A 56534-nucleotide genomic window follows, 5' to 3' on the forward strand; every position below is an offset into this window, starting at 1 on the left:
GCCATACCGTTGCGCTTCGGGTGGTGCTGCTTGCGGTGCTTGACCCTGCGAGGGATCAGCATGTCGGTCAGCCCTCCGTTCCGGTGCTCTCAGCAGCCGGAGCAGCGGCAGCGGCCTCGGCCTTGGGGGCCTCGGCGCCGGCGTTCTGCTGCGGCTTGCGGCCGCCACGGCCGCCACGCTCGCCACCGCGGCGCGGGCGGTCGTTGCCGCCGCCACCGCCGCCACCACGGGCCGGGCGGTTGCCCGCACGGGCCGCGGCGTTCTCGGCGCGGACCTCGGCGATGTTCTTGACGTCGCCCTTGTAGATCCAGACCTTCACGCCGATGCGGCCGAAGGTGGTCTTGGCCTCGAAGAAGCCGTAGTCGACGTTGGCGCGGAGCGTGTGCAGGGGCACACGGCCCTCGCGGTAGAACTCCGAGCGCGACATCTCGGCGCCGCCGAGACGGCCACCACACTGGATCTTGATGCCCTTGGCACCGGCCTTCATCGTCGACTGCATGCTCTTGCGCATGGCGCGACGGAAGGAGACGCGGGAGGACAGCTGCTCGGCGACGGCCTGGGCCACGAGCTGAGCATCGGTCTCGGGGTTCTTGACCTCGAGGATGTTCAGCTGGACCTGCTTGCCGGTCAGCTTCTCCAGCTCGCCGCGGATGCGGTCGGCCTCGGCGCCGCGGCGGCCGATGACGATGCCCGGACGAGCGGTGTGGATGTCAACGCGGACGCGCTCACGGGTGCGCTCGATCTCCACCTTCGAGATGCCGGCGCGCTCCATGCCCTTCGTCATCATGCGACGAATGGCGACGTCTTCCTTGACGTAGTCCTTGTACAGCTTGTCGGCGTACCAACGCGACTTGAAGTCGGTGGTGATGCCGAGCCGGAACCCGTGCGGGTTAACCTTCTGGCCCATTACCGGGTTCCTTCCTTGCTGCTGACGACCACGGTGATGTGGCTGGTCCGCTTGCGGATCCGGTAGGCACGGCCCTGGGCGCGCGGACGGAACCGCTTCAGGGTCGGGCCCTCGTCGACGTACGCCTCGGAAATGACGAGGCTGCCGGCGTCGGTGTGGTCGTAGTTGTGCGCCGCGTTGGCAATGGCGCTGTCCAGCACCTTGCCGACGGGCACGCTCGCGGCCTGCGGGGCGAAACGCAGGACCGCCTGAGCCTCCGTGGCATCCATGCCACGGATAAGGTCCACCACTCGGCGGGCCTTCATGGGCGTGACGCGGATGTACCGCGCCTGGGCCCTGGCTTCCATGGTTGTCCCTTCGGTGTCAGTCATAGTCTTCGCACTCCGGTCGATCAGCGACGACGCGACTTGCGGTCGTCCTTCTCGTGGCCGCGGAAGGTGCGGGTCGGCGCAAACTCGCCGAGCTTGTGGCCGACCATCGACTCGGTGACGAACACCGGGACGTGCTTGCGGCCGTCGTGCACCGCGATCGTGTGGCCGAGCATGGCCGGGACGATCATGGAGCGGCGGGACCAGGTCTTGATGACGTTCTTGGTGCCGGCTTCGTTCTGCGTGTCCACCTTCTTGCTCAGGTGGTCGTCGACGAAGGGCCCCTTCTTGAGACTACGCGGCATCTAAACCCGCTCCTAGCGCTTCTTGTTCGTCTTGCGGCGGCGGACGATGTACTTGTTCGAAGCCTTCTTCGGCGAACGCGTACGACCCTCCTTCTGGCCCCAGGGCGAGACCGGGTGGCGACCACCGGAGGTCTTGCCCTCACCACCACCGTGCGGGTGGTCGACCGGGTTCATCACGACACCACGCACGGTCGGGCGGACGCCCTTCCAGCGCATACGGCCGGCCTTGCCCCAGTTGATGTTCGACTGCTCGGCATTGCCGACCTCGCCGACGGTGGCGCGGCAGCGCACGTCGACCAGGCGGATCTCACCGGACGGCATACGAAGGTGGGCCATGGTGCCCTCCTTCGCCAGCAGCTGCACGGAGGCACCCGCGGAGCGGGCGAACTTCGCGCCGCCGCCGGGCCGCAGCTCGATGGCGTGGATGGTCGTACCGACCGGGATGTGGCGCAGCGGCAGGTTGTTGCCCGGCTTGATGTCGGCGCCCTGGCCGTTCTCAATCCGAGCACCCTGCACCAGGCCACGCGGCGCGATGATGTAGCGCTTCTCGCCGTCTGCGTAGTGCAGCAGCGCGATGCGCGCGGTGCGGTTCGGGTCGTACTCGATGTGCGCGACCTTGGCCGGCACGCCGTCCTTGTCGTGACGACGGAAGTCGATCACGCGGTAGGCGCGCTTGTGGCCACCACCCTGGTGGCGAACGGTCACACGACCGGCGTTGTTACGGCCGCCCTTGCTGTGCAGCGGGCGGACCAGCGACTTCTCCGGCGTGGACCGCGTGATCTCGACAAAGTCGGCGACGCTGGAGCCACGACGGCCCGGGGTCGTCGGCTTGTACTTGCGGATACCCATTTCTCAGTCCTCGTCCGATTCCGGACGACTCGGACTCCGTTAGGAGACCGGGCCGCCGAAGATGTCGATACGGTCGCCCTCGGCGAGGGTCACGATGGCGCGCTTGGTGTTGGCGCGCTTGCCGAAACCGGTCTTGGTGCGCTTGCGCTTACCCTGACGGTTGATCGTGTTGACCCCGGTGACCTTGACCGAGAAGACCGCCTCGACGGCCTGCTTGATCTGGGTCTTGTTCGCACGCGGGTCGACGATGAACGTGTACTTGTTCTCGTCCAGCAGCGCGTAGCTCTTCTCGGAGACGACCGGCTTGACCAGAAGGTCGCGCGGGTCCGAGAAGGACTTGCTGGTAACGGTCGCCTCAGTCATCAGGCGGCGCTCCCTTCGAGCTCAGCGGCCTTGGGACCAGCCACGAAGGACTCGAAGGCGGCCTTGGTGAAGACCACGTCGTCGGAGACGAGCACGTCGTACGTGTTCAGCTGGCCCGGCTCCAGGATGTGGACCTGGGGCAGGTTGCGGGCGGAGAGCCACGCGGCCTCGTCGGTGCGCTCGGCGACCAGGAGCACGTGCTTGCGCTCGCTGATCTTGCCGAGGAGAACCTTGGCGGCCTTCGTGGAGACCTCGCCCTCGACCACGCCGGAGACGACGTGGACGCGGCTGTTGCGGGCCCGGTCGGTGAGGGCACCGCGCAGGGCGGCGGCCTTCATCTTCTTCGGGGTCCGCTGCGAGTAGTCACGCGGCACGGGACCGTGCACGACGCCACCGCCGGCGAACTGCGGCGCGCGGGTCGAACCCTGGCGCGCGCGGCCGGTGCCCTTCTGGCGGTACGGCTTCTTGCCACCGCCGCGGACCTCGCCGCGAGTCTTGGTCTTGTGCGTGCCCTGACGGGCCGCGGCCAGCTGCGCGACAACGACCTGGTGGATCAGCGGAATGCTGACCTTCGCGTCGAAGATCTCCGTGGGGAGCTCGACGGTCCCGGCCTTGTCGCCTGCCGGCGAAAGGATGTCAATGGTGCTCATCGGTTACCTCAGGCCCCCTTGGCCGCGGTACGGACCAGGACGAGGCCGCCGTTCGGACCAGGAACTGCGCCCTTGATGAGCAGCAGACCCTTCTCCGCGTCAACGGCATGGACGGTCAGGTTCTGGGTGGTGACCCGCTCGTTGCCCATACGGCCGGCCATCCGCATGCCCTTGAACACGCGGCCCGGGGTGGCGCAGCCACCGATGGAGCCCGGCTTGCGGTGCACGCGGTGGGCACCGTGCGAAGCCTTGCCGCCGTGGAAGCCGTGACGCTTCATGACGCCGGCGAAGCCCTTGCCCTTGCTCTTGCCGGTCACGTCCACCTTGACGCCGGACTCGAAGGTCTCGGCGGTCAGCTCCTGGCCGAGGGTGTACTCACTGGCGTCAGTGGTACGGACCTCGACGAGGTGACGGCGGGGGGTGACGTCGGCCTTCGCGAAGTGGCCCTTGAGGGGCTTGTTCACCTTGCGCGGGTCGATCTCGCCGAAGGCGATCTGGACGGAGTCGTAGCCGTCCTGGTCATTGGTGCGCACCTGGGTAACGACGCAGGGGCCGGCCTTGACCACAGTGACCGGGACGACACGGTTGTTCTCGTCCCAGACCTGGGTCATGCCGAGCTTCTCGCCCAGGATGCCCTTGATCTGCTTAGCCATCTCTACTGCGCCTCTCAGAGCTTGATCTCGATGTCAACGCCGGCCGGAAGGTCCAGGCGCATCAGCGAGTCAACGGTCTTGGGCGTCGGGTCGAGAATGTCGATCAGGCGCTTGTGCGTGCGCATCTCGAAGTGCTCGCGCGAGTCCTTGTACTTGTGCGGCGACTTGATGACGCAGTACACGTTCTTCTCGGTGGGGAGCGGCACCGGGCCCGCGACCGACGCACCAGTACGGGTCACCGTCTCGACGATCTTCTTCGCCGACGTGTCGATGACCTCGTGGTCGTAGGCCTTGAGCCGGATGCGGATCTTCTGTCCCGCCATGGCTACTTCGTAGTCCTGTCTCTCGTAACGCTCTGGGACCCGGTACGTTGCCGTTCATCCACCGACCCACGCGGTCGGGCGTGTCGCGCTCCTTCCCGCAGATCTCCGCAAGGGCGATCCTTCGAGAAGGAAAACGTGGGGGATGAACACCCACCGGGCGCCTGGCTGAGGCACCCCGCTGCACTTCCCGGAAGATTCCCGTACTTCCGCCCCTGATAAGAGGCGACGAATACCTAGGACTCGCTTCCGGTCCCCCCGGCGGGAGGCGCGCAGCATCGGCACTCAACCGAGCAACCTGGACAGTGTGCCACATCAGCGGCGGACGCTGCCAATCGAGCGGGAGATCGTACACCGCGTCACACCGTCCGGGTGCACGGCCCCGCCACCGGCGTGCCGAAGCGGGACCGCCAGCAGCCCCCTACGGCCCCGCCTTCAGGCCGCGATGGCCATCTGCCAGTGGATACGGGCGGGCTCCTCCGTGTGACGGTCATCACCCTCCACGGTGAAGGCCGCGTGCGGGAAGTCGCGGACCTGCCGCAGCCACTCGCCGACCGTCGCCGTGCCGGGTACGGGGACGACGCGTCCGGAGCGGTCCGGGCCGCGGCTGGAGAGGACCGTGACCGTGAACCGGTCGGTCTCCGTCACCAGCACCACGTCGTGCGGGAACTGCGCGACGCGCTCCATCACCCCGCGCGCAGGCTCCCGCCCGTCGGCCACGACCAGGATGTGGTTGCCGTGCTCGTCCGTGGTCCCCTCGAACCCCGCCAGTATGCCCAGGAACCGGTTTATGTGGCGGTTGCGCAGCTCGTCGATGACGCGCTGGCGCCCTTCCTGGAAGCCCGTGGTCGCGGCGAACCGGAACGTCAGCGAGACCCGGCCGGCCAGCGCCACGTCGATCTCCGCCATCTCCTCGCGGGTGGGGTGGGCCGCCCCGTCGTCGAGGCCGTGCGCGGCGAGCCAGCGGTTGACCTCGGACCACAGCCAGGCCTGGGAGCGCCCTACGGTCCCCTCGGCGGCCGGGAAGGGCGCGCCCTGCGCCTTGCGCGCCCCGGCGACCCACTGGGCGACGTTCTGCCGGGAGCGTCCCGTACGCTCGGCGATCTCGTGTATGCCGACCATGTCGCGGTCGAGGCGGCGTACCCGCAGGCGCGGCACCGCGGCATGCGCCGCCGAGGCGGCTTCGAGCGCGGCCCTGACCGCGCAGTCGCCGGGCCAGGCGATGCTCAGCAGGTCGGCGCCCCCGGCGCGGGCGAGGAGGGCGTCGCAGCTGTCGCGCAGCGCGTCGACGGCGTCTTGGTCGTCGACGGTCGCGCCCGTGACGACGAAGGTGAAGTCGTAGTCCATGGCGGCGTCCCCCTAGTCCTTGGGCAGGGTTGCAGGTCTGTTGTCTTTCGTCAACAGACAAAGCATGACAAAGCCTGTCGGACCCTGCATGGGCAACTGTCGCAAAACGTACGGTTGCCGACGGCCCACCTCAGTTGACGCAACGGTCACGCTTCGCCGCGCGGCATCCCCGTGAGACTGCGGTTCGCCGCGTCACCGGGCAGCGGACACCGCGCCGCCAGCCGGTCGATCACCCGCGCGTGCGCGGTGGGACTGCGCGGCGTACCCGCCACCGGGATGACCGTGCACCTGCCCTCGCACGGACAGTAGAGCCGCCCCCAATGCCCGTCCTTGCGCAGCACCCACCCCCACGCCGCCCACTTCTCCAGCACCCGCCGCACGTCCTTCTTCGGGTGATCACAGGGCCTGATCTCGCTGCCGACCACCCGCTCACCGCCCGTCGGCGCGTGCGGAAGGCACCAGCGGCCCGCGGCGCACGCACGGCTTCGGGGCGGCCACGGAGCGGACGCTCCACGGCGCGGCACGGGTGACGGGGTGAGCAACTACCACGAGAGGTGGACTCCTCTGGTGCCGACGGACTTTTGAGGCGACGCCTGGCCCCCTCGGCGCGAGCCGCCTCTCCCAGGACGGTGACGCTCCGACACCAGAACGTTACTCCAAATGACGGAAGGTCCCTCGGTAATTCGTGCGCGCCGCACCCCGGACCCGAACTTCCGCACCGCGCGGCACCACCCGCCGCCCACTCCGCTCCCCCGCTCCGGCTCACGACCGCGCACGCCGGTGCGCCCCCGGCCGCCGGGCGTGCGGAGATGCCCGGCGCCGCCGAATGCGCGCCGTATCGAACCGTCCGCAAAATCCTACAGCTCACAAGAAATGAAAGCCTTCCGGCTGAAGCTGCGAAACCGGAGACTATGCGGCACCCCCGAGGGAATCCTGCAATGTATCGACGAGCGGGCGGAGCGGAGAGGAGGATTTCATGCACCTTTCTCGTTACGGGCGCCGTTTTCCGTACCGGAACAGAAAAGCCGCACCCGCGTACCGAGGTAACGCGCCCCCGGGCACCGCGCGGGAGCGGCGGGCATGACCGGCGAGCCGGGCCCCGCCGCCTCCCTCCCGCCCCGCCGCGAACCCGGCCCCGCGCAGCGCGCCGCGGCGACGTTCGGCTCGCTCCGTATCCGCAACTACCGGCTGTTCGCCGCCGGGCAGGCCGTCTCCCACACCGGTACGTGGATGCAGCGCATCGCCCAGGACTGGCTGGTCGTCGAGCTGACCGGCTCCCCCGCCGCCGTCGGGATCACCGTCGGCCTCCAGTACGCGCCCATGCTGCTCCTCGGACTGCACGGCGGCCTGCTCGCCGACCGGCTGCCCATGCGACGGCTCCTGCTGCGGACACAGACCGCGCTGGGCGCGACCGGCCTGGCCCTGGCCGCACTGGTGCTGTCCGGCCAGGTGCAGATCTGGCACGTGTACGTCATGGCGGCCGTGCTGGGCCTGGTCTCCGTCGCGGACGGCCCCGCCCGGCAGGCGTTCGTCGCCGAGCTGGTCGGGCCGGAACACCTGCGCAACGCGGTGAGCCTGAACTCCGCCACCTTCCAGGCCGCGCGCCTGGTCGGCCCCGCCGTCGCCGGCGTCGTGATCACGGTGGTGGGCAGCGGCTGGGCCTTCCTCCTCAACGGCCTCTCCTACCTCGCCCCGCTCGCCGCCCTGCTGCTCCTGCGCCCCGGCGAGATGCATCCGGTCGAGCGCGCCGCGCCGGGAAGCGGCCAGGTCAGGGCGGCCCTGCGGCAGGTCGGCCACAACCCCGGCCTGTTGTGGCCGATCGTGCTGGTCGCCTTCGTCGGCACGTTCGGGTTCAACTTCCCGGTCTGGCTGACCGCGTTCACCGTCCAGGTCTTCCGTACCGGCTCCGGCGTGTACGGGCTGCTGAATTCCCTGCTGGCCGCAGGGGCGGTGGCGGGAGCGCTGTGGGCGGCGCGCAGCCTCGCGCCGCCGCGCCGGGTACTGACCGCGGCGGCGCTGTTGTTCGGCGCGCTGGAGACAGCCGCGGCCCTCGCTCCCGCCCTGTGGCTCTTCGCGGCCCTGCTGGTCCCCGTCGGCATGACCGGCCTGGTCGTCACCGCGACCGCCAACGCGCACGTCCAGCTGACGGCCGACGCCGCGACGCGGGGCAGGGTGATGAGCCTCTTCAAGATCGCCTTCATGGGCGCCACACCGGTGGTCGCACCGGCCGTCGGCTGGGTCACCGAAGCCTTCGGCCCCCGCGCCGGATTCCTCACCGGCGGGCTGACCTCCCTGGCGGCGGCCGCCGCCGTCGGCTTCGCACTGTCCCGTACGGCGACGCAGACGGATACGGCACCGGCGCGCGAAAAAGAAACAGAAACGGACGGGGGCACGGGCTCAGCCGCGAAAGCGTGAGCGCCGCCACCGCGGCACATTTCCCCGTACGCACCTATTCACCCCACATTGCCATCCCCAGCCCGCCCGATAAGAACACCCGGACGGAAAAGAATCCCACCCGTGTCGAAATACCGGTTCATCTCCCACCGCCCCGCACCGCCGGAGGAAAAAAGCCATGCCCCTCAACCCGCCGACCGAAGACCGCCCTCCCACCACGTCACCACAGATCATCGCCGTGAGCGGACCGGCCCTTGTGGGTAAGGACACCCAGCTCCGTATGCTCGCCCGCCGGGTCCCGCAGATCGAGGTCGCCGCGCGTGCGGAGGAGCACTCCCCCCGGTGGCCCGCCCTCAGCGGCACGGAGAGAACCGGCTGGTGGCTCGAAGGCGCCTCATCCCAGCAGTTGGCGGACGTGCTCGCCGCTTCCTTCCTGGCCCGCGCCCGGCAGCGCCGGACAGGAGTACTGCGGTGCGTACGGCAGGGCCTGCCCATGCTGGAGGCGCTGCTCGCCGCGGTCGTCGCGGTGCGCGAGCGGTGCGGTCCGGCACGCGCGGCCCGCGACGCGCGCGCCGCGCTGGCGCCGTACCGCACCGCACTGCGCGCTGCCGAGGAGACCGAGTACGGCGTCGTGCTGCTGTACGACGAGGACCCCGCCCTCGGCGCGGACCGCTGCCTGGCCCGGTCCCCGGCCCCCGACGGCCTCCTGGAGAACTACCAGCGGCGCCTGCACGAGCAGATCACCCGCCTCGTCGACGAGGGACGGTTCGGCACCGCCATCGTCGTCGGCGACCGGCCGGCCATCGACGTACAGCACGAGCTGCGCCAGGGCCTGCACCGGCGGTACCCCGCGGTTCCGGAATGTGCGCTCTCCCGGGTGCAGGTGGTGGCACTGGGCGGCGACTGCGACCACGCACGCGACGCCGCCGGTGAGTACCTGCGCACCCGCCGCGGCTACGCCCGGCTGGCCGCCGGGCACATCGACGGCACCACAGCGGACGACCCGGCCGGTGCGGACGCCGACGACCCCACGTCCGCCGCCGAACGCCTCGCCGACGGCCTCGACCGCTACTGCGCGGCGCACCACTTCCTCGACCGCGTCAGCATCGAGCCCGTACGCGACCCGGCCGTCGTCGAAGAACTGCACAAGATCTTCGGCGACCGGCTGCGCGCCGTACGCCCCGATGCCGTACCCGGACCGGGCACCCCCGTCTCGGACACCGCGTACGCAGACACCGGCCACGACGCCGCCGTGCCCTGGCCCCGGCTGAGTCTCCAGCGGCGGCTGGACCGTCTCGCCTTCGGCACGGCCTGGACGTTCCGGCCGCCCAAGCCCGTCTCCGTCCACAGTCTGGGGCTCCCGCCCTGCCTCGGCAGATACCTGCGCGGCCTGCGCGAACAGCTCACCGGGCCGGGGACGGCCGTGGACCTGCTCGCCGTCACCGGCAGCGCGGCCCGGGGGACGTACCGGCACGGCTGGAGCGACCTGGACGTCCTCGTGCTGGCGCCGCAGGACGCCCTCCCCCTGCTGCGGCAGGTCCGTACGGAGCTGGAGCCGGTCCTGGACGGGGTCCGGATGACCATGACAGTCCTCACCGAGGACGAGTTCCGCGCGGGCGCCCTGCCGCCGCGGCTGCTGCACGTCCTCACCCTCAGCGGGGCGGGCGCCATCGCGCCCCTGTGGTGCGCCCCCGGCCTGGCCCTGCCCGTACCGGACGCCGTGACCTACGCGGACGTCAGCGTGCGCGACGGCGTCCAGGCCGCCGTCACCCTCCGCAAACAGCTCCTGCTCGGCGAACCGGACCTGCGGGTGCTCTACAAGGCCACCGCCCTCCTCTCGAAGATCATGCTCCGGATGGAGAGCGGAGCCGAGTATCCGGCCGACGACCAGGCCATCACGGCCTTCCACCACCGCCGCCCCGACGCCCTGGAAGACGCCCCCGGCGACGTACGCCACGACCGCACCGGAACCGAACGGATGGCCGCCTCCGTGCTCCGCGCCTGGCTGTCCACGCTCACCACCGCACCACCGCCCGGGCCGGCCCGGCCCGCCACCCCGGAGGTCACCGGCCATGGCGGCACCTGACCTCCGCCGCCCGTTCGGCGCCGGCCTGCCCGTGGCGGCGCAGATCGTCCGCGTCCCCTCCCTGAGCTGCATGTCCGTGGCGCAGGAGCACGCGATGCTCGCCGCCTTCAACCGGTACGGTTTCGCGATCCTGCGCAGCGCGGAACGCTCCGGAAGCCGCCAGGACCTGCTCGGCCTGCGGCGGCGCTTCGGCAACCCGGTGCCGCACCCGCGCGCGGACGACGACGGGATCGTGTCGATCAGCCCCGCCCAGCCGGTCGCCGGTTTCCTCGGCTCGACGCGCGCGGAGCACCTGCTGCACACGGACGGTGCGTTCCATGACCGTCCCGAGGCCCTGATGACGCTTCAGTGCGTACGGCCGGCCGTACGCGGCGGTCTCTCCGTCCTCGCCAGCGGCCAGGCGGCCTACGCGTATCTGGCGCGGCAGTTCCCCGGCCGGCGGGAGGCCCTGACCGAGCCGGACGCACTGACGATCACCCGTACCGACCAGACCAGCACCCAGCCGGTCTTCCGGCGCCGCGACGGCGTCTGCACGCTGAAGTTCCGGATGGCGGACGGTGTGTCGCGGGTCGTCCCGCGCCCGGACGTCCGCGACCAGTACGCGGAGCTGTGCCGTTTCTTCGCCGCCCCCGCGAACCGGCTGAGCTTCAAGCTCACCACCGGCGACGTACTGATCGCCGACAATTCGGCCGTCGTCCACGGCAGGACGTCCATCCCGTCCGGCGTACCCCGCGTCCTGCGCCGCCTCAACTTCGACGCCACGGGCCCGGCGTGCACCCACATGACCTTCGGCTTCCCCGCCGACCCGGCCCCGCCGTAGGCCCGGCCTCCCGACGGCACCACTTCCCCGGCCGAGGTGACCCGCGCTGCTCGCTCACACCCCCCGCACGACCGCCTGCGGACTCCGCTGCTCGGCACCCCCCGGCACCGGCTCCGAAGCGTCCGCGCCGACGCCGACGATCCGGTTGGCCGCGTCCACGTGGACGACGCGCGGTCGCAGCGTCCGGGCCTCCGCGTCGTCCACCTGGGCGTAGCTGATGAGGATCACCAGGTCGCCGGGGTGGACGAGGTGGGCGGCGGCGCCGTTGATGCCGAGGACGCCGGAGCCGCGTTCGCCCTCGATGATGTACGTCTCCAGGCGGGCGCCGTTGGTGATGTCGACGATGTGGACCAGTTCGCCGGGCAGCAGGTCGGCGGCGTCCAGGAGGTCGGCGTCGACCGTCACCGAGCCGACGTAGTGCAGGTCCGCCTGGGTCACGGTGGCGCGGTGGATCTTGGACTTGAACATCGTGCGCAGCATGGCGTCACTTCCGGGAGAAGGGTCGCGTCCCCGAGTGGGGTACGCGCCGTCCCGCACATGGTAGGCAGCGGGCGGACGGAGCAGAAGGGCCCGGCTGTCAACAGCGAGAAGCCCCGCTCACCCGAAGGTGAGCGGGGCTTCTCTGAGCGCTCGGAAGAGCTGCCGGGTCTCCCCGACCGTCAAACTACTTGACGATCTTGGTGACCTGGCCGGCGCCGACGGTCCGGCCACCCTCACGGATGGCGAACTTCAGGCCCTCTTCCATGGCCACGGGCTGGATGAGCGACACCGACATCTCGGTGTTGTCGCCCGGCATGACCATCTCGGTGCCCTCGGGGAGGGTCACGACGCCGGTCACGTCCGTGGTACGGAAGTAGAACTGCGGGCGGTAGTTGTTGAAGAACGGGGTGTGGCGGCCACCCTCGTCCTTCGACAGGATGTACGCCTGCGCCTCGAACTCGGTGTGCGGGGTGACCGAGCCCGGCTTGATGATGACCTGGCCGCGCTCGACGTCCTCGCGCTTGATGCCACGGAGCAGCAGACCGACGTTCTCACCGGCCTGGCCCTCGTCGAGCAGCTTGCGGAACATCTCGATGCCGGTGACCGTGGTGGTGGTCTTCTCGGTCTTGATGCCGATGATGTCGACGGTCTCGTTGACCTTGAGGACACCACGCTCGATACGACCGGTGACAACGGTGCCACGGCCGGTGATCGTGAAGACGTCCTCGATCGGCATCAGGAACGGCTTGTCGACGTCACGCTCGGGCTGCGGGATGGCACCGTCGACGGCGTCCATCAGGTTCAGGACCGACTGGCCCCACTCCGCGTCACCCTCGAGCGCCTTGAGCGCCGAGACCTTGACAACCGGAACGTCGTCGCCCGGGAACTCGTACTCCGAGAGGAGCTCACGGACCTCGAGCTCGACGAGCTCCAGGATCTCCTCGTCGTCCACCATGTCGGCCTTGTTCAGGGCGACAACGATGTAGGGCACGCCGACCTGGCGGGCCAGGAGCACGTGCTCCTTGGTCTGCGGCATCGGGCCGTCGGTCGCCGCGACCACGAGGATCGCGCCGTCCATCTGGGCGGCACCGGTGATCATGTTCTTGATGTAGTCCGCGTGACCGGGGCAGTCAACGTGGGCGTAGTGACGGTTCTCCGTCTGGTACTCGACGTGCGCGATCGAGATGGTGATACCGCGCTGGCGCTCCTCGGGCGCCTTGTCGATCATGTCGAAGGCCGAGGCCTCGTTCAGGTCCGGGAACGCGTCGTGCAGCACCTTGGTAATGGCGGCCGTGAGGGTCGTCTTACCGTGGTCAATGTGACCGATGGTGCCGATGTTGACGTGCGGCTTAGTCCGCTCGAACTTCGCCTTCGCCACTGGGTCCTCCTGAAGTGGTTCTGTACGCCTTACTCATCGGCGCCAGGTGATCTTTGCTGGGATGCCGGCCGCCGGGGCCCCCTCGCGGGTGGCGGGGACGGGCCCCGGCAGACGGTGTCAAGCCTAAAGCGTCTCGCGACTCGTGCGAGCCGGTACTACTCGCCCTTGGCCTTCGCGATGATCTCCTCGGCGACGTTCCGCGGAACCTCGGCGTAGGAGTCGAACTGCATCGAGTAGCTTGCGCGACCCGAGGTCTTGCTGCGGAGGTCTCCGACGTAGCCGAACATCTCCGAGAGCGGAACCAGGCCCGTGACGAGCTTGGCGCCGTGGCGGTCCTCCATGGACTGGATCTGACCGCGACGCGAGTTGATGTCGCCGATGACGTCACCCATGTAGTCCTCGGGCGTCGTCACCTCGACCTTCATCATCGGCTCCAGCAGGGCCGGGCTGGCCTTGCGGGCGGCCTCCTTGAAGGCCATCGAACCGGCGATCTTGAAGGCCATCTCCGAGGAGTCGACCTCGTGGAACGCACCGTCGAGGAGCGTGATCTTCACGCCGGTCAGCGGGTAGCCGGCGAGCACGCCGAACTCCATGGCCTCCTGGCAGCCCGCGTCCACGGACGGGATGTACTCCCGCGGGATACGGCCACCGGTGACCTTGTTCTCGAACTCGTACCCGTCGCCCTCAAGCGGTTCGAGCGCGATCTGCACCTTCGCGAACTGGCCGGAACCACCAGTCTGCTTCTTGTGCGTGTAGTCCAGGCGCTCGACGGCCTTGCGCAGGGTCTCGCGGTACGCGACCTGCGGCTTGCCGACGTTGGCCTCGACCCGGAACTCGCGCTTCATACGGTCGACCAGCACGTCGAGGTGCAGCTCGCCCATACCCGCGATGATGGTCTGACCGGTCTCCTCGTCCGTGTGGACCTGGAAGGACGGGTCCTCCTCGGCGAGACGCTGGATGGCGACACCCAGCTTCTCCTGGTCGCCCTTGGACTTGGGCTCGATCGCGACCTGGATGACCGGGGCCGGGAACTCCATCGACTCCAGGATGACCTGGTTCGACGGGTCGCAGAGGGTCTCACCGGTGGTGGTCTGCTTCAGACCCATGACGGCGACGATGTCACCGGCACCCACCGACTCGATCTCCTCACGCTTGTTCGCGTGCATCCGGTAGATCTTGCCGATGCGCTCCTTCTTGCCCTTCACCGAGTTGGTGACCTGGGTACCCGCCACGAGGCGGCCCGAGTACACCCGGATGAAGGTGAGCTTGCCCAGGTGGGGGTCGCTCGCAATCTTGAACGCAAGAGCGGCCAGCGGCTCGTCCTCGGAGGGACGCCGCGTGATGACCTGCTCCGAGTCGTTGACGGCGTGACCGTCGATGCCCTCGACGTCCAGCGGCGACGGCAGGTAGCGCACGACCGCGTCGAGCAGGGGCTGCACGCCCTTGTTCTTGAACGCGGTACCGCAGAAAACGGGGGTGACGGTGGTGTCGCCGCCCTTGCCCGAGTTGATGGTGATGCGACGGATCGCCTCGTGCAGCTGGTCCGTGGTGGGCTCCTGGCCCTCCAGGTACAGCTCCATCATCTCTTCGTCGTTCTCGGCGACGGCCTCGAGGAGCTTGCCGCGCCACTCGTCGGCGGCCTCGGCGTGCGTGGCCGGGATGTCGACGGTGTCGTACATCTCGCCCTTGGCGGCCTCGGCGGACCAGACCAGCGCCTTCATGGAGACGAGGTCGATGACGCCCTTGAAGTCCGCCTCGGTGCCGATCGGCAGCTGCATCACGATCGGGGTCGCGCCCAGGCGGTCCACGATCATGTCGACGCAGCGGTGGAACTCCGCACCGGTGCGGTCGAGCTTGTTGACGAAGCAGATACGCGGCACGCCGTAGCGGTCCGCCTGGCGCCAGACGGTCTCGGACTGCGGCTCAACACCGGCAACGCCGTCGAACACCGTCACCGCACCGTCGAGCACGCGCAGCGAACGCTCCACCTCGACGGTGAAGTCGACGTGGCCCGGGGTGTCGATGATGTTGATGGTGTGGTCGACGTCGTTCAGCGGCCAGTGGCAGGTCGTCGCGGCAGACGTGATCGTGATGCCGCGCTCCTGCTCCTGCTCCATCCAGTCCATCGTGGCTGCGCCGTCGTGGACCTCACCGATCTTGTAAGAGACACCGGTGTAGAACAGGATCCGCTCGGTGGTGGTCGTCTTGCCCGCGTCGATGTGGGCCATGATCCCAATGTTGCGGACCTTGGCCAGGTCAAGCGAAGTGGTGGCCATAGTGGCTCAATCTTCTCTCGGTCTCGATGTGGGTAGCGACTACCAGCGGTAGTGCGCGAAGGCCTTGTTGGACTCGGCCATCTTGTGGGTGTCCTCACGCTTCTTGACCGAAGCGCCGAGGCCGTTGGAGGCGTCCAGCAGCTCGTTCATGAGGCGCTCGGTCATGGTCTTCTCACGACGGGCGCGGGAGTAGCCCACGAGCCAGCGCAGCGAGAGCGTGGCGGCACGGCCGGGCTTGACCTCGATCGGAACCTGGTAGGTCGCGCCACCGACACGGCGGGACTTGACCTCAAGGGTCGGCTTGATGTTCTCCAGCGCGCGCTTCAGCGTGATGACCGGGTCGTTGCCGGTCTTCTCACGCAGACCCTCCATGGCGCCGTAAACGATGCGCTCGGCGGTGGAGCGCTTTCCGTTCAGCAGAACCTTGTTGATGAGGGAGGTCACCAGAGGAGAGCTGTAGACCGGGTCGATGATGACCGGGCGCTTCGGGGCGGGGCCCTTACGAGGCATTCTTACTTCTCCTTCTTGGCGCCGTAGCGGCTGCGAGCCTGCTTGCGGTTCTTGACGCCCTGCGTGTCGAGGGAGCCGCGGATGATCTTGTACCGAACACCCGGCAGGTCCTTCACACGGCCGCCACGCACGAGCACGATCGAGTGCTCCTGCAGGTTGTGGCCCTCACCCGGAATGTAAGCGGTGACCTCGATGCCGCTGGTCAGACGCACACGCGCGACCTTACGCAGGGCCGAGTTCGGCTTCTTCGGGGTGGTCGTGAAAACACGCGTGCAGACGCCGCGGCGCTGGGGCGAACCCTCCAGTGCGGGCGTCTTGTTCTTCTCGACCTTGTCCTGCCGGCCCTTGCGGACCAGCTGCTGGATCGTAGGCACCGTTTCTCCGGTTTCTGTGTGCCAGTCTCGGTAAAGCTAACCTGGAACAAACTCCGACCCACGCGGTCGGGTGTGTCGAACACTGCAGACCCCTCGCTGGAACGAGGACGGCGGCAGATTGCGGTGTCGAGACCCGGCTTCCGTACGGACGAGTGCACGCACGGCAGCCCGAGGACACCCCAGGCACAAGGTCAGAGCGTACCTACCGCATGGGCTGCGGTCAAAACAAATGCACACGCGTAGGACACGCCGGGCCCCCACGGCGCTGCGGCCACCGTAGTGCGATCAGCGGCCGTACGGAAGAAGGCTCCACCACCGCACGCGCGCCGTGACGGCGGCTGTGCGGGGCCGCGCCGGGCCGCGGGTGATCCTGCTCACCCGTGCGCCGCCGGAGCCGTCCAGACCCGTTTCCGGGCCCGCGGCACGCCCCGCGCCCTCAGATGTTCGCTATCCCCACCAGCATCATGAAGACGAAGAACAGCAGCCAGCCGCTGATCCCCAGCCAGCCCAGGACCAGCCCGGCGATCGCCTGGCCGTCCCCGCGCTCCCCCGAGCGGCGGATCTCGGCCCGCGCCTTGTGGCCCAGGATGACCGCGGGTATCGACGACAGCCCCCACGTCACCGGGGTGAGGATGCCGCAGACCAGCGCGCCGGTCGCCGACCCGTTCGTGGGCGGCGGCATCTGCTGCACCGGCATGAACGCCGGGGGCACCATGGGCCGGGGCGCGAACTGCGACTGCGGAACCGGGCCCTGTGGCAGATCCGCCACCAGCATCTGCAGCTCGGCGTGGGTCTGTGCCTGGTACGCGCGGCCGATGCGCTGCTCGTACTCCTGTTGCGCGAGCCGTCCCTCGGCGAAACCGGCCTTCAGCACGTCCACCGCACGCTCGCGGTCGGCGTGCGAGGCACGCATCGCCGGGACCTGGCCAGGGCCCTGGGCCGGCTGCCCGCCCTGCCACGGCGCCGGCTGTCCTCCCTGCCACGGCTGGAACGCCACTCTCAACACCTCCCCCATGTAACGCGGTACCCCCATCATTCAGTACGCGCCAGGAGATCGCACGGTTCCCTCCGTGCAGAATCGGGCGCGTCCCTGCGGCGTCCCGGTCACCGCGTACGCACCGGAGCGCTTCCCCGTACGGTACGCCCCGGAACGCCGCAGGGCGGCCACCCCGAGGGGGTGACCGCCCTGCCGCTCACAGCGCGTGTCCGGTCCGGCCGCGTACGGCCGGCCGGGCCCTTACTGGTTGTACGGACCGTAGTCGTAGTCCTCCAGCGGAACCGCCTGGCCGGAGCCGGTGCCGAAGGGCGAGTAGTCGATGTCGTCGTAACCGACGGCCGAGTACATCGCGGCCTTGGCCTCCTCGGTGGGCTCCACCCGGATGTTGCGGTAGCGGGACAGGCCCGTACCGGCCGGGATGAGCTTACCGATGATGACGTTCTCCTTGAGGCCGATCAGGGAGTCCGACTTGGCGTTGATCGCCGCGTCGGTGAGCACCCGGGTCGTCTCCTGGAAGGACGCCGCCGACAGCCAGGACTCGGTGGCCAGCGAAGCCTTGGTGATACCCATCAGCTGCGGACGGCCGGAGGCGGGGTGACCGCCCTCCTGGACCACGCGACGGTTCTCGCCCTCGAACTTCGTACGCTCCACCAGCTCGCCCGGCAGCAGCTCCGCGTCGCCGGACTCGATGATCGTCACACGGCGCAGCATCTGCCGGATGATGATCTCGATGTGCTTGTCGTGGATCGCCACGCCCTGGTTGTTGTAGACCTTCTGGACCTCGCCGACCAGGTGGACCTGGACGGCCCGCTGGCCCAGGATGCGCAGCACGTCGTGCGGGTTGACGGCACCCACGGTCAGCGCCTGGCCGACCTCGACGTGGTCACCCTCGCCCACCAGCAGACGGGCACGCTTGGAGACGCCGTAGGCCGTCTCGTCGCTGCCGTCGTCCGGCGTGACGACGACCTTCTTGGTCTTCTCCGTCTCCTCGATCCGCACGCGGCCGGCGGCCTCGGAGATCGGGGCGACGCCCTTGGGCGTACGGGCCTCGAAGAGCTCGACGACACGCGGCAGACCCAGGGTGATGTCGTCACCCGCCACACCACCGGTGTGGAAGGTACGCATCGTCAGCTGGGTGCCGGGCTCACCGATGGACTGGGCGGCGATGATGCCGACCGCCTCACCGATGTCGACCAGCTTGCCGGTGGCCAGCGAGCGGCCGTAGCAGAAGGCACAGGTGCCGACGGCGGACTCGCAGGTCAGGACCGAGCGGGTCTTGACCTCCTCGACGCCGTGCGCGACGAGCTGGTCGATGAGGACATCGCCCAGGTCGACGTTGGCGGGGCCGATGACCTTGCCGTCCACCACGACGTCCTCGGCGAGCATCCGCGCGTACACGGAGGACTCGACGTCGTCCGCCTTGCGCAGCACGCCGTCGGCGCCCTTGCTGGCGATCCGCAGCTTCAGACCGCGCTCGGTGCCGCAGTCCTCCTCGCGGATGATGACGTCCTGCGAGACGTCCACGAGACGACGGGTCAGGTAACCCGAGTCGGCGGTACGCAGGGCGGTGTCCGCGAGACCCTTACGGGCACCGTGGGTGGAGATGAAGTACTCCAGCACGGACAGACCCTCGCGGAACGAGGCCTTAATCGGACGCGGGATGGTCTCGTTCTTCGCGTTCGACACCAGACCACGCATACCGGCGATCTGCCGCATCTGCATCATGTTTCCTCGGGCACCCGAGTCAACCATCATGAAGATGGGGTTCGTCTTGGGGAAGTTCGCGTTCATCGCCTCGGAGACCTCATTGGTCGCCTTGGTCCAGATGTTGATCAGTTCCTGAGTGCGCTCGTCCTTGGTGATCAGACCGCGCTCGTACTGCTTCTGGACCTTCTCGTCCTGGGCCTCGTAGCCCGCGACGATGGCCTTCTTGGCCTCCGGCACGACGATGTCCGAGACCGCGACGGTGACACCGGAACGGGTCGCCCAGTGGAAACCGGACGCCTTCAGGTTGTCGAGCGTCGCCGCCACGATGACCTTCGGGTAGCGCTCGGCCAGGTCGTTGACGATCGCGGAGAGCTGCTTCTTGCCCACCGAGTAGTCGACGAACGGGTAGTCCTCGGGCAGCAGCTCGTTGAAGAGCGCGCGGCCCAGGGTCGTCCGCAGGCGGAAGCTGTCACCCTGCTGCCACTCGGGCTCGCCCTCTTCCTGCACCGGCGGGGTCCAGCCACGCGGCGGGACGGTGCCGATCGGGAAGCGGATGTCGACCTTCGCCTGGAGCGACAGCTCCCGGTTGTCGAAGGCCATGATCGCCTCGGCGACCGAGCCGAAGGACCGGCCCTCGCCGATGACCTTGCGCTCCGCCTCGTCGGTGGTGAGGAAGAACAGGCCCAGCACCATGTCCTGGGTCGGCATGGTGACCGGACGGCCGTCGGCCGGCTTGAGGATGTTGTTCGAGGACAGCATCAGGATGCGGGCCTCGGCCTGCGCCTCCGCGGACAGCGGCAGGTGCACGGCCATCTGGTCACCGTCGAAGTCCGCGTTGAACGCGGTGCACACGAGCGGGTGAATCTGAATGGCCTTGCCCTCGACCAGCTGCGGCTCGAAGGCCTGGATGCCGAGGCGGTGCAGGGTGGGCGCACGGTTCAGCAGAACCGGGTGCTCGGCGATGACCTCTTCGAGGACGTCGTAGACGACCGTGCGGCCGCGCTCGACCATCCGCTTGGCGCTCTTGATGTTCTGCGCGTGGTTCAGGTCCACCAGGCGCTTCATCACGAACGGCTTGAAGAGCTCCAGCGCCATGGCCTTCGGCAGACCGCACTGGTGCAGCTTCAGCTGCGGACCGACGACGATCACGGAACGCGCGGAGTAGTCCACACGCTTGCCGAGCAGGTTCTGACGGAAACGGCCCTGCTTGCCCTTCAGCATGTCGCTGAGGGACTTCAGCGGGCGGTTGCCGGGACCGGTGACCGGGCGACCGCGGCGGCCGTTGTCGAACAGCGCGTCGACGGCCTCCTGCAGCATCCGCTTCTCGTTGTTCACGATGATCTCGGGGGCACCGAGGTCAAGGAGACGCTTGAGGCGGTTGTTGCGGTTGATCACGCGGCGGTACAGGTCGTTCAGGTCGGAGGTCGCGAAGCGGCCACCGTCCAGCTGCACCATCGGACGCAGGTCCGGCGGGATGACCGGGATGCAGTCCAGCACCATGCCGTTGGGGCTGTTGCGGGTCTGCAGGAACGCGGAGACGACCTTCAGGCGCTTGAGCGCACGGGTCTTCTTCTGGCCCTTGCCGGTACGGATGATCTCGCGGAGCTTCTCGGCCTCTTCGTCGAGGTCGAAGGACTCCAGACGCTTCTGCAGCGCGGCCGCGCCCATGCCGCCCATGAAGTACGTGCCGAAGCGGTCACGCAGCTCGCGGTAGAGCAGCTCGTCGCCCTCCAGGTCCTGGACCTTGAGGTTCTTGAAGCGGCTCCACACCTCGTCGAGGCGGTCGATCTCGCGCTGCGCGCGGTCGCGCAGCTGCTTCATCTCACGCTCGGCGCCCTCGCGCACCTTGCGGCGCACGTCCGCCTTGGCGCCCTCGGCCTCCAGCTCGGCCAGGTCGGTCTCAAGCTTCTTGGCGCGGGCTTCCAGGTCGGCGTCGCGGCGCTGCTCGATCTGCTGGCGCTCGACGGAGACGTGGGCCTCCAGCGAGGGCAGGTCGCGCGTACGGCGCTCCTCGTCCACCCACGTGATCATGTAGGCGGCGAAGTAGATGACCTTTTCCAGGTCCTTCGGGGCGAGGTCGAGCAGGTAGCCCAGCCGCGACGGAACACCCTTGAAGTACCAGATGTGCGTGACGGGGGCAGCCAGCTCGATGTGGCCCATCCGCTCACGGCGCACCTTGGCGCGAGTGACCTCGACGCCACAGCGCTCGCAGATGATGCCCTTGAAGCGGACACGCTTGTACTTGCCGCAGTAGCACTCCCAGTCCCGGGTCGGACCGAAGATCTTCTCGCAGAAGAGCCCGTCCTTTTCCGGCTTGAGGGTGCGGTAGTTGATGGTCTCCGGCTTCTTGACCTCACCGTGGGACCACTGTCGGATGTCGTCCGCGGTCGCCAGGCCGATCCGCAGCTCGTCGAAGAAGTTGACGTCGAGCACTGTCGTCAATCCCTCTTTCAGGGTCGTGCCCTTCGCGTAAGCGAAAAAATGGGCTCTACATCATGGTCTGTACGGGTCCGGGGCGACCGGGGCTCCTTGGGGGAAGGAGCCCCGGCCAGGCCCGTCAGACCTCTTCGACGCTGCTCGGCTCGCGCCGGGACAGGTCGATACCGAGCTCCTCCGCGGCGCGGAAGACATCCTCGTCCGTGTCGCGCATCTCGATGGACATGCCGTCCGAGGACAGCACCTCCACGTTCAGGCAGAGCGACTGCATTTCCTTGATGAGCACCTTGAAGGACTCGGGAATGCCGGGCTCGGGGATGTTCTCGCCCTTGACGATCGCCTCGTAGACCTTCACGCGGCCGGTCACGTCGTCGGACTTGATCGTCAGCAGCTCCTGGAGGGCGTACGCGGCGCCGTAAGCCTCCAGCGCCCACACCTCCATCTCACCGAAGCGCTGGCCACCGAACTGGGCCTTACCACCCAGCGGCTGCTGGGTGATCATCGAGTACGGACCGGTCGAACGCGCGTGCAGCTTGTCGTCCACCAGGTGGTGGAGCTTCAGGATGTACATGTACCCGACCGAGATCGGGTCCGGGAACGGCTCACCGGAACGGCCGTCGAACATCCGGGCCTTGCCGGTGTCCTTGACCATCCGCTCGCCGTCGCGGTTCGGCAGCGTGGAGTCGAACAGACCAGCGAGCTCGTCCTCGCGCGCACCGTCGAAGACCGGGGTCGCGACGTTGGTGCGGGGCGCGACCTCGTCGGCGCCGATCGCCTGGAGACGCTTCTGCCAGTCGGCGTCGCCCTCGACCTTCCAGCCCTGGCTGGCGAGCCAGCCGAGGTGGATCTCCAGGACCTGACCCGGGTTCATTCGGGACGGGACACCCAGCGGGTTGAGGATGATGTCGACCGGGGTGCCGTCCTCCAGGAACGGCATGTCCTCGACCGGCAGGATCTTGGAGATGACGCCCTTGTTGCCGTGGCGGCCGGCGAGCTTGTCACCGTCGGTGATCTTGCGCTTCTGCGCCACGTAGACGCGGACCAGCTGGTTCACGCCCGGGGGCAGCTCGTCGCCCTCTTCACGGTCGAAGACGCGGACGCCGATGACCTTGCCGATCTCGCCGTGCGGGACCTTCAGCGAAGTGTCACGGACCTCACGGGCCTTCTCACCGAAGATGGCGCGCAGCAGGCGCTCCTCCGGGGTCAGCTCGGTCTCGCCCTTGGGCGTGACCTTGCCGACGAGGATGTCGCCGGCGACGACCTCGGCACCGATCCGGATGATGCCGCGCTCGTCGAGGTCCGAGAGGACCTCCTCGGAGACGTTCGGGATGTCCCGGGTGATCTCCTCCGGGCCCAGCTTGGTGTCCCGGGCGTCGACCTCGTGCTCCTCGATGTGGATCGAGGACAGGACGTCGTCCTGCACGAGGCGCTGCGACAGGATGATCGCGTCCTCGTAGTTGTGGCCCTCCCAGGGCATGAAGGCGACGAGCAGGTTCTTGCCCAGCGCCATCTCGCCCTCCTCCGTGGAGGGACCGTCGGCGAGCACCTGGCCGACGACGACGCGCGCGCCCTCGTCCACGACGACCTTCTGGTTGAAGGAGGTGCCCTGGTTGGAGCGGGTGAACTTGGCGACGCGGTACGTGGTGTACGTGCCGTCGTCGTTGGCGACGGTGATGTAGTCCGCGGAGACCTCCTGGACCACACCGTCCTTCTCGGCCTTGATGACGTCACCGGCGTCGACCGCGCAGCGGTACTCCATGCCGGTGCCGACCAGCGGGGCCTCCGCCTTGATCAGCGGCACGGCCTGGCGCATCATGTTCGATCCCATGAGCGCGCGGTTGGCGTCGTCGTGCTCCAGGAAGGGGATCATGGCGGTCGCGGCCGACACCATCTGGCGCGGCGAGACGTCCATGTAGTCCACGTCCTCGCGGGCGGCGAGGTCGACCTCACCACCGCGGCGGCGGCACATGACGCGGCCTTCGGCGAACTCCATGTCCTCGGTGAGGGGAGCGTTCGCCTGCGCGATGAGGAAGCGGTCTTCCTCGTCGGCGGTCAGGTAGTCGACCTGCTCGGTGACCCGGCCCTCGACGACCTTGCGGTACGGGGTCTCGATGAAGCCGAAGACGTTGACGCGGCCGTACGAGGCGAGCGAACCGATCAGACCAATGTTGGGGCCTTCGGGCGTCTCGATCGGGCACATACGGCCGTAGTGCGAGGGGTGCACGTCACGGACGTCCAGGCCGGCCCGCTCACGGGAGAGACCACCGGGGCCCAGCGCGGACAGACGGCGCTTGTGGGTCAGGCCCGACAGCGGGTTCGTCTGGTCCATGAACTGGGACAGCTGGCTGGTGCCGAAGAACTCCTTGATGGAGGCGACGACCGGCCGGATGTTGATCAGGGTCTGCGGCGTGATCGCCTCGACGTCCTGGGTGGTCATGCGCTCGCGCACGACACGCTCCATACGGGCGAGACCCGTACGGACCTGGTTCTGGATCAGCTCGCCGACATTGCGCAGGCGGCGGTTGCCGAAGTGGTCGATGTCGTCGGTCTCGACGACGATCTCCCGGCCGCTCTCGCCCATCGTCTCGGTCTCGCCGGCGTGCAGCTTGACCAGGTACTTGATGGTGGCGATGACGTCGTCGGTGGTCAGCACGCCCGCGTCGAGGGGCTCCTCGCCGCCGAGCTTCTTGTTGACCTTGTAGCGGCCGACCTTCGCGAGGTCGTAGCGCTTCGGGTTGAAGTAGAGGTTCTCCAGCAGCGTCTGCGCGGCCTCGCGCGTCGGCGGCTCGCCCGGGCGCAGCTTGCGGTAGATGTCGAGCAGCGCGTCGTCCTGGCCCTGGGTGTGGTCCTTCTCCAGGGTGGCGCGCATCGACTCGTACTCGCCGAACTCCTCCAGGATCTGCTCGGTCGTCCAGCCGAGGGCCTTGAGGAGGACGGTCACGGACTGCTTGCGCTTGCGGTCGATGCGCACACCGACCATGTCGCGCTTGTCGATCTCCATCTCGAGCCAGGCACCCCGGGACGGGATGATCTTGGCCGTGAAGATGTCCTTGTCGGACGTCTTGTCGATCTGGCTGTCGAAGTAGACGCCCGGCGAGCGGACCAGCTGCGAGACGACGACACGCTCGGTGCCGTTGATGCAGAAGGTGCCCTTGTTGGTCATGAGCGGGAAGTCGCCCATGAAGACCGTCTGGGACTTGATCTCGCCGGTCTCGTTGTTGGTGAACTCGGCGGTGACGAAGAGCGGAGCCGCGTACGTGAAGTCGCGCTCCTTGCACTCGTCGATGGAGTTCTTCGGGGGCTCGAATCGGTGGTCGCGGAACGTCAGCGACATCGACCCGGAGAAGTCCTCGATCGGGGAGATCTCTTCGAAGATCTCCTCCAGACCGGACTTGGTGGGGACGTCCTGACCACTTTCCAGCGCAGCCTCGACGCGACCCTTCCATGCGGCATTGCCGAGCAGCCAGTCGAAGCTTTCGGTCTGCAGCGCAAGGAGGTTCGGAACCCCGAGGGGCTCCTTGATCTTCGCAAAAGAGATGCGCAGCGGGGCGGTGCTGTCGCCGTTGTTCGTATTGGCAGTCGAGGCGTTGCGCGAGGCGGCCAAGAGGGGGTCCTTCCGAGGGCTCGGACTCACTACGCGCGTACCGGTCCCGGACCGAACACAGCCGGAGGAAAGGCCCAGGTCAGGGCGGATCAGTCGGCATTGCTCGGGCTCGGGTATGCCCCTGGTGACGGGCAGGGAGCAGCTAACAGGCAGCGCAAAGGGTCAGTGTAGCCACTCGGCACACTGATGTCCAGAGCGAGTTTCCGGAGACCGGTTCAGCACCGTGATACCGATCTTCTCCCTCCGGTAGGCGGCACCCTCCGTGACGGAGGTACCCCTCTTCGTTCTTCTCAATGCCCAACGTCTTATGCCTGCCACGAGCCGTGCGCCAACAGGCGCACCCCGATGCTTCCCTCTTCGCCGGCGATCCATGCCTCGAACCCGGATCGCTTCTGACGTCGCGTCCTGAGAATTGCGCGCTGCGTGCGGTTCGTCAAGGCCCCCCACCCACTGGAAGATCGTCACGGGGTGCACGGCCGGGCAACGAAGATCACCATACTCGCACGGAAGGGCGGGACGGCGCAGCCGCGGCCCGAACGCCCGAAGGCGACCACCCGCATGGGTGATCGCCTTCAGGTTTGCGAAGAGTCAGCAGACTCGTCGGGTCACTTGACCTCGACGGAGGCGCCGGCGCCCTTGAGGGCCTCGGCGGCCTTCTCCGCGGCGTCCTTGGCGACCTTCTCGAGGACCGGCTTCGGGGTGCCGTCGACGAGGTCCTTGGCCTCCTTCAGACCCAGCGAGGTCAGCTCACGCACGACCTTGATGACCTGGATCTTCTTGTCGCCGGCACCGGTGAGGATGACGTCGAACTCGTCCTGCTCCTCGGCGGCGGCGGCGTCGCCACCACCCTGGGCCGGGGCGGCAACGACGGCGGCCGGGGCGGCAGCCTCGACGTCGAACTTCTCCTCGAACTTCTTCACGAAGTCGGAGAGCTCGAGCAGGGTCATCTCCTCGAACTGGGCCAGCAGTTCGTCCTGGGTGAGCTTCGCCATGGTGGCGGTCCTTCCACTAATTCGGCTGGTGCCGGATGTACATTGCGGCGGGCGTGCTGAGCAGACGTGCCCGCTGGACTGCGAAGTGGTTACTCCGCGGCCTCGGCGGGAGCCGGCTCACCGGCACCGCCCTGCTCGACCTTGCTGCGAAGAGCTTCCGCGGTGCGGACCATCTTCGTGAGCGGGGCCTGGAAGGTCGCCGCGGCCTTGGCCATGGACGCCTTCATGCCACCCGCCAGCTTGGCGAGCAGAACCTCGCGGGACTCGAGGTCCGCAAGCTTCTTGATCTCGTCGGCGGACAGCGCCCTGCCGTCGAGGACACCGCCCTTGATGACGAGAGAGGGGTTTTCCTTGGCGAAGTCACGAAGACCCTTTGCCGCCTCGACCGGGTCACCGGTCACGAAGGCGACAGCCGTCGAGCCATTGAGGTGCTCGTCCAGCGTGATCCCGGCCTCATTGGCCGCAATCTTGGTCAGCGTGTTCTTCACCACACGGTACTGAGCGTTGTCACCGAGCGAACGGCGCAGCTGCTTGAGCTGAGCGACGGACAGTCCGGTGTACGCGGTCACAACAGCGGCGTTGGAGTTACGGAGCTTCTCCGTGATCTCCTCGACGGCTGCGACCTTGTCGGGCCTCGCCATGAGCCTCGGCCTCCTTCCGGGTGATGAGGACCGCGCAGAAGGGGCTGGGCAAAACAAACGCCCCGGCGCAGGCGCACGGGGCATGGCTCGACCGGGCGAAAAAACACTTCGTCCGGGAGTTCTTCCTCGTCCACCTGCGCAGGCCGTCCGCAGCTAGCGGATCCTTCGGTTCCGTACGCCCGTGAAGGCGCACAGAGACAACCAGCGGTCTTTGGCTTCTTCGCTACGGTACGCGAACGGCCGTCGCGCAGGCAAATCCGCCCCCGGGCCCGGCGGCGCGAGGCTCACCGGGCCCAGGGGCGGCGGGGTCGGCAGGCGTCAGCTCGCCAGGCCGCCGCCGCCCGAAGCGCCGAGCTTGCTCGCGTCGGTGACCTGCGAGGCCGGCGGCTCCTCGGCCGCGACCTTGGTGCCGTAGTCCGAGTAGTAGACCGTGGAGTCCAGGCCGCCCTGGTTGTTCTGGGCCTGCTCACGCTTCTTGACGAGCAGGTTGTCCGGGCCGATCCACAGGTCGATCGTCTCGTTCTTCGTGCCGGACTGCTTGAGCATGTCCTCCAGCGCCTTCATGTCCTTCTCGCTGAAGTTCTTGGAGGCCTGCATCCGGCTCAGCTCGGCCACGTCGATGACGGCGGTGTACCGGGTCGCCTGGACCCCGCGTACGTCCTCCGTACCGGCCTTCTTGGCCTTGCCCGACGCGATGACCAGCTCCATGGAGCGCGTCGGGTTGTTGTTCTGCATCTGGTCCTTGATCAGCGCACCCGCCGCGGACTTCTTCGCCAGCGCGTCGTAGTCGTACTTCATCCACGGCTTGCCGCCGATGCCGAGGTTGATGAACATTGCCTCGGGCGTGTAGACGGCCTTCATGGGCTTTCCGCCGCCCATGCCGCCCTGCTGGGATATCTCGACGTTCATCCGCAGGCCGTTGGACCAGTCCATGGCGCCCTTGAGGGACTGCGTGGCGCCGCCCATCTTGTTCTCGCCCTCGACCTTGGCCGAGTTCTCCGAACCGGTCTTCTCGGAGGCCGTCCGCAGCGCCGCCGCGGCGGCCTGGACCGGCGAGCCGCCGCCCGCGTCGCCGCCGCCGCCCGCCTTGTTGCCGCCGTCCTTGCCGCCGCACGCGGTCAGGCCCGCCATCATGACGACGCCGGCCGCGACCGCGGTGATCCGCGCAGTACGCACGTGTGTCTCCCCGTTGTAGATCAGCTTTACGACTGCGGGTGAGCGTAGTGCAGAGGGGTGACAGCGCCCCGGGCCGGGCCCCGCGACGCCCCGTACGGCCGGTGGTGCCGCTTTTGCCGTACCGAGCCGCCTCCGGGCCACCTACGGACGCTCCCGGGCGCCGTGCGCGGCCCTGAGCCGTCCTGCGCCCTTGCCCCTGCCCCTGCCCCTACAACGCGTGGGGCCCCGCACCTCAAATGAGGTGCGGGGCCCGACGTACGCGTACGCGCGTGCCTGCCGTCAGACTCAGACGGCGAGCACGTCCTCCTCGACGAGGAGGTTGCGGGTGCGGTTGGAGTCGACCGGGACGCCGGGGCCCATCGTGGTGGCGATGGTGGCCTTCTTGATGTAGCGGCCCTTGGCGGCGGACGGCTTGAGACGGTTGATCTCCTCCAGCGCCGCAGCGTAGTTCTCCACCAGCTTGGTGTCGTCGAAGGACACCTTGCCGATGATGAAGTGGAGGTTCGCGTGCTTGTCCACGCGGAACTCGATCTTGCCGCCCTTGATGTCGGTGACAGCCTTGGCGACGTCCGGGGTGACGGTGCCGGTCTTCGGGTTCGGCATCAGACCACGGGGACCGAGCACGCGGCCGAGGCGGCCGACCTTGCCCATGAGGTCCGGCGTGGCGACGACGGCGTCGAAGTCCAGACGGCCCTTGGAGACCTCGTCGATCAGTTCGTCGGAGCCGACGATGTCGGCGCCCGCGGCTTCCGCTGCCGCAGCACGGTCGCCGGTCGCGAAGACCAGGACCCGGGCGGTCTTACCGGTGCCGTGCGGAAGGTTCACGGTGCCACGGACCATCTGGTCGGCCTTGCGCGGGTCGACACCCAGACGCATGGCGACCTCGACGGTCGCGTCGAACTTGGCCGCGGAGGTCTCCTTGGCCAGACGGACGGCCTCGAGCGGGGCGTACAGACGCTCCCGGTCGATCTTCGCGTCCGCGTTGCGAAGAGTCTTGCTGCGCTTCACTGCTGCTCCTGAATGGTGGCGATGGAGTCGTGGTGCGGGCCAGCGCCTGGCCCTGCCACGTGCCCCGTGATGCGGCGGGTGCCGCGGGGCGGATGCGGGGTGGCTGTCAGCCCTCGACCGTGATGCCCATGGAACGGGCGGTGCCGGCGATGATCTTCGACGCGGCGTCCAGGTCGTTGGCGTTCAGGTCGGGCATCTTGGTGGTGGCGATCTCGCGGACCTGGTCGGCCGTGATCTTGGCGACCTTGGTCTTGTGCGGCTCGCCGGAGCCCTTCTCCACGCCCGCGGCCTTCAGGATCATCTTCGAGGCCGGCGGGGTCTTGGTGATGAAGGTGAAGGAACGGTCTTCGTAGACCGTGATCTCCACCGGGATGACCCAACCGCGCTGCGACTCGGTCGCGGCGTTGTAGGCCTTGCAGAACTCCATGATGTTGACGCCGTGCTGACCCAGCGCGGGGCCGACCGGCGGAGCCGGGTTCGCGGCACCGGCCTGGATCTGGAGCTTGATGAGCCCCGTGACCTTCTTCTTCTTGGGAGGCATGCTCTCTCCGGGTCCTAGTGAGAGGTTTTTCGCCAGACCATCCGGTCATCCGGATGGAGGCATACCGCACAACGATAACGGGTATAGAGGTGCGGCCAAAAACCGAGCAGGTCAGACGGTCCCCGAGGGGCTCGTCTGACCTGTTCGGAAGCTCTGGTTCCAGAAGGTGTCAGTTCTTCTGGATCTGGTCGAAGCTCAGCTCGACCGGGGTCTCGCGGCCGAAGATCTCGACGAGGCCCTTGACCTTCTTCGAGTCGGCGTTGATCTCGTTGATCGTGGCCTGCAGCGTGGCGAACGGGCCGTCCGTGACGGTGACCGAGTCGCCCACCTCGAAGTCCAGCACCTGGACCTCGACCTTGCGGGACGGCGCCGGCTTGCCCTCGGCCTCGGCGGCCTCCTTGGCGGCCTTCTCCTCGGCCTCCGGGGCGAGCATCTTGACGATCTCGTCGAGGGTCAGCGGGTACGGGTCGTAGGCGTTGCCCACGAAGCCGGTGACGCCCGGCGTGTTGCGCACGACGCCCCAGGACTCGTTCGTCAGGTCCATGCGCACGAGCACGTAGCCCGGGAGCTTGTTCTGGCGGACGTTCTTGCGCTCGCCGTTCTTGATCTGGACGATCTCTTCCTCGGGGACCTCGGCCTGGTAGATGAAGTCCTCGACGTTGAGCGAGACGGCGCGCTGCTCCAGGTTGGCCTTCACGCGCTTCTCGTAGCCCGCGTAGGTGTGGATGACGTACCACTCGCCCGGCAGGGTGCGCAGCTCCTCGCGGAGCGCGGCGATCGGGTCGACCGGCTCGGTGTCCTCGGCCGGCTCCTCGTCCGCGTCCTGGGCCGCCGCGTCCTCGGCGGTCTCCGCCTCGTCGGAGTCGGCGGTCTCGTCGTCCTCGTCCTCGACGCTCACCGCGGCCTCCTCGGCGGGCTCGCCCGCCTCGGCGTCCTCGGTGTCGAGCTCGTCGGCCGTGTCGGCGCCCTCGACGATCTCGCGAGCGGCCTCTTCGTCGGCAATCGCCGCAGCGTCGCCCTCGACCTCGGCCGAGGCAGCCGCGTCAACGTCGGCCGCTGCCGTCTCGACGGAGTCGGCGGCGTCGTTCAGGTTCGGGTCAGACACGGTGGCTGCTTCTTCCTGGCTTCAAGGGGTTGAACATGCAAAGGGGCGCCCGCAAAGGCGCCCTTCGCGGGATCAGCCGAAGACGTACTTGACGGCCTCGTTGAATCCCAAGTCAATCACGGTTACGAGACCGATGACGATGACGACGAAGACGATCACCACGGTGGTGTACGTCGAGAGCTGGCCCCGCGTGGGCCAGACGACCTTGCGGAGCTCGGCGATGATCTGCCGGTAGAAAAGCGCAAGGCGGGCGAACGGGCCCTTCTTGCCGCGCTTGCCGCCGCGGCGGGGCTTCTTGGAGTCCGCGGACTCGTCGTCGGAACGACCGCGCTCAGGCATGTCGATGGAGCCCAGGGCGTCCGTCACTCGTCCTCACCTGAATCCGGGTCGTTGCCGTGCCGCGCCCGGTAGAGCCGCACGGCGGTGCATTTCAGTACGTACGCGTGCACGCGCCTCGGTGACGAGTGCGTGTAGCAGGGCCGGAGGGACTTGAACCCCCAACCGCTGGTTTTGGAGACCAGTGCTCTACCAATTGAGCTACGACCCTTTGTGGTTTCCCCAACCTACCGCATCCCGACCACTGCACCAGGTGCGTGGACGCCTGCGCCCTGTTGGGGGCCAACGGTCAGCGAGTGTACGTGCTTCGCGGCCGGGCGTCGAACAGAAAGCCCCGGAGCGGCACCTCCAAACCCGTGTGCCCGCCCCCGCGGCGGTCTGGGAACATGCAGTACATGAGCGCTACTCCTCCCGCACAGTCCCCCACCGACCGTCGGGTGTCGGCCCGCGTCGGGGCGATCTCCGAGTCCGCGACCCTCGCCGTGGACGCCAAGGCGAAGGCCCTCAAGGCCGCCGGGCGTCCGGTGATCGGCTTCGGCGCCGGCGAGCCCGACTTCCCCACTCCGGACTACATCGTCGAGGCCGCCGTCGAGGCGTGCCGCAACCCGAAGTTCCACCGCTACACCCCGGCCGGCGGCCTGCCCGAGCTGAAGGCCGCGATCGCGGCGAAGACGCTGCGCGACTCGGGTTACGAGGTCGAGGCGGCGAACGTGCTGGTCACCAACGGTGGCAAGCAGGCGATCTACGAGGCGTTCGCGGCGATCCTGGACCCGGGCGACGAGGTCATCGTGCCGGCCCCGTACTGGACCACCTATCCGGAGTCGATCCGGCTGGCGGGCGGCGTGCCGGTGGAGGTGGTGGCCGACGAGACCACCGGTTACCGGGTGTCCGTGGAGCAGCTGGAGGCGGCCCGTACGGACCGTACGAAGGTGCTGCTGTTCGTCTCGCCGTCCAACCCGACCGGCGCGGTCTACACCCGCGAGCAGGTCGAGGCGGTGGGCCGCTGGGCCGCCGGGCACGGCCTGTGGGTCCTGACGGACGAGATCTACGAGCACCTGGTCTACGGCGACGCGGAGTTCTCCTCGCTGCCGGTGGTGGTGCCGGAGCTGCGCGAGAAGTGCATCATCGTCAACGGCGTGGCCAAGACGTACGCGATGACCGGCTGGCGGGTGGGCTGGGCCATCGGCCCGAAGGACGTGATCAAGGCCGCGGCGAACCTCCAGTCGCACGCCACCTCCAACGTCTCCAACGTGGCGCAGGCCGCGGCCATCGCCGCGGTCTCCGGCGACCTGACGGCCGTCGAGGAGATGAAGGTCGCCTTCGACCGGCGCCGCAAGACGATGGTGCGGATGCTCAACGAGATCGAGGGCGTGCTGTGCCCCGAGCCGGAGGGCGCGTTCTACGCGTACCCGTCGGTCAAGGGCCTGCTCGGCAAGGAGATCCGCGGCAAGCGTCCGCAGACCAGCGTGGAGCTGGCCGAGCTGATCCTGGAGGAGGCCGAGGTCGCGGTCGTCCCGGGTGAGGCGTTCGGCACCCCGGGCTACCTGCGCCTGTCGTACGCGCTCGGTGACGAGGACCTGGTCGAGGGCATCTCGCGGGTCCAGAAGCTGCTGGCCGAGGCCAAGTAGCCACAGCGGCGGATGCGCGGGCCCCGGGGCTTCCCCGGGGCCCGCATCTGCTTTCGGGCGGGCGCTCGTTCGGGAAAGGGCCTACCGGCGCGTCGGGCCCGTACGGCAAGATCCTGGGATGGAACGTGTACGCGATGTCCGAGGGCTGCCCAAGGCCCACCTGCACCTGCACTTCACGGGGTCGATGCGGCCGTCGACCCTGCTGGAGCTCGCCGACAAGTACGGCGTGCACCTGCCGGAGGCCCTGAAGGGCGGCGAGCCGCCGAAGCTGCGGGCCACGGACGAGCGCGGCTGGTTCCGCTTCCAGCGGCTGTACGACATCGCGCGCTCCTGTCTGCGCTCCCCGGAGGACATCCGGCGGCTGGTCCTGGAGGCCGCCGAGGAGGACGTCCGGGACGGCTCGGGCTGGCTGGAGATCCAGGTCGACCCGACCTCGTACGCGCCCCGGCTGGGCGGGCTGATCCCGGCGCTGGAGATCATCCTGGACGCGGTCCACACGGCGTCCCGCGACACCGGCCTCGGAATACGGGTCCTGGTGGCCGCCAACCGTATGAAGCACCCCCTGGACGCCCGTACGCTCGCCCGGCTCGCGGTCCGCTACGCCGACCGCGGGGTGATCGGTTTCGGGCTCTCCAACGACGAGCGGCGGGGTTTCGCACGCGATTTCGACCGGGCCTTCGCCATCGCCCGTGAGGGCGGGCTGCTGGCGGCGCCGCACGGCGGCGAGCTGTCCGGTCCTTCGAGCGTGCGGGACTGCCTGGACGACCTGCACGCGTCCCGGGTCGGCCACGGCGTGCGGGCCGCGGAGGACCCGGTGCTGCTGCGGCGGCTGGCCGAGCGCGGGGTGACCTGCGAGGTCTGCCCGGCGTCGAACGTGGCCCTGGGCGTCTACGAGAAGCCGGAGGACGTACCGCTGCGGACCCTGTACGACGCCGGCGTCCCGATGGCGCTGGGCGCCGACGACCCGCTGCTGTTCGGCTCCCGGCTGGCGGAGCAGTACGAGATCGCGCGCACGGCGCACGGCTTCTCGGACGCGGAGCTGGCCGCGCTGGCCCGCCAGTCGGTACGGGGCTCGCGGGCGCCGGACGGCGTGCAGCGGGAGCTGCTGGCGGGCGTGGACGCGTGGCTGGGAGAAGGCTGAGCCTCCGGGCCCCGACGCGTCCTGCCCCTGGGGCCCCGACGCGTCCTAAAGGGTGACGCCGACCGTCACCGGCTCGTTGACCAGCGTGACGCCGAAGGCCGCGCGGACGCCCTCGCGGACCTCGCGGGCCAGCGCGAGGAGGTCCTCGGTGGTGGCCTCGCCGCGGTTGGTGAGGGCGAGGGTGTGCTTGGTGGAGATGCGGGCCGGGCCGTCGCCGTAGCCCTTGGTGAAGCCGGCGCGGTCGATGAGCCAGGCGGCCGAGGTCTTCACGCGGCCCTCCCCCGCCGGGAAGGCGGGCGGGATGACGTCCGCGCCGAGGCGCTCGTGGACGCGGGCGAGGAAGTCCGCGTGCTGGGCCTCGGTGAGGACCGGGTTGGTGAAGAAGGAGCCCGCCGACCAGGTGTCGTGGTCCTCCGGGTCCAGGACCATGCCCTTGCCGGCCCGCAGCTTGAGCACGGTCTCGCGGGCGTCGGCGGCAGGCACCCGGTCGCCCGCCGCCACGCCGAGGGTGCGGGCGGTCTCCGCGTACTTGACCGGCGCGGACAGCCCGCCCGCGTCCTCCAGGGCGAAGCGCACGCGCAGGACGACGAACCGGTCGGGGTGCTCCTTGAAGCGGCTGTGGCGGTACGAGAACGCGCACTCGGCGTTCGAAAGGGTCACGGTCTCGCCCGCCGTGCGGTCGTACGCGACCACTTCGGTGATCGTGGAGGACACTTCCTGGCCGTACGCGCCCACGTTCTGAATGGGCGTGGCACCTGCCGAACCCGGGATACCGGCCAGGCACTCGACGCCCGCGAGCCCCGCCTCGACCGTACGGGCCACCGCGTCCGACCAGTTCTCGCCCGCGGCCAGCGTCAGATCGGTGCCGTCCAGGGTGAAGCCGCGGGTGGCGATGCGCAGCGCGGTGCCCTCGAAGCCCTTGTCGCCGATGACCAGGTTGCTGCCGCCGCCGATGACGAGCAGCGGCGTACCGGACGCGTCGGCCTCGCGGACGGCCGCGATCACCTCGTCGTCCGTGGTGGCGGTGAGCAGCCGGGTGGCCGGACCGCCGAGGCGGAAGGTGGTCAGCGGGGCGAGGGGAGCATCGGTGAGTTCCTGCACGGGCTCAAGGGTACGGGGGCGGTCCCGCCGCTCCGGCGGGGCCGCCCCCGTGCAGTGACGATCACTCACCTCAGGCGAGCCGCACCACCGCGCGTGACATCCCGAGCACCTTCTGCCCGGCGCTGGTCGCGGTCAGGTCGACCCGGACCGTACGGGCCTGGTCGTCCAGCTTGGCCGCGACCTTGGCGCTGACCTCGATGACCGCGCCCTCGTCGTCGTTGGGCACCACGACGGGCTTGGTGAAGCGCACGCCGTACTCGACGACGGCGCCCGGGTCGCCGGTCCAGTCGGTGACCACCCGGACCGCCTCGGCCATGGTGAACATGCCGTGGGCGATGACGTCGGGCAGGCCGACCTCCTTGGCGAACTTCTCGTTCCAGTGGATCGGGTTGAAGTCGCCGGAGGCGCCCGCGTACCGCACGAGCGTGGCACGGGTCACAGGAAAGGTCTGCGCCGGGAGTTCGGTGCCGGTCTCGACGTCGTCGTAAGAGATCTTCGCCGCCATCGCGTCAGCCCTCCTGCCCGGCGGCGCGCGCCACCAGTTTGGTGAAAGCGGTCACCACGTGCTCGCCCGCTTCGTCGTGCACCTCACCACGGATATCGAGAAAGTCGTTTCCCGCCATGGATTTGATCGCCTGGATGGTCGAGGTGACCGTCAGCCGGTCACCTGCGCGCACCGGCCGGGTGTAGACGAATTTCTGGTCGCCGTGCACCACCCGGCTGTAATCGAGACCCAGCTGCGGGTCTTCGACCACCTGTCCGGCGGCCCGGAAGGTGATGGAGAACACAAAGGTCGGCGGGGCGATCACATCGGGGTGACCGAGCGCCCTGGCGGCTTCGGCGTCGGTGTACGCCGGGGCCGGATCCCCGATCGCCTCGGCGAATTCGCGGATCTTCTCCCGGCCGACCTCGTAAGGAGCGGTGGCCGGGTAGCTCCGCCCGACAAAGGACTGGTCGAGCGCCATGGGCTCGCAACCTCCCTGAACTGGTCCCTGCAAAGAACCTGACCTTGACATACCGGCAGGCCGGCGCGGCGGGCGGGCACCGTGCCGCGCGCCGCCGTCATCGCACCACAAACGCCGCGAGGCCGCCCCCAAGGACTGGGGACGGCCTCGCGGACGAGCCTGGTGTTATCGCGTCTCGCGGTGCGCGGTGTGCGAGTTGCAGCGCGGGCAGTGCTTCTTCATCTCAAGACGGTCCGGGTCGTTACGCCGGTTCTTCTTGGTGATGTAGTTCCGCTCCTTGCACTCCACGCAGGCCAGCGTGATCTTCGGGCGGACGTCGGTGGCAGCCACGTGAGTGCTCCTTGACGGACGGATGGACGGATGAACGCATACAAGAGTAGCCGATCGGAGGACCGACCCCACAATCGGCTACTGTCAGTAGCGGTGACCGGACTTGAACCGGTGACACAGCGATTATGAGCCGCTTGCTCTACCGACTGAGCTACACCGCTGTGATGCGAGTGGACCCCGCCCGAGGACGGGATACCTCACACATCAGAGCCCCAATACGGAATCGAACCGTAGACCTTCTCCTTACCATGGAGACGCTCTGCCGACTGAGCTATTGGGGCGAGCGATGAAGACATTACACGGCCTGCCGCCAAAGGTGAAATCCGTATCCGGAGCACCGCCCCGGCCGTCCCTCGCACCACACCGGTACGACTATTTCGCGCCTCCCTGAAGCTCCCCTGGGCGCGCCCTAGGCTCGGAACACGCTGCGTGATCTTGCACGCCCGGTCCTTCGAGGAGCGCGATGTCCGACAGCAGTCAGCCGCAGCCGGGACCCGAGAAGGCCACGGGCAGCGACGCCGCGGCGGCCACCCTGGTGCTCTGCGACGCCCGGCTCGCCGACGGCCGCGTGGTGGACGTACGGCTCAGCGGCGGACGCATCGAGGCGGTCGGCACGGCGGGCAGCCTGGCCCCCCAGGGCTCCCGCGTCGACCTCGGCGGCTACCTGCTGCTCCCGGCCCCCGCCGAGCCGCACGCGCACTGCGACACCGCGCTGACCGCGGACGCCACCGGACCCGTCGCCGGCACGGTCGAAGACGTACAGCGCCGCACCACCGAGGCGGCCCTCCTGCAACTCGGCCACGGCGCGACGGCCCTGCGCTCCCACGTACGGATCGGCGACGTCCAGGGGCTGCGCTCGCTGGAGGCCGTCCTCCAGGCGGGCCGGTCGCTGCGCGGACTGGCCGACATGACCGCGGTCGCGGTGCCGCGGCTGCTCACCGGGGCGGCCGGCGCGGACGGGCTGGCGATGCTGCGGGACGCCCTCAAGATGGGCGCCACCGTCGTCGGCGGCTGCCCGGACCTCGACCCCGACCCCGCCGGATACGCCGAGGCCGTCCTGGAGCTGGCGAACGAGCACGGCTGCGCGGTGGACCTCCACACGGACGGCGACGACCCCGCGCGCCTCGCCCGGTTCGCGGCGATGGCGGGCGGCCTGCGGCCCGGTGTGGCCATCGGGCCGTGCGCGGGCCTGTCGGCGCTGCCGCCCGAGGCCGCGGCGCGCACCGCAGAGCAGCTCGCGGCGGCCGGCGTGACGGTCGTCTGCCTGCCACAGGGCGGCTGCGCGGCCCTGGAACGGCACGGAGCCGGGCTGCCGGGCCGTGGTGGTGCCGCGGGCGGCCGGGTGACCGGCTCCGCCCCCGTACGGCTGCTGCGCGCGGCCGGGGTGCGGGTGGCGTCCGGCAGCGGCGCCCTGCGCGACGCGGCGAACCCGGTGGGCCGCGGCGACCCCCTGGAGGCGGCGTACCTGCTGGCCTCCCTGGGCGAGGCCGCCCCCGAGGCCGCCTACGGGACGGTCAGCGCGGCCGCCCGCGCGACGCTGGGCCTCCCGGAGGTCCGCGTCGAGGCGGGCTTCCCCGCGGAGCTGCTGGCCGTACGCGGCGAGAGCCTGGCCGGTGTGCTGTCGCTCGCGTACAGCCGGATCGTGGTGCACCGGGGGCGCGTGGTGGCCCGGACCAGCGCGGTGCGCGAGTACTGCGACTCGGCGGCGGCGGTGGCACTGGAGCTGCCGCGGCAGTCGCAGCGCTGACCTGAGCGCCCCGGGCGAAAGACGCCGGAACGGGCCCCCACGCGCCCGGGATGCCGCACCGGGCGGCACGACAGGCGTACGGTCGGGATCATGCGCATTGTCATCGCAGGTGGACATGGTCAGATCGCGCTGCGGCTGGAACGGCTGCTCCACGGGCGCGGGGACGAGGTGGCGGGCATCATCCGCCGGCCCGAACAGGCCGGGGACCTGCTGGCCGCCGGGGCCGAACCGGTCGTCTGCGACCTGGAGACGGCCACGGTCGGCGACGTCGCCCGGCACCTCGAAGGGGCCGACGCGGCGGTCTTCGCGGCGGGCGCCGGCCCGGGCAGCGGCATCGATCGCAAGGAGTCGGTGGACCGCGGCGCCGCGTCCCTCTTCGCGGACGCGGCGGAGGCGGCCGGCGTACGGCGCTTCGTCGTCGTGTCGTCGATGGGCGCCGACAAGGAGCCACCCGAGGGCACCGACCCGGTCTTCGCCGCGTACCTGCGCGCCAAGGGCGCCGCGGACGCCGACGTACGTGCCCGGCCCGGCCTCGACTGGACGATCCTGCGCCCGGGCCGCCTGACGGACGATCCGGGCACCGGCCTGGTCCGGCTGGCCGAATCGACCGGCCGCGACGCGGTCACCCGGGACGACGTGGCGGCCGTACTCGCGGCCCTCCTGGCCGAGCCGGGCACGGCCGGCCGCACACTGGAGCTGATCGGCGGCGACACTCCGGTGGAGGACGCGGTACGCGCGGTCGCCGGCTGACCGCCGCACCCGCCCGGCGGCCTCCGCAGGGGGCACCGGGCGGGCCGCCGTACCAAGCGAAAAGGCCCTGATCCGTTCACACGGATCAGGGCCTTTTCGGACCTGTGGCGGCGCCAGGATTCGAACCTGGGAAGGCGAAGCCGGCAGATTTACAGTCTGCTCCCTTTGGCCGCTCGGGCACACCGCCAGGGTTTGCTGCCGGTGAGATCCGCCGCTGTGGCGTCGCTCCGTGGCAACGACGTAAACCATACCCGATGGCCGGGGGTGGTTCGCCACCCGGTTCTTCCCGGCTCGATCATGCGCGGGGTGACTAGGCTTGCGGGGCGGCCCGATACGGGCCGCGCCCCTGACGGATCTACGTACGAGGAGCCAACTCAAGATGGCCGACTCCAGTTTCGACATCGTCTCGAAGGTCGAGCGGCAGGAGGTCGACAACGCCCTCAACCAGGCCGCCAAGGAGATCTCGCAGCGCTACGACTTCAAGGGCGTGGGCGCGTCGATCGAGTGGTCGGGCGAGAAGATCGAGATGCGCGCCAACGCCGAGGAGCGGGTGAAGGCTGTCCTCGACATCTTCCAGTCCAAGCTGATCAAGCGCGGGATCTCGCTGAAGGCACTGGACACGGGCGAGCCGCAGGCCTCCGGCAAGGAGTACAAGATCTTCGCCTCCCTCCAGGAGGGCATCTCCCAGGAGAACGCGAAGAAGGTCGCCAAGATCATCCGCGACGAGGGCCCGAAGGGCGTCAAGGCGCAGGTGCAGGGCGACGAACTGCGCGTCACCTCGAAGAGCCGGGACGACCTCCAGGCGGTCCAGCAGCTGCTCAAGGGCAAGGACCTGGACTTCGCCCTGCAGTTCGTGAACTACCGGTAGAAGCGGTTTCCGGGCCGTGGGCCGGGGCTGTTCGGTGGGGCGGTACGCGGGTGCGTACCGCCCCACCAGTGTTTGTACGGGGGGCGGGACCGGGGCGTACGAAGTCGCGCAGTTCGGGGCTTGACCTTAAGTTTGGTTGAGGTCAGAGAGTGTCCATATGACTTCGGAAACGGAAAACCAGCAGGCCACGCCCGCCCACACCGCTGTCCCCGGCGGTTTCCAGGACCCGGCGCACTTCCTGGTGGACAGGCTGCCCGAGGTACGGCGGAACGGTGTCGGGCCCGTACTGATCAGTGAGTGGGACGCCGGGGACCCCGAGCAGCAGCAGGCGATGATCGAGGGAGCCGCGCGGGCGCTGGAAGCGGCGCCGCTGCCGGACGGGCTGGTGTCGCAGGTCTACCTGGCCGGGACGGACGGCCGTACCGTGCTCGGCTTCGGACAGTGGGAGGAGAGGGCCGCCGGCGCACCCCTGCGCGCCGGCGGGGAGGGCGGGACGCGGCGCTACCGCTACTACGGCAGCCTGCTTCCGCAGGGCGAGCCGCCGGAGCCGGGGTGCATCGTGACCGTCCGCTTCGACACGACGGGGCACGAGGCCGCCCGGCAGCTGGTCGACGGCCTGCTGGACATGATGAACGGCCTGCAGCCGGACGCCGCCGACGGCTCCCGGACGCCGTCCGGCGGGATCTCCTCCAACTTCCACATCAGCGAGGACGGCACCCGGGTCTTCAACTACAGCGAATGGACGGACGAGGCCGCACACCAGCGCATGGTCGAGACATCGCTCCAGCGGGACGGGGCGGTGATGCGGTTCATCGAGAGCGTCCCGGGCGTCACGCCGCTCGGTTTCCGGCGGTACGTGGCGCCGCGGGGGCTCGTACGACGGTGAGGGCGGGGATCGGCGCCACCCACCGGGGACAGGCGGTGTGTTACGCCTCCGCCACGGCCTCCAGCGGGCTCAGGGCAGCGGCGCGGCGGGCCGGGACGGTGGCGGCCAGCGCGCCGATCGCGAGGGAGAGCAGGCACACGAGGAGCAGCGTCCCCCAGGGCAGCGCCAGGGCGTACTGCGGCATCGCGCCGCCGGCCAGCGAGCCGACCGACCAGGCGCCGAACAGGCCGCCCGCCAGGCCGAGGAGCGTGCCGAACACGGCGACGGTCACCGCCTCCAGGCGGATCATCCGCCGGATGCCGGAGCGTTCCATGCCGACGGCCCGCAGGGCGCCGATCTCCCGGGTGCGTTCGGCGACCGACATGGCCAGGGTGTTCATGATGCCGAGCGCGCCGATGACGATGCCGATGGCGAGCATCCCGTACATCAGGGTCAGCAGGCTGCCCATGGTGCCGGCGGCCTCGTGCACGAACTGCTCCCGGTCCTGCACCTTCAGCAGCGGGCTGTTGCCCACGGCGGTGCGCAGCCGGTCCTCGGTGGTCTTCGAGACCGCGCCGCCGTCGGTGCGGACGAGGATGCGCTGGACGGAGCCGGGCAGGTGGCTGTTCTTCGCCACCTCGGTACGGGCGCCGAGCGCGTCGTGGGCGACGGGGTTGTCCTTGTAGACGCCCACGACGGTGTACTTCGTGAACTCCTGGTTCCGGCCGATGCGGGTGGTGAGGAGGTCGCCCGTGGTCACGACGTTCTTCCGGGCGAGGGTGCTGGAGACGGCGATCCGGCCCGGCCCGAGGTCCTTGGCGGAGCCGCTGACGAAGTCGAGCTTCATGACGTCGTTCACGGTGTGCGGGTCGACACCGGAGATCTGGCGGACGCCGCCGCCGGTGAACAGGGTGGAGTCCGTGACGGCGCCGGCGGTGCGCACCCCGGCGGTGTCGGCCACCCGCCGTACGGCGGCCGGGTCGATGCCGGTGGTGGAGGTGCGGGAGCTGATCACGTAGTCGGCGCCGAGGCCGGCCGTGGCCTGGCGGTCGAGGGCCTGCCCGGTGGAGTTGCCGATGACGGCGAGGCCGGCGACCAGTGCGGTGCTGATCAGCAGGGTGGCGGCGGTGGCGGCGGTGCGCCTGGGGTCGCGGAGCGCGTTCCGCTGTGCGAGATGGCCGGTGATGCCGAAGCGGCCGGCCAGCCGGCCGGCCAGCCGGATCACCGGGGAGGCGAGGAGCGGCGCGAGGACGATCAGGGCGGCGATGAGGGCGGCGCAGCCGAACATCGCGTTCTGCAGGTTCTTCTCCGAGGCGTCCTTCGCCCCCGAGAGTGACACCAGCACACCGGCGCCGACGACGAGGAGAGCGAGGCCCACCCCGCCGCGGATCCGGGACCGCTTGGCGGAGGGCGGTTGTTCCGTCGTACGCATCGCCTCGACGGGCGCGACCTTCGCGGCCCTGCGGGACGGCAGCCACGCGGCGAGCACGGTGACGCCCACGCCCACGCCGAGCGCCGCCGCGACCGAGCGCGGGCCGATCACCAGAGGGCCTTGGGGCAGCGTGTTCCCGTCGGTGCTCAGGATGCCGGGCAGCACCGAGGCGATGCCGAGGCCGAGTACGAAGCCGGCCGCCGACGCGACGAGGCCGACCAGGAGGGCCTCCAGGAGCACGGAGCGGGACACCTGGCGGCGCGTGGCGCCGATCGCCCGCAGCAGCGCGATCTCACGGGTGCGCCGCGACACGAGCATGGTGAACGTGTTGATGATGAGGAAGGAGCCGATGAACAGCGAGACTCCGGCGAAGACCAGCGGCAGCTTCTCGTAACCCCGGGTCAGGGTGTCGACGAGGATGGCCTGCTGGGCGGCCTGGCCGGCGCCGGTGGTGGCCTCGGCCCGGTCGGCCGGGAGCACGTCGGTGACCCGGCGGGAGAGCTCGGACTGGTCGGTGCCGGGGGTGGCGGCCAGATCGATCCCGGTGTAGTGGCCCGGGGACGAGAACAGCTTCTGGGCGGTCGCCTTGTCGAACAGGGCGAGGGTGCCGCCGGCGGTCACCCGGGTGTCCTCGGTGGTGACGATGCCGACGAGCCGCTTGGTCATGACGGGTCCGTCGGTGGCCAGCGTGATCGTGTCGCCGAGGCGGTAGTGGCCGGCGGTGGCGGTGCCGCTGTCCACGGCGAGTTCACCGCTGTTCGCCGGGGCGCGGCCCTCGGCCAGCGGGTAGCGGCTGTCCTTGCCGTCCTTGCCCGGTACGTAGCCGCCGGCCTGGTTCGCCCCCGGCTTGACCCGCAGCGGGGTGCCGTCCGCCGCGTTCAGGGCGGCCGAGCCGTCGGCCGAAGGGCGCACGGCGGCAACACCGGGTACGTCGGCCAGTTTCCGTACGAGCGCGTCGTCGAGCGCGCTGCTCTTCTGGTTCGCGGCGGCCCCCGGCGGGGGTTCCTTCGCGGTCACGGAGACCGCGATGTCGGCGAAGTTCTTCGACGCGGCGGCGCGGTGGGCCTCGGCGGTGGAGTCCGCGAAGACGAGGGTGCCGCTGACGAACGCGACACCCAGGCAGACGGCAAGGAGCGTCATGACCTGGCGGGCCTTGTGCGCCAGGAGGTTGCGCAGGGCAGTTTTGAGCATGTGGGCTTCCTGAGACGTGGGCTCGGTGGAGGCGGTGGGCTGGTCCGGTCCTGGGCGGGGTGGCTCAGCGGGTGTACGAGCGGGTGTCGAGGCTCTTCATCAGTTCCAGGACCCGGCCCGGGGTGGGGTGGGCCATCTCGTCCACCAGGCGGCCGTCGGAGAGGAAGACCACGCGGTCGGCGTAGCCGGCGGCGACCGGGTCGTGGGTGACCATGACCACGGTCTGGCCCAGCTCGCGCACCGAGTCGCGCAGGAAGCCGAGGACTTCGGCACCGGCGCGGGAGTCGAGGTTGCCGGTGGGCTCGTCACCGAAGATGATCGCGGGCCGCGAGGCCAGGGCGCGGGCGACCGCGACGCGCTGCTGCTGACCGCCGGACAGCTGCGCGGGCCGGTGGCCGAGGCGCTCGGAGAGGCCGACCATGGCGACCACGCGCTCCAGCCACTGCTGGTCGGGGCGGCGTCCGGCGATGTCCATCGGCAGCGTGACGTTCTCCAGCGCGGTCAGCGTCGGCAGCAGGTTGAACGCCTGGAAGATGAAGCCGATCCGGTCGCGGCGCAGCGCGGTGAGCTGCCGGTCGCCCAGCGTGCTCAGTTCGGTGGTGCCGACGCGCACGGAGCCGGAGCTGGGCGAGTCGAGCCCGGCGGCACAGTGCATCAGTGTGGACTTGCCGCAGCCGGAAGGGCCCATGATCGCGGTGAACTCGCCCTCCCGGAAGTCGATGCTGACATGCTCCAGGGCCACGACACGGGTGTCGCCGCTGCCGTAGACCTTCGACAGGTCGAAGGTCGCGGCTGCGATCCCGGGCGCCACGTGCTGCGCGCGCGGGGCGGAGGGGGCGACGGACATGGGGGCTCCTCTTCGGGTGCGGAACGGTGCACGTCGAAGGGTGTCCGCGGAACGTATCGGGACCTGAGCCACTGTGTATCGGCGACCGCGCCGCTTCGTAGCAGTTCTGTAGGGGTGGGCGTCGGCCGGGGCAGGGCATGGCAGGGCCCCTCGGCGCGTCTGGGCGGGCATCACCACAGTTGCTGCCGAGGGGTCCTGGTCCTGGCCCGTCGGAGTGCTTCTCCCCTTCCGTCCCCGGCCGCCGAGCGATCAGGTCATGCACAGGCTTCTACGGGCGCTTCGCCTTCCCCCCGACGGACCGGGCCAGCAGACCGACGGTCAGGAGCGTCACGCCGAAGCAGAACGCGATCAGTCCGACCAGGGCGGCACGCTGCCCCACCTCACCCGCCATCTGGTCCCGGGTGGCGGCACCGATGAACAGCAGCACGGACGTGATGACGGCGAGTGCGCCGACGACCCACACGCTCATGAACATGCCGGTCCGCGCGCGGGAGGGCGCGCCGCTCGGGCGCGGCTGGGCAGGGGTTGCGTTGTGGGACGTGTTCACGGCTGTCTCCTCGGGATTCGTGTGGACCGCTCCGGTCATGGACAGAGATGACCGGTCTGCCACAGGGACTCTTCTTCAGGTGCGAAAAGGCACATTCCGAAGAATGCCGAGGGAACGTATCGGGGCCTGAGCCGCCGTGTATCGGCGACCGCGCCGCTTCGTAGCGGTTCTGTAGGGGTGGCGCAGGGCGGTCAGGCCGGCAGCCGCAGGGTGGCGACGGCGCCGCCGTCCGCGGCGTTTTCCAGCTGCAGCTCGGCGCCGAGGAGCCGGGCCTGGCCCAGGGCGATGGTCAGGCCCAGGCCGTGGCCCGTACCGCGCTCCGTCGCACCGGTCCGGAACCGGCGGGGACCGTGGAGCAGCACATCTGCCGGGAAGCCGGGACCGTGGTCGCGCACGACGACCGTACGGCCCTCGACGGTGACCTCCACCGGGGGCTCTCCGTGCCGGTGGGCGTTGACGACGAGGTTGCCGACGATGCGCTCCAGGCGGCGCGGGTCGGTCTCCACGGCCCGGGCGGCGTCCGCCTCGACGACGGTGACCTCGGCAGGCAGGCCGGTACGTGCCACGGCCTCGGAGACGACGGCGCCGAGCGGCACCCGGGCGCGGACCGGCTGCTCGGCCCCGGCGTCCAGCCGGGAGATCTCCAGCAGGTCCTCGACCAGGCCGCGCAGATCCCGTACCCGGGCCCGCAGCAGGTCCTCCGTCTCACCGGCCGGCAGCAGGTCGGCGGCGGCCAGCAGACCGCCGACGGGGGTGCGCAGCTCATGGGCCACGTCCGCGGTGAACTGCCGCTCGGCGCGGAGCAGCTGGCCGAGATGGTCGGCCATCCGGTCGACGGTGGCGGCGATCTCGGCCACCTCGTCGCGGCCCTTGGTGGCCCCGGTGCGGGCGTCCAGGTCCCCGGCGGAGATCCGGCCCGCGGTCTCGGAGACCTGCCGCAGCCTGCGGGCGATCACCCCGGCCCCGTAGACCACCAGCGGTACGGCCGCCGCGAGCGCGACCAGCGAGGCCACCACCATGGTCACGTCGAGTTGACGTAGATTGTGCAGCTCCGTACCCATTTGGTAGTCAACGGCCAGCACCGGGCTGCCCGGACCGCCGGTCCGTTGGGCGGCCCAGAAGACCGGGATCTCGTAAGCCGTGTGCTGCCTGCTGTCAGCGGGGTGGCGCAGGGCCGCGGGCAGGTCGGCCGGGTCGAGCCCGGCGCCCTCGACCACCGCTCCGGTACGCCGGTAGACGTCCATGGCCGAGTCCAGGGCGTTCTGGGCCTGCGCTTCGGCCCGCGAGCGGATGTCCTGCGCGGTCCACAGGTGCACCAGCACCCCCACCACCGCCACGACCAGGAACGCCGTGGCCGCGGCCAGCGCGGCGATCTTCCAGCGCAAGGACGAGAAGTCCGGCCGCAGCCGGCGGAACGCACGCACCGGTCTCAGCGCCTGAGCTTGTAGCCGAAGCCGCGGACCGTCTCGATCCGGTCCCGGCCCAGCTTCCGGCGCAGCCGCTGCACACACAGGTCCACCACCCGGCTGTCACCGTCCCAGCCGTACTCCCAGACATTGCGCAGCAGCGTGTGCCGCTCCAGCACGACGCCCGGGTGAGCGGCGAACTCCAGCAGCAGCTTCAGCTCGGTCGGGGTCAGCGCCGCCGGGCTCCCGGAGACGAACACCTCCATGCCGCCGGTGTCGATCGTCAGGTCCCCGAAGACCAGCACATCCCCCTCGGAGGACGCCGGCCTTTCGCCCGCGGCCCGCCCGGGTCCCGGGGCGGGTGCGTAGGACGCCCGCCGCAGCAGTGAGCGGATGCGCGCCACCAGCACGTACGTGTCCACGGGCTTGACCACGTAATCGTCCGCCCCGGCCTCCAGACCGGCGACGACATCGAGCCCGTCGCCGCGCGCGGACATCATCAGCACCGGCACCAGGCTGGTCTCCCGGACTCGGCGGCACAGGCCGATCCCGTCCAGACCGGGCAGCATCACGTCCAGGATCAGCAGGTCGAAGCTCTCGTCGCGGAAGAGCTCAAGGCCCGTGAGACCGTCGGCCGCGGCCTTCACCTCGTAGCCGTAGCGCTCCAGGGCGACGGTGAAGGACCGCCGCATCAGGGCGTCGTCCTCCACCAGCAGCACGCGGACAGGTCGCGGAGAGGCCCCGGCCGGGGCGGGCGAGGACACGAGCGGCTAACTCCTGTTCGGACGATTCAGGTGAGGCGTCAGTCCGGTGGGTACGCACGCGCAGCCGGTGTACGCGTGTCCGGCCGACGAGCTGAGAGAAACGATAGGGCAGACGCCGGACGCGGCAGCCTCGTCGCACGACGGACACGCATTGCGTCCCCACCGCAGCCTTGCTCTGTCGAACATCCAGGTCAGGCTGGGGGACACCGCTCCGCGGGCCGCCGGGTCCACAGCACTCCGGCGGCCCGCGGGCCCCCTTCCCGGTCCGGCGCGCCGCCCCGCTGTCCGGCTCCGGGATGGGTGCCCGAAGCGCCCGTCCTTCTTGCTCAGCGGGACGCGAAGGGCTGGTCCGTGGGGACGATCTCACGGCCGAGCGGCAGGAGCGAGATCGGCACCATCTTGAAGTTGGCGATGCCGAACGGGATGCCGATGATCGTCACGCACAGCAGGAGCCCGGTGACGATGTGGCCCAGCGCCAGCCACCAGCCCGCGAAGATGACCCAGATGACGTTGCCGATGACCGAGCCCGCGCCCGCGTCGCGCCGCTCCACCGTCGTACGGCCGAACGGCCACAGCGCGTAGCCCGCGATCCGGAACGACGCGATGCCGAAGGGGATCGTGATGATCAGGATGCAGCAGATGATGCCCGCGATGACGTAGCCGATGGCCATCCACAAGCCGCTCAGGATCAGCCAGATGACGTTGAGGATGAGCTTCATGGTCGGCAGCCTTCCGTGCACCGAAGTGCGGTGGTGGTGTCTTTCCTCCAGGTAGACGCAGCGACGGTCGGAAACAGTTGCGGCCGGGACCCGGCTTCAGGAGTGGCGGCCCGCCATCTGTTCGAGGCGGGCGATACGTTCGCGCATCGGCGGGTGGGTCGAGAAGAGCTTGGTCAGGCCGTCGCCGGGCCGGAACGGGTTGGCGATCATCATGTGGCTGGCCGTCTCCAGCCGCGGTTCGGCCGGCAGCGGAAGCTGCTGGGTGCCCGCCTCCAGCTTGCGCAGCGCGGAGGCCAGGGCGAGCGGGTCACCGGTGAGCTGGGCACCGGAGGTGTCGGCCTGGTACTCGCGGGAGCGGCTGACGGCCAGTTGGATGAGGGAGGCCGCCACCGGCCCGAGGATCATTATCAGGAGCATCCCCAGGATGCCGGGGCCCTCGTCGTCGTCGGAGCGGCCTATGGGAATCAGCCAGGCGAAGTTGACCAGGAACATCACGACCGAGGCCAGCGCTCCGGCCACGGACGAGATGAGGATGTCGCGGTTGTAGACATGGCTGAGTTCATGGCCGATGACGCCGCGCAGTTCGCGTTCGTCCAGGAGGTGCAGGATGCCTTCCGTGCAGCAGACGGCGGCGTTGCGCGGATTGCGGCCGGTGGCGAAGGCGTTGGGGGCCTGCGTCGGTGAGATGTACAGCCGGGGCATGGGCTGGCGCGCGGCCGTGGAGAGCTCGCGGACCATGCGGTACAGCTGCGGGGCCTGGAACTCGCTGACCGGGCGGGCGCGCATCGCCCGCAGCGCGAGCTTGTCGCTGTTCCAGTACGCGTAGGCGTTGGTTCCCAGGGCCACGAGGACCGCGATGATCAGGCCCGTACGGCCGAAAAGACCACCGATGACGATGATGAGTGCCGACAGTCCCCCGAGGAGTACGGCGGTCTTGAGCCCGTTGTGCCTGCGGTGCACGGTACGCCCTCCAGGTGGTGCGGCAGGGGAACCCTTTGCTGACGTTTCCTCCACTTTTCAGTGGACCCTTTCTGTCTGGTCAACGCCAGATGAGGGGTGCTAGTTCCCTTGTGCATCCGAGGACGGCGTACGGCCGTACGAGTGAGCCCGCGCGTGGGTGCTCTCCGTGCGCCCCTGCGGGGGACCGCGGGAAGGGCGCATTCCGGCCAGAAGGCGGCCGTGGACCCGTGTTGGAGTGGCCGGAGATCGCGGCGGGGGGACCGGAAAGTGGCCGGTGAGCGGCCGGGCCGTTCGCGGGCAGCGATCAGGAAGCGGGCGGGGTGCGCCTGCGCGGCGCGCTCAGAGGAGCGCGCCGGAGGCGAACCGGAGCACCAGCTGCGGCGCTCCGGAGAGGACGATGCCCAGGACGGCGGCGAGGGCGATGGCGACGGCCAGCGGAGCCGGGACCTTCGCCTTGGGGAGCCCGGCGGTGCTGACCGTGTCGGGAGCCTGCGTACGGGCCCCTTCGGGACCTTCGTCGCCCGCCCCGGCGCCGGCTCCGACCCGAGCCCCGGTCTTCACTCGCGTCTCGGCAGCGACCTCCGCCTCGGCCGTCTCCCCCGCCGTACGGAAGAGCACCGCCGTCCACTGGAGGTAGTAGTACAGCGCGATCACCACGTTGACGGCCATGACCACCGCGAGCCAGGCCAGGCCCGCGTCGACGGCCGCCGAGAAGACCGTGACCTTGGCGAACAGGCCGATGATGCCGGGCGGCAGGCCCGCGAGGCAGAGCAGGAAGAAGCCGAGGGCGAGCGCGGCGAGCGGGCGGCGCGCGGAGAGGCCGCGGTAGTCGCTGATGCGGTTGGCGGGGCTCGTACGGGCCACCAGGGCGGCGACCCCGAAGGCGCCGAGGTTCACGGCCGCGTACATCAGGGCGTACGCGACGGTCGAGCCGATGGCGTGCGCCGCGCCGCCGGCGTACCCGGCGGCGGCGATCGGCACCAGGAGGTAACCGGCCTGGCCCACCGAGGACCAGGCGAGCAGGCGTACCGCGCTCTGCGCGCGATCCGGGGCCTGGCGCAATGCGGCGACGTTGCCGACCGTCATGGTCAGGGCGGCCAGGACGGCGATGGCCGGTCCCCAGACGTCCGCGTACGAGGGGAAGCCCTCGACCGTGACCAGGATGAGGCCCGAGAAACCGACCGCCTTTCCGATGACGGAGAGGTACGCGGCGATCGGCAGCGGCGCGCCCACGTAGGTGTCGGGCACCCAGAAGTGGAACGGTACGGCTGCCGTCTTGAAGGCGAAACCGACGAGGGTCAGGGCGACGCCCGTGGTGGCCAGGGTGGCCAGTTGGGGGTCGGGCAGTTCCGTGAGGGCGGTGGCGACGCGGGCCAGGTGCAGGCTGCCGGTCGCCGCGTAGACGAAGCTGACGCCCAGCAGCATGACCGCGGTGGCCGCCACCGAGGACAGGAAGAACTTCAGGGCCGCCTCCGAGGAGAGACGGTTCGCGCGCCGCAGTCCCACGAGGGCGAAGGCCGGCAGCGAGGCCACTTCGAGGGCGATGACGAGGGTCGCCAGGTCCCGGGAGGCGGGCAGCAGGGCCGCGCCCGCCGCGGAGGACAGCAGCAGGAACCAGAACTCGCCCGCGGGCAGCCGGTGGTCCTCGATGGCCGTGACGGACAGCAGTGCGGTGAGCAGCGCGCCGGCCAGCACCAGGAACTGGATGACGACGGCGAAGTGGTCGGCGGCGTAGCTGCAGACGCCGGGGTCCGTGGTCAGGCAGAAGGTACGGCGGTCCCCCGCCACGAGGGGGAGGAGGGAGAGCGCGGCCAGGGCGAGTCCGCCGATCGCGCACCAGCCGAGGAGCGGCTTGCGGTCCTGGGGGACGAAGAGGTCGGCGACCAGGACGGCCAGGGCGACGACGGCGGTGATGGTGGGCGGTGCGACGGCGACCCAGTCGACGGACTGGACCAGGGAGGTCACGGAACTCATCACTTACCGCCTCCGAGGATCTGCTGGACGGCCGGGTCGGTGAGGCCGAGGAGGGCCGCGGGCCACAGGCCGGCGAGGACGGTGAGGGCGGCGAGGGGGGACCAGGCCGCGTATTCGTAGCGGGCCAGGTCGGGGATGACGGGGGCGGTGCGGGTGGCGCCGGGCTCCTCGGGGCCCGCGGTCCCGAGGGCTTCGGCCCCGCTGTCTTCCGCCGTCTCCTTGCCCCCCATGCACACCCGCCGTACGACGATCAGCAGGTACGCGGCGGTGAGGAGCGTGCCGAGGCCGGCCAGCGCCATGAAGGTGAGGAACGCGGGGCGGCTGAGGCCGGCGGCGGGCTCGAACGCGCCGAACATGGCGAGCATCTCGCCCCAGAACCCGGCGAGTCCGGGCAGGCCGAGGGAGGCGATGGCGCCGAACGCCAGCAGGCCGCCGAAGCGCGGCGCGCGCCCGTACAGGGCGGCTCCGGTGCGTCCCGCGAGCTGGTCGAGGTCGGTGGTGCCATACCGGTCCTTCAGGGCGCCGACCAGGAAGAAGAGGAGGCCGGTGATCAGGCCGTGCGCGATGTTGGCGAACAGCGCGCCATTGACGCCGGTCGGTGTCATGGTCGCGATGCCGAGCAGTACGAAGCCCATGTGGCCGACCGAGCTGTACGCGATCAGGCGCTTGAGGTCGCCCTTGGCACCGCGCCGGGCGAGCGCCAGGCAGGCGAGCGAGCCGTAGACGATGCCGACGGCGGCGAAGGCGGCGAGGTACGGGGCGAAGGTGTGCATGCCGTCCGGCGCGATGGGCAGCGCGATGCGGACGAATCCGTACGTACCCATTTTCAGCAGTACGCCGGCCAGCAGCACCGAGCCGACGGTCGGGGCGGCGGTGTGGGCGTCGGGCAGCCAGCTGTGCAGGGGCCACATCGGTGCCTTGACGGCCAGTCCGATGCCGATCGCGAGCACTGCCAGCAGCTGGACGGTGTGGCTGAGCTGGGAGTTCGGGCCGTTGTCAGTGGCGAGTGCCACCATGTCGAACGTGCCGGACTTCAGGCCGATGAGGAGGAGGCCCAGCAGCATCACGACCGAGCCGAGGAGGGTGTAGAGGATGAACTTCCACGCCGCGTAGGCCCTTTGGGCACCGCCCCAGCGGGCGATCAGGAAGTACATCGGGATGAGGACCATCTCGAAGGCGAGGAAGAACAGCACGAGGTCCAGGACGGCGAAGGTGGCGAGGGTGCCGGCCTCCAGGACCAGGAGCAGGGCCACGAATGCCTTGGGGGACGGGCCCGCGGGCAGGTGGAAGTAGCTGTAGAGCGCGCAGAGGAAGGTCAGCAGCGCGGTCAGGACGAGGAGGGGGAGCGAGATGCCGTCGATGCCGAGATGGATCCGGATGCCGAGCGCCTGGATCCAGCTGATGTCGGTGGTGGCCTGCATCCGGGCCGGGTGGTCGTGGTCGAATCCGACGGCCAGCGCGACGGCCGCGGCCAGCACGACACCGGTGACGGTCACGCCGTGGCGCAGTACGGCCTGGTCGGGGTCGCGGCCCCGGAGGCCGGGCGGGGCGGGGAGCAGGGCGGCGACCGCGCCCAGCAGGGGGAGGACGACGACGGCCGCGAGGAGAAGCTGCATAGCGGTGTGATTCACGGTCAGGCTCCCGTGCCCGTAGCGACGAGGACGACGGCGACGGCCAGGACGAACGAGCCCGCGAGCAGCGCGCCCAGATAGGTCTGCACATTGCCGGTCTGGGCGCGGCGGACGGCGGCTCCCAGCCAGCGGGAGGCGGTGCCCGCGCCGTTCACGTACGAGTCGACGACCTCGCGGTCGAGGAAGCGTACGAGCCGGGCGCCGGCCCGTACCGGCCGGACGAACAGGGCGGTGTAGACGGCGTCGAGGTGGAAGCCGACGGCCGCGGGACGGTGCAGCGGGCCCAGGAGGAGACGGCCGGGGTCGGCGGGGTCCGGGGCGCCGGCGTTGTCGCCGTACGCGGCGGCGTGGGTGGCGATGGCCTTCTCCTCGGAGTCCGCGGGGGCGGCGTCCGGGTCCACGGCGACCGCGCCGAGCGGGACGCGGGCCGCGAGGGCGGTGGTGTGCCGCCAGGCCCCGTAGGTGACCAGCGCGCCGACGAGGGCGACGCCGGTGCCCAGGACGGAGGTGGTCAGGGTCGGGGTCAGCGAACGGCCGTCGAACCAGTCGGGAAGGACGGGGGTGGCCAGGCCGAGGGCGAGGGTGGGGACGAACAGCACCCACAGCACGGTGTTCATCACGAGTGGCTGCTTGCCGTGGTCGGGGGCGGGTTCCGGGCCCTTGCCGTGGAAGGCCAGCAGCCACAGCCGGGTCGCGTACCCGGCGGTGAGGAGGGCGGCGAGCAGGCCGGCGATCAGTACGGTCCAGCCTGCCGCGGCGGGGACGGCGGCCAGGGTGCCGGAGGCCGTCGCGTGGCTGGTGGCGGCGTGTTCGGCGGCGCCCAGGACGGCTTCCTTGGAGAAGAAGCCGGCGAACGGGGGGATGGCGGCCAGGGCGAGCAGCGCGACCGTCATCGTCCAGTACGCGTCGGGGATGCGCCGGGCCAGGCCGCGCATCCGCGACATGGCGGCCAGCGAGTTGGTGCCGGCGGCGTGGATGACCACACCGGCGGCGAGGAAGAGCAGGGCCTTGAACGCACCGTGCGACAGGAGGTGGAAGACGGCGGCGCCGCGGTCGCCGACGGCCAGCGCGCCGGTCATGTAGCCGAGCTGGCCGACCGTCGAATAGGCCAGTACGCGCTTGATGTCGTCCTGCGCCAGGGCGGCGAGGCCGGAGCCGACCATGGTGACCGCGGCCATGACGGCGAGGACGACCATCGCGGTGGCGGAGGCCGCGAAGACGGGGAGGAGACGGGCGACGAAGTAGACACCGGCGGCGACCATGGTGGCCGCGTGGATGAGGGCCGAGACCGGGGTCGGGCCGGCCATCGCGTCGGGCAGCCAGGTGTGCAGCGGGAACTGTGCCGACTTGCCCGCGACACCGGCCAGGAGCAGCAGCGCGACGAGGGTGGGGTGGTCCAGGCCGCCGACGGCGACGGTCTTGAGGATGCCGGTGATGCGGAACGTACCGGCGTCGGCGGCGAGCGCGAAGATGCCGAAGAGGAAGGGGACGTCGCCCAGCTTCGTGACGAGGAACGCCTTGAGGGAGGCGGAGCGGGCGGCTTCGGTCTCCCAGTAGTGGCCGACCAGGAAGTACGAGCAGATGCCCATGATCTCCCAGCCCACCAGCAGCACCATCAGGTCGCCGGAGTAGACGACCAGCAGCATCGCGGCGGTGAACAGGGAGACCAGGGCGGCGTAGGAGGGGTAGCGCGGGTCGTCGCGCAGATAGCCGGTCGAGTAGATCTGCACGCAGCAGGCGACGACCGCCACGAGTACGGCGACGAGGGCGGCGAAGCCGTCGATGTGCAGGGCGAGGTCGATGGGGACCGAGCCGGTGGGGGTGAGCCGGGTCGCGGCGTCCACCGGGGCCTTCCCCGCGCCGGCGCCGCCGCCCTGCGAGACGGCCACGACGACGGCCAGGGCGGCCGCGGCGAGGGTCGGCAGGATGGCCAGCGGGCGCACGAACCCGGGCGCCCGGCGGCCGAGGAGGATGCCCGCGAGGGCGCCGAGGAAGGGGAGGAGGGGTACGAGTACGGCGGTGGTCGTGGTCGTCACGCGGCGGCCTCCGCCCGGTGGTCCGGCCGCGGCCGGCCGGCGGCGCCGTCCGGGCCGCCGGTGAGGTCATCGTTCGGGTCGCTGCCGTCCGGGCGTTCGGCGAGGTCGCGGAGCCGGTCCACGTCGGAGCTGCCGCGGTTGCGGTAGACGAGCAGGACGATCGCCAGGCCGATGCCGATCTCGGCGGCGGCCACGGCGATGGTGAAGAGGGTGAGCGCCTGGCCGGCGTGCAGCTTGTCGCGCAGCCAGACGTCGAACGCCACCAGGTTGAGGTTGACGGCGTTGAGCATCAGCTCGACGGACATCAGGACGAGGATCGCGTTGCGGCGGGCGAGCACGCCGTACAGGCCGACGCAGAACAGGAGGACGGCGAGGACGGCGGGATAGGCGAGATGCATCAGCCTCGGCCCTCTCTGAGACGTGCGCGGTCACCGGGCTGTTCGCGGGAGTCGGGCCGTTTGCGGAAGCCGGGCTGTTTGCCGTCGCCGGACTCCTTGCCGCGGCCGGACCGCTCGCTGTCGCCGTTCTTGCGGGAGAGCACGATGGCGCCGACGAGAGCGGCGAGGAGGAGGACGGAGAGCGCTTCGAACGGCAGCACCCAGTACTGGAACAGGCTGCGCCCGGAGGCTTCGGTGGAGCCCTGGACCGCGCCGTCCAGGTCGATCCAGGTCGTACGGAACGCGTCCGTGACGACCCAGACAAGCGCGGCGGCGGAGGCGACGGCCACGCCCAGCGCGGCCCAGCGGTTGCCCGAGTCGGCGTTCGGGGAACGGCCGATGGGCGCCTTGGTCAGCATCAGTCCGAAGAGGAGGAGGACGACGACCGACCCGACGTAGATCAGCACCTGGACCCAGGCGATGAACTCGGCGGTCAGCAGCAGGTACTCGACGGCGATGCCGCCGAGGGTGACCACCAGCCACAGGGCGGCGTGCACCAGCTGCTTGGTGGTGACGGTGACCAGGGCCGCGCCGAGGGTGACGAGGCCGACCAGGAGGAAGGCGATCTCGACCCCGGTCGGGGAGAGGAAACCGTGGCTTGCGGCGGCGAGCGTCACGCTTCCCCCTCCTGTTCCTGGGCGGCTGCTTCCTGCGCGGCGAGCTTGTCGGCGGCCTTGCGGGCGGCGACGATCTCCTTGGGCTCCTCGGCCGCGGGGTCGAGGGCGGGCGGCTCCGGCACCGTCCACATCCATTCGCGGAGTTTGTCCCGCTCGTGGGTCAGATTGTGGATGTCGGTCTCGGCGTACTCGAACTCCGGCGACCAGAACAGCGCGTCGAAAGGACAGACCTCGATGCAGATACCGCAGTACATGCAGAGCGAGAAGTCGATGGCGAAGCGGTCCAGGACGTTACGGCTGCGCTCGCGGCCGCCGGGGGCGGCGGGCGGCACCGTCTCCTTGTGGGAGTCGATGTAGATGCACCAGTCCGGGCACTCACGCGCGCACAGCATGCAGACCGTGCAGTTCTCCTCGAACAGCCCGATCACGCCGCGGGTGCGCGGTGCCAGTTCGGGCTGGACCTCCGGGTACTGCTCGGTGACCGAACGCTTCGTCATCGTACGAAGGGTCACCGCCAGCCCCTTGGCGAGGCCGCTGCCGGGCCAGCCGGACTTCTTCTCCGGGGCCATTACGAGATCACCACCTTGACGACGCCGGTGAGGGCGATCTGGGCGAGGGCCAGCGGGATCAGCACCGTCCAGGCCAGCTTCTGCAACTGGTCCTCACGCAGCCGCGGGTAAGTGACGCGCAGCCAGATCACACCGAAGGCGAGGACCGCGGTCTTCAACAGCGTCCACAGCCAGCCGAGCCCGTCGGCGCCGAACGGTCCGTGCCAGCCGCCGAGGAAGAGTACGGAGGTCAGGGCGCACAGGACGAGGATGCCCGCGTACTCGGCGAGCAGGAACAGCGCGAAGCGCAGCCCGGTGTACTCGGTGTAGGCGCCGAAGATGATCTCGGAGTCGGCGACCGGCATGTCGAACGGCGGACGCTGCAGTTCGGCCAGCCCCGCCGTGAAGAAGACCAGGCCGCCGACGATCTGCCACGGCACCCACCACCAGTGGAAGGCGTCCAGGATGCCGGGCAGCGAGAGCGTCCCGGCGGCCATCGCCACGGAAGCGGCGGCGAGCAGCATCGGCAGCTCGTACGCGAGGAGCTGGGCGGCCGTACGCAACCCGCCGAGCAGCGAGAACTTGTTGGCCGACGCCCAGCCCGCCATCAGCGAGCCCAGGACACCGACACCCATCACGGCGAGGACGAAGAAGATGCCCGCGTCCAGCGACTGTCCGACCGCATTGCCCGGTCCGAGCGGGATGGCGACGAGCACCAGCAGGTACGGCAGGAGCGCGACGGCGGGCGCCAGCTGGAAGATCCGCCGGTCGGCACCGGCCGGGACGACGTCCTCCTTCTGCGCGAACTTCACACCGTCGGCGACGAGCTGCGCCCAGCCGTGGAACCCGCCCGCGTACATCGGGCCGAGACGGCCCTGCATATGGGCCATGACCTTGTGCTCGGTCTGGCCGATGACCAGCGGGAAGACCAGGAAGGCGACGAAGACGGCGATCAGGCGCAGGGCGATGTCGAGGGCGTCGCTCATGGTCTGGTCCCGCCTTCTTCCGCTGCGTTGTCGGTGCCGGGGGTGGAGGTGGAAGTGGGGTCGGCTTCGCCCTCGGCAGCCTTTTCCTGGGGGTCGGCTGCGGGTGGTTTCTCTTGGGCGGCGGGTTGCTCGCCGGCAGCGGGTTGTGCTCCGGCGGCCGGGGGCTCTTCGGTGGCCGGAGGCTCTTCGGTGGCCGTGACCGGGGGTTCTTCGGCGCCCCGGGCGGCCGCGGCCGGGGTGGGGGCCCGGGTGGGTTCGGTGGCGGGAGCCGGGTCGGCGGGCACTTCGCGTGCGTCGGGGGCGGCTTCGCGCTCGGCGCCGGGCTTCGGCTCGTCCTCGAACGCGGGACGGGCGTGGTGCCACGGGGCGTCCGAGGAGGCAGCGGCGGCGGGCGCCTGCGCGGTGGCTTCCTGGCCGGTCG

The 56534-nt window shown here is 69.9% G+C and carries 55 protein-coding genes and 4 tRNA genes (2 of these 59 running past the window's edge); 10 read left to right on the top strand and 49 right to left on the bottom strand.

The window, feature by feature from the left end; all coding sequences use genetic code 11:
* From rplP to ACZ53K_RS06935, 11 genes are all read right to left on the bottom strand, one after another.
* Positions 1-62, bottom strand: the beginning of a protein-coding gene (gene rplP, locus ACZ53K_RS06885; protein WP_004571829.1) for a 50S ribosomal protein L16. 358 nt of this gene lie to the left of the window's left edge; 62 of the gene's 420 nt are visible here — the first part of the coding sequence; the start codon lies at positions 60-62; its stop codon lies beyond the left edge, outside the window.
* Positions 63-67: 5 nt separating this feature from the next.
* Positions 68-907, bottom strand: coding sequence for a 30S ribosomal protein S3 (gene rpsC / locus ACZ53K_RS06890; RefSeq protein ID WP_468832609.1), 840 nt, complete (start codon positions 905-907; stop codon positions 68-70).
* Complete coding sequence (rplV, locus tag ACZ53K_RS06895; protein WP_006604878.1) at positions 907-1254, bottom strand: 50S ribosomal protein L22; 348 nt, start codon at positions 1252-1254, stop codon at positions 907-909. Before rplV ends, rpsC begins: the two co-directional genes overlap by 1 nt.
* Positions 1255-1298: 44 nt before the next feature.
* Entirely contained in the window at positions 1299-1580 is a 282-nt protein-coding gene (rpsS, locus tag ACZ53K_RS06900; protein ID WP_030016988.1) for a 30S ribosomal protein S19, read from the bottom strand.
* Positions 1581-1592: 12 nt separating this feature from the next.
* On the bottom strand, positions 1593-2429 hold the full coding sequence (rplB, locus tag ACZ53K_RS06905) for a 50S ribosomal protein L2 (protein ID WP_073768979.1): 837 nt from the start codon (positions 2427-2429) through the stop codon (positions 1593-1595).
* 39 nt (positions 2430-2468) lie between these two features.
* Positions 2469-2792, bottom strand: a complete 324-nt coding sequence (gene rplW / locus ACZ53K_RS06910) for a 50S ribosomal protein L23 (protein WP_468832611.1) — start codon at positions 2790-2792, stop codon at positions 2469-2471.
* Positions 2792-3442, bottom strand: a complete 651-nt coding sequence (rplD, locus tag ACZ53K_RS06915; RefSeq protein ID WP_468832612.1) for a 50S ribosomal protein L4 — start codon at positions 3440-3442, stop codon at positions 2792-2794. The genes rplW and rplD overlap by 1 nt, the downstream gene beginning before the upstream one ends.
* An 8-nt stretch (positions 3443-3450) precedes the next feature.
* Positions 3451-4095, bottom strand: a complete 645-nt coding sequence (rplC, locus tag ACZ53K_RS06920; RefSeq protein WP_030016992.1) for a 50S ribosomal protein L3 — start codon at positions 4093-4095, stop codon at positions 3451-3453.
* A 14-nt stretch (positions 4096-4109) separates the two neighbouring features.
* Complete coding sequence (rpsJ, locus tag ACZ53K_RS06925; RefSeq protein WP_004571821.1) at positions 4110-4418, bottom strand: 30S ribosomal protein S10; 309 nt, start codon at positions 4416-4418, stop codon at positions 4110-4112.
* Between the two features lie 432 nt (positions 4419-4850).
* Positions 4851-5762 carry a helix-turn-helix transcriptional regulator gene (locus ACZ53K_RS06930; protein WP_468832614.1) on the bottom strand — a complete coding sequence of 304 codons (912 nt, stop codon included), beginning with the start codon at positions 5760-5762 and terminating at the stop codon, positions 4851-4853.
* 146 nt (positions 5763-5908) lie between these two features.
* Complete coding sequence (locus ACZ53K_RS06935; protein WP_468832615.1) at positions 5909-6187, bottom strand: hypothetical protein; 279 nt, start codon at positions 6185-6187, stop codon at positions 5909-5911.
* A 655-nt stretch (positions 6188-6842) separates the two neighbouring features.
* Here ACZ53K_RS06935 and ACZ53K_RS06940 point away from each other — a divergent pair.
* The 3 genes from ACZ53K_RS06940 (at position 6843) to ACZ53K_RS06950 (ending at position 11062) form a co-directional block, all read left to right on the top strand.
* The gene (locus ACZ53K_RS06940) at positions 6843-8177 is read left to right on the top strand and encodes an MFS transporter (RefSeq protein WP_468832616.1); all 1335 of its coding nucleotides are present in this window, start codon (positions 6843-6845) and stop codon (positions 8175-8177) included.
* A gap of 157 nt (positions 8178-8334) precedes the next feature.
* A complete protein-coding gene (locus ACZ53K_RS06945; protein ID WP_468832618.1) occupies positions 8335-10242 on the top strand; it encodes a nucleotidyltransferase domain-containing protein in 1908 nt (635 codons plus the stop codon).
* Entirely contained in the window at positions 10229-11062 is an 834-nt protein-coding gene (locus ACZ53K_RS06950; protein ID WP_468832619.1) for a TauD/TfdA family dioxygenase, read from the top strand. The genes ACZ53K_RS06945 and ACZ53K_RS06950 overlap by 14 nt, the downstream gene beginning before the upstream one ends.
* Before the next feature lie 54 nt (positions 11063-11116).
* On the opposite strand, the gene panD is transcribed toward ACZ53K_RS06950, so the two are convergent.
* The 10 genes from panD to rplJ all read right to left on the bottom strand — a co-directional run bounded on the left by panD (position 11117) and on the right by rplJ (position 26457).
* Positions 11117-11542 carry an aspartate 1-decarboxylase gene (panD, locus tag ACZ53K_RS06955; RefSeq protein ID WP_468832621.1) on the bottom strand — a complete coding sequence of 142 codons (426 nt, stop codon included), beginning with the start codon at positions 11540-11542 and terminating at the stop codon, positions 11117-11119.
* Between the two features lie 184 nt (positions 11543-11726).
* Complete coding sequence (tuf, locus tag ACZ53K_RS06960) at positions 11727-12920, bottom strand: elongation factor Tu (protein WP_468832622.1); 1194 nt, start codon at positions 12918-12920, stop codon at positions 11727-11729.
* A 155-nt stretch (positions 12921-13075) separates the two neighbouring features.
* On the bottom strand, positions 13076-15196 hold the full coding sequence (gene fusA, locus ACZ53K_RS06965; protein ID WP_468832623.1) for an elongation factor G: 2121 nt from the start codon (positions 15194-15196) through the stop codon (positions 13076-13078).
* Positions 15197-15235: 39 nt separating this feature from the next.
* Entirely contained in the window at positions 15236-15706 is a 471-nt protein-coding gene (gene rpsG, locus ACZ53K_RS06970) for a 30S ribosomal protein S7 (RefSeq protein WP_468832625.1), read from the bottom strand.
* 2 nt (positions 15707-15708) lie between these two features.
* Entirely contained in the window at positions 15709-16080 is a 372-nt protein-coding gene (gene rpsL, locus ACZ53K_RS06975) for a 30S ribosomal protein S12 (protein ID WP_003948652.1), read from the bottom strand.
* Between the two features lie 436 nt (positions 16081-16516).
* Positions 16517-16993: a DUF1707 and DUF4190 domain-containing protein gene (locus tag ACZ53K_RS06980; protein ID WP_468832626.1), complete on the bottom strand. Its 477-nt coding sequence runs from the start codon at positions 16991-16993 to the stop codon at positions 16517-16519.
* Between the two features lie 324 nt (positions 16994-17317).
* Positions 17318-21217 carry a DNA-directed RNA polymerase subunit beta' gene (locus tag ACZ53K_RS06985; protein WP_468832803.1) on the bottom strand — a complete coding sequence of 1300 codons (3900 nt, stop codon included), beginning with the start codon at positions 21215-21217 and terminating at the stop codon, positions 17318-17320.
* Between the two features lie 124 nt (positions 21218-21341).
* Positions 21342-24824: a DNA-directed RNA polymerase subunit beta gene (gene rpoB, locus ACZ53K_RS06990; RefSeq protein WP_468832627.1), complete on the bottom strand. Its 3483-nt coding sequence runs from the start codon at positions 24822-24824 to the stop codon at positions 21342-21344.
* A gap of 605 nt (positions 24825-25429) precedes the next feature.
* A complete protein-coding gene (rplL, locus tag ACZ53K_RS06995; protein WP_468832628.1) occupies positions 25430-25816 on the bottom strand; it encodes a 50S ribosomal protein L7/L12 in 387 nt (128 codons plus the stop codon).
* An 89-nt stretch (positions 25817-25905) separates the two neighbouring features.
* Positions 25906-26457 carry a 50S ribosomal protein L10 gene (gene rplJ / locus ACZ53K_RS07000; protein ID WP_468832630.1) on the bottom strand — a complete coding sequence of 184 codons (552 nt, stop codon included), beginning with the start codon at positions 26455-26457 and terminating at the stop codon, positions 25906-25908.
* Positions 26458-26480: 23 nt separating this feature from the next.
* Between rplJ and ACZ53K_RS07005 the strand changes: the two genes are divergently transcribed.
* Positions 26481-26642 (top strand): hypothetical protein, encoded by a 162-nt coding sequence (locus ACZ53K_RS07005; RefSeq protein WP_468832631.1) that lies wholly within the window; start codon positions 26481-26483, stop codon positions 26640-26642.
* Between the two features lie 133 nt (positions 26643-26775).
* On the opposite strand, the gene ACZ53K_RS07010 is transcribed toward ACZ53K_RS07005, so the two are convergent.
* The 6 genes from ACZ53K_RS07010 to ACZ53K_RS07035 form a co-directional block, all read right to left on the bottom strand.
* The gene (locus ACZ53K_RS07010; RefSeq protein ID WP_468832632.1) at positions 26776-27633 is read right to left on the bottom strand and encodes an SCO4651 family lipoprotein; all 858 of its coding nucleotides are present in this window, start codon (positions 27631-27633) and stop codon (positions 26776-26778) included.
* 285 nt (positions 27634-27918) lie between these two features.
* A complete protein-coding gene (gene rplA, locus ACZ53K_RS07015; protein ID WP_468832633.1) occupies positions 27919-28641 on the bottom strand; it encodes a 50S ribosomal protein L1 in 723 nt (240 codons plus the stop codon).
* A 106-nt stretch (positions 28642-28747) separates the two neighbouring features.
* The gene (gene rplK, locus ACZ53K_RS07020) at positions 28748-29182 is read right to left on the bottom strand and encodes a 50S ribosomal protein L11 (protein ID WP_030262765.1); all 435 of its coding nucleotides are present in this window, start codon (positions 29180-29182) and stop codon (positions 28748-28750) included.
* A gap of 169 nt (positions 29183-29351) precedes the next feature.
* Positions 29352-30287, bottom strand: a complete 936-nt coding sequence (gene nusG, locus ACZ53K_RS07025; protein ID WP_468832635.1) for a transcription termination/antitermination protein NusG — start codon at positions 30285-30287, stop codon at positions 29352-29354.
* Positions 30288-30359: 72 nt separating this feature from the next.
* Positions 30360-30653 carry a preprotein translocase subunit SecE gene (secE, locus tag ACZ53K_RS07030; protein WP_468832636.1) on the bottom strand — a complete coding sequence of 98 codons (294 nt, stop codon included), beginning with the start codon at positions 30651-30653 and terminating at the stop codon, positions 30360-30362.
* A 108-nt stretch (positions 30654-30761) separates the two neighbouring features.
* Positions 30762-30834, bottom strand: a tRNA-Trp gene (locus ACZ53K_RS07035).
* A gap of 184 nt (positions 30835-31018) precedes the next feature.
* Here ACZ53K_RS07035 and ACZ53K_RS07040 point away from each other — a divergent pair.
* The gene (locus tag ACZ53K_RS07040) at positions 31019-32251 is read left to right on the top strand and encodes a pyridoxal phosphate-dependent aminotransferase (protein WP_468832638.1); all 1233 of its coding nucleotides are present in this window, start codon (positions 31019-31021) and stop codon (positions 32249-32251) included.
* A gap of 118 nt (positions 32252-32369) precedes the next feature.
* The gene (locus tag ACZ53K_RS07045) at positions 32370-33392 is read left to right on the top strand and encodes an adenosine deaminase (RefSeq protein ID WP_468832639.1); all 1023 of its coding nucleotides are present in this window, start codon (positions 32370-32372) and stop codon (positions 33390-33392) included.
* 45 nt (positions 33393-33437) lie between these two features.
* Here ACZ53K_RS07045 and ACZ53K_RS07050 read toward each other — a convergent pair whose 3' ends face one another.
* The 6 genes from ACZ53K_RS07050 to ACZ53K_RS07075 all read right to left on the bottom strand — a co-directional run bounded on the left by ACZ53K_RS07050 (position 33438) and on the right by ACZ53K_RS07075 (position 36069).
* On the bottom strand, positions 33438-34493 hold the full coding sequence (locus ACZ53K_RS07050) for a UDP-N-acetylmuramate dehydrogenase (protein WP_468832641.1): 1056 nt from the start codon (positions 34491-34493) through the stop codon (positions 33438-33440).
* Between the two features lie 70 nt (positions 34494-34563).
* Complete coding sequence (locus ACZ53K_RS07055; protein WP_468832642.1) at positions 34564-34998, bottom strand: MaoC family dehydratase; 435 nt, start codon at positions 34996-34998, stop codon at positions 34564-34566.
* A 4-nt stretch (positions 34999-35002) separates the two neighbouring features.
* Entirely contained in the window at positions 35003-35458 is a 456-nt protein-coding gene (locus tag ACZ53K_RS07060; RefSeq protein WP_468832643.1) for an FAS1-like dehydratase domain-containing protein, read from the bottom strand.
* 165 nt (positions 35459-35623) lie between these two features.
* Positions 35624-35788, bottom strand: coding sequence for a 50S ribosomal protein L33 (rpmG, locus tag ACZ53K_RS07065; protein WP_006604855.1), 165 nt, complete (start codon positions 35786-35788; stop codon positions 35624-35626).
* Between the two features lie 88 nt (positions 35789-35876).
* A tRNA-Met gene (locus tag ACZ53K_RS07070) sits at positions 35877-35949 on the bottom strand.
* A 47-nt stretch (positions 35950-35996) separates the two neighbouring features.
* Positions 35997-36069, bottom strand: a tRNA-Thr gene (locus ACZ53K_RS07075).
* 182 nt (positions 36070-36251) lie between these two features.
* Between ACZ53K_RS07075 and ACZ53K_RS07080 the strand changes: the two genes are divergently transcribed.
* The gene (locus ACZ53K_RS07080; protein ID WP_468832645.1) at positions 36252-37535 is read left to right on the top strand and encodes an amidohydrolase family protein; all 1284 of its coding nucleotides are present in this window, start codon (positions 36252-36254) and stop codon (positions 37533-37535) included.
* A 90-nt stretch (positions 37536-37625) separates the two neighbouring features.
* Complete coding sequence (locus ACZ53K_RS07085; protein WP_468832646.1) at positions 37626-38285, top strand: NAD(P)H-binding protein; 660 nt, start codon at positions 37626-37628, stop codon at positions 38283-38285.
* Positions 38286-38390: 105 nt separating this feature from the next.
* On the opposite strand, the gene ACZ53K_RS07090 is transcribed toward ACZ53K_RS07085, so the two are convergent.
* Positions 38391-38472: transfer RNA gene (locus tag ACZ53K_RS07090), tRNA-Tyr, on the bottom strand.
* A 192-nt stretch (positions 38473-38664) separates the two neighbouring features.
* On the opposite strand from ACZ53K_RS07090, the gene ACZ53K_RS07095 reads away from it, so the two are divergent.
* Together ACZ53K_RS07095 and ACZ53K_RS07100 are read left to right on the top strand one after the other, a co-directional pair.
* Positions 38665-39153, top strand: a complete 489-nt coding sequence (locus ACZ53K_RS07095) for a YajQ family cyclic di-GMP-binding protein (protein ID WP_385235514.1) — start codon at positions 38665-38667, stop codon at positions 39151-39153.
* A gap of 157 nt (positions 39154-39310) precedes the next feature.
* Positions 39311-40039, top strand: a complete 729-nt coding sequence (locus ACZ53K_RS07100) for a hypothetical protein (RefSeq protein WP_468832648.1) — start codon at positions 39311-39313, stop codon at positions 40037-40039.
* A 40-nt stretch (positions 40040-40079) separates the two neighbouring features.
* On the opposite strand, the gene ACZ53K_RS07105 is transcribed toward ACZ53K_RS07100, so the two are convergent.
* From ACZ53K_RS07105 to ACZ53K_RS07175, 15 genes are all read right to left on the bottom strand, one after another.
* On the bottom strand, positions 40080-42641 hold the full coding sequence (locus ACZ53K_RS07105) for an ABC transporter permease (RefSeq protein WP_468832649.1): 2562 nt from the start codon (positions 42639-42641) through the stop codon (positions 40080-40082).
* A 64-nt stretch (positions 42642-42705) separates the two neighbouring features.
* A complete protein-coding gene (locus ACZ53K_RS07110; protein ID WP_468832650.1) occupies positions 42706-43488 on the bottom strand; it encodes an ABC transporter ATP-binding protein in 783 nt (260 codons plus the stop codon).
* Positions 43489-43756: 268 nt separating this feature from the next.
* On the bottom strand, positions 43757-44035 hold the full coding sequence (locus tag ACZ53K_RS07115; protein ID WP_468832652.1) for a hypothetical protein: 279 nt from the start codon (positions 44033-44035) through the stop codon (positions 43757-43759).
* Between the two features lie 191 nt (positions 44036-44226).
* The gene (locus tag ACZ53K_RS07120) at positions 44227-45459 is read right to left on the bottom strand and encodes a sensor histidine kinase (protein ID WP_468832653.1); all 1233 of its coding nucleotides are present in this window, start codon (positions 45457-45459) and stop codon (positions 44227-44229) included.
* Between the two features lie 5 nt (positions 45460-45464).
* Positions 45465-46205 carry a two-component system response regulator CseB gene (gene cseB, locus ACZ53K_RS07125; RefSeq protein ID WP_468832654.1) on the bottom strand — a complete coding sequence of 247 codons (741 nt, stop codon included), beginning with the start codon at positions 46203-46205 and terminating at the stop codon, positions 45465-45467.
* Between the two features lie 326 nt (positions 46206-46531).
* Positions 46532-46924 (bottom strand): YccF domain-containing protein, encoded by a 393-nt coding sequence (locus ACZ53K_RS07130; protein WP_468832656.1) that lies wholly within the window; start codon positions 46922-46924, stop codon positions 46532-46534.
* A 96-nt stretch (positions 46925-47020) separates the two neighbouring features.
* Positions 47021-47884 carry a zinc metalloprotease HtpX gene (gene htpX, locus ACZ53K_RS07135; RefSeq protein WP_468832657.1) on the bottom strand — a complete coding sequence of 288 codons (864 nt, stop codon included), beginning with the start codon at positions 47882-47884 and terminating at the stop codon, positions 47021-47023.
* 339 nt (positions 47885-48223) lie between these two features.
* A complete protein-coding gene (locus ACZ53K_RS07140; RefSeq protein ID WP_468832659.1) occupies positions 48224-49858 on the bottom strand; it encodes an NADH-quinone oxidoreductase subunit N in 1635 nt (544 codons plus the stop codon).
* Positions 49858-51474 carry a complex I subunit 4 family protein gene (locus tag ACZ53K_RS07145; RefSeq protein WP_468832804.1) on the bottom strand — a complete coding sequence of 539 codons (1617 nt, stop codon included), beginning with the start codon at positions 51472-51474 and terminating at the stop codon, positions 49858-49860. The genes ACZ53K_RS07140 and ACZ53K_RS07145 overlap by 1 nt, the downstream gene beginning before the upstream one ends.
* A gap of 17 nt (positions 51475-51491) precedes the next feature.
* Positions 51492-53525: an NADH-quinone oxidoreductase subunit 5 family protein gene (locus ACZ53K_RS07150; protein WP_468832660.1), complete on the bottom strand. Its 2034-nt coding sequence runs from the start codon at positions 53523-53525 to the stop codon at positions 51492-51494.
* Positions 53522-53923 carry an NADH-quinone oxidoreductase subunit NuoK gene (nuoK, locus tag ACZ53K_RS07155; RefSeq protein WP_468832661.1) on the bottom strand — a complete coding sequence of 134 codons (402 nt, stop codon included), beginning with the start codon at positions 53921-53923 and terminating at the stop codon, positions 53522-53524. The genes ACZ53K_RS07150 and nuoK overlap by 4 nt, the downstream gene beginning before the upstream one ends.
* Positions 53923-54579 carry an NADH-quinone oxidoreductase subunit J family protein gene (locus ACZ53K_RS07160; protein WP_468832663.1) on the bottom strand — a complete coding sequence of 219 codons (657 nt, stop codon included), beginning with the start codon at positions 54577-54579 and terminating at the stop codon, positions 53923-53925. Before ACZ53K_RS07160 ends, nuoK begins: the two co-directional genes overlap by 1 nt.
* Positions 54576-55148 carry a NuoI/complex I 23 kDa subunit family protein gene (locus ACZ53K_RS07165; protein ID WP_468832664.1) on the bottom strand — a complete coding sequence of 191 codons (573 nt, stop codon included), beginning with the start codon at positions 55146-55148 and terminating at the stop codon, positions 54576-54578. Before ACZ53K_RS07165 ends, ACZ53K_RS07160 begins: the two co-directional genes overlap by 4 nt.
* Positions 55148-56113 carry a complex I subunit 1/NuoH family protein gene (locus ACZ53K_RS07170; protein WP_468832665.1) on the bottom strand — a complete coding sequence of 322 codons (966 nt, stop codon included), beginning with the start codon at positions 56111-56113 and terminating at the stop codon, positions 55148-55150. The genes ACZ53K_RS07165 and ACZ53K_RS07170 overlap by 1 nt, the downstream gene beginning before the upstream one ends.
* A protein-coding gene (locus tag ACZ53K_RS07175; protein ID WP_468832667.1) for an NADH-quinone oxidoreductase subunit C crosses the window boundary here: on the bottom strand, positions 56110-56534 show its 3' end. The gene runs 1075 nt beyond the window's last position; 425 of the gene's 1500 nt are visible here — the last part of the coding sequence; the start codon falls outside the window, past its right edge; it ends in the stop codon at positions 56110-56112. Before ACZ53K_RS07175 ends, ACZ53K_RS07170 begins: the two co-directional genes overlap by 4 nt.

The sequence above is a fragment of the Streptomyces sp. NPDC033221 genome, from assembly GCF_055577005.1.

Coding starts and splice junctions, on each gene's coding strand:
- rplC (WP_030016992.1), bottom strand. CDS start 4,095: ATGGCTAAGCAGATCAAGGGCATCCTGGGCGAGAAGCTCGGCATGACC.
- ACZ53K_RS07055 (WP_468832642.1), bottom strand. CDS start 34,998: ATGGCGGCGAAGATCTCTTACGACGACGTCGAGACCGGCACCGAACTC.
- ACZ53K_RS06945 (WP_468832618.1), top strand. CDS start 8,335: ATGCCCCTCAACCCGCCGACCGAAGACCGCCCTCCCACCACGTCACCA.
- panD (WP_468832621.1), bottom strand. CDS start 11,542: ATGCTGCGCACGATGTTCAAGTCCAAGATCCACCGCGCCACCGTGACC.
- ACZ53K_RS07085 (WP_468832646.1), top strand. CDS start 37,626: ATGCGCATTGTCATCGCAGGTGGACATGGTCAGATCGCGCTGCGGCTG.
- ACZ53K_RS07060 (WP_468832643.1), bottom strand. CDS start 35,458: ATGGCGCTCGACCAGTCCTTTGTCGGGCGGAGCTACCCGGCCACCGCT.
- ACZ53K_RS06930 (WP_468832614.1), bottom strand. CDS start 5,762: ATGGACTACGACTTCACCTTCGTCGTCACGGGCGCGACCGTCGACGAC.
- ACZ53K_RS07145 (WP_468832804.1), bottom strand. CDS start 51,474: ATGCAGCTTCTCCTCGCGGCCGTCGTCGTCCTCCCCCTGCTGGGCGCG.
- rpsG (WP_468832625.1), bottom strand. CDS start 15,706: ATGCCTCGTAAGGGCCCCGCCCCGAAGCGCCCGGTCATCATCGACCCG.
- ACZ53K_RS07170 (WP_468832665.1), bottom strand. CDS start 56,113: ATGAGCGACGCCCTCGACATCGCCCTGCGCCTGATCGCCGTCTTCGTC.
- rplB (WP_073768979.1), bottom strand. CDS start 2,429: ATGGGTATCCGCAAGTACAAGCCGACGACCCCGGGCCGTCGTGGCTCC.
- rplJ (WP_468832630.1), bottom strand. CDS start 26,457: ATGGCGAGGCCCGACAAGGTCGCAGCCGTCGAGGAGATCACGGAGAAG.
- rplK (WP_030262765.1), bottom strand. CDS start 29,182: ATGCCTCCCAAGAAGAAGAAGGTCACGGGGCTCATCAAGCTCCAGATC.
- ACZ53K_RS07005 (WP_468832631.1), top strand. CDS start 26,481: ATGAGGACCGCGCAGAAGGGGCTGGGCAAAACAAACGCCCCGGCGCAG.
- ACZ53K_RS07045 (WP_468832639.1), top strand. CDS start 32,370: ATGGAACGTGTACGCGATGTCCGAGGGCTGCCCAAGGCCCACCTGCAC.
- ACZ53K_RS06940 (WP_468832616.1), top strand. CDS start 6,843: ATGACCGGCGAGCCGGGCCCCGCCGCCTCCCTCCCGCCCCGCCGCGAA.
- rplW (WP_468832611.1), bottom strand. CDS start 2,792: ATGACTGAGGCGACCGTTACCAGCAAGTCCTTCTCGGACCCGCGCGAC.
- fusA (WP_468832623.1), bottom strand. CDS start 15,196: ATGGCCACCACTTCGCTTGACCTGGCCAAGGTCCGCAACATTGGGATC.
- rplL (WP_468832628.1), bottom strand. CDS start 25,816: ATGGCGAAGCTCACCCAGGACGAACTGCTGGCCCAGTTCGAGGAGATG.
- ACZ53K_RS07095 (WP_385235514.1), top strand. CDS start 38,665: ATGGCCGACTCCAGTTTCGACATCGTCTCGAAGGTCGAGCGGCAGGAG.
- rpsJ (WP_004571821.1), bottom strand. CDS start 4,418: ATGGCGGGACAGAAGATCCGCATCCGGCTCAAGGCCTACGACCACGAG.
- ACZ53K_RS07080 (WP_468832645.1), top strand. CDS start 36,252: ATGTCCGACAGCAGTCAGCCGCAGCCGGGACCCGAGAAGGCCACGGGC.
- rplV (WP_006604878.1), bottom strand. CDS start 1,254: ATGGAAGCCAGGGCCCAGGCGCGGTACATCCGCGTCACGCCCATGAAG.
- ACZ53K_RS07110 (WP_468832650.1), bottom strand. CDS start 43,488: ATGTCCGTCGCCCCCTCCGCCCCGCGCGCGCAGCACGTGGCGCCCGGG.
- nuoK (WP_468832661.1), bottom strand. CDS start 53,923: ATGCATCTCGCCTATCCCGCCGTCCTCGCCGTCCTCCTGTTCTGCGTC.
- ACZ53K_RS06980 (WP_468832626.1), bottom strand. CDS start 16,993: ATGCGTGCCTCGCACGCCGACCGCGAGCGTGCGGTGGACGTGCTGAAG.
- rpsS (WP_030016988.1), bottom strand. CDS start 1,580: ATGCCGCGTAGTCTCAAGAAGGGGCCCTTCGTCGACGACCACCTGAGC.
- ACZ53K_RS06950 (WP_468832619.1), top strand. CDS start 10,229: ATGGCGGCACCTGACCTCCGCCGCCCGTTCGGCGCCGGCCTGCCCGTG.
- rpsC (WP_468832609.1), bottom strand. CDS start 907: ATGGGCCAGAAGGTTAACCCGCACGGGTTCCGGCTCGGCATCACCACC.
- ACZ53K_RS07140 (WP_468832659.1), bottom strand. CDS start 49,858: ATGAGTTCCGTGACCTCCCTGGTCCAGTCCGTCGACTGGGTCGCCGTC.
- ACZ53K_RS07100 (WP_468832648.1), top strand. CDS start 39,311: ATGACTTCGGAAACGGAAAACCAGCAGGCCACGCCCGCCCACACCGCT.
- ACZ53K_RS07130 (WP_468832656.1), bottom strand. CDS start 46,924: ATGAAGCTCATCCTCAACGTCATCTGGCTGATCCTGAGCGGCTTGTGG.
- ACZ53K_RS07105 (WP_468832649.1), bottom strand. CDS start 42,641: ATGCTCAAAACTGCCCTGCGCAACCTCCTGGCGCACAAGGCCCGCCAG.
- ACZ53K_RS07040 (WP_468832638.1), top strand. CDS start 31,019: ATGAGCGCTACTCCTCCCGCACAGTCCCCCACCGACCGTCGGGTGTCG.
- rplD (WP_468832612.1), bottom strand. CDS start 3,442: ATGAGCACCATTGACATCCTTTCGCCGGCAGGCGACAAGGCCGGGACC.
- ACZ53K_RS07165 (WP_468832664.1), bottom strand. CDS start 55,148: ATGGCCCCGGAGAAGAAGTCCGGCTGGCCCGGCAGCGGCCTCGCCAAG.